The sequence below is a fragment of the Pedobacter sp. UYP1 genome, assembly GCF_040547305.1.
Taxonomy (GTDB): Bacteria; Bacteroidota; Bacteroidia; order Sphingobacteriales; family Sphingobacteriaceae; genus Pedobacter.
Genome location: NZ_JBEPPL010000002.1, coordinates 1 through 57671, shown reverse-complemented (window position 1 = coordinate 57671; position 57671 = coordinate 1). Strand labels below are relative to the sequence as shown.

General features: G+C 38.0%; 52 protein-coding genes, 1 tRNA gene and 2 pseudogenes. 25 read left to right on the top strand and 30 right to left on the bottom strand.

Annotated elements, in window-relative coordinates:
* Positions 1-10 precede the first annotated feature (10 nt).
* The 3 genes from ABIB30_RS04175 to ABIB30_RS04165 form a co-directional block, all read right to left on the bottom strand.
* Positions 11-187: a hypothetical protein gene (locus ABIB30_RS04175; protein ID WP_354299493.1), complete on the bottom strand. Its 177-nt coding sequence runs from the start codon at positions 185-187 to the stop codon at positions 11-13.
* A 220-nt stretch (positions 188-407) separates the two neighbouring features.
* A complete protein-coding gene (locus ABIB30_RS04170; protein ID WP_354299492.1) occupies positions 408-1988 on the bottom strand; it encodes a peptide chain release factor 3 in 1581 nt (526 codons plus the stop codon).
* A 104-nt stretch (positions 1989-2092) separates the two neighbouring features.
* Entirely contained in the window at positions 2093-3601 is a 1509-nt protein-coding gene (locus tag ABIB30_RS04165; protein WP_354299491.1) for a DUF6600 domain-containing protein, read from the bottom strand.
* Positions 3602-3959: 358 nt separating this feature from the next.
* Between ABIB30_RS04165 and ABIB30_RS04160 the strand changes: the two genes are divergently transcribed.
* Positions 3960-4667 (top strand): SAM-dependent methyltransferase, encoded by a 708-nt coding sequence (locus ABIB30_RS04160; RefSeq protein ID WP_354299490.1) that lies wholly within the window; start codon positions 3960-3962, stop codon positions 4665-4667.
* An 8-nt stretch (positions 4668-4675) separates the two neighbouring features.
* Here the strand turns inward: ABIB30_RS04160 and nadD are convergent, their stop codons facing one another.
* From nadD to ABIB30_RS04145, 3 genes are all read right to left on the bottom strand, one after another.
* Positions 4676-5251 (bottom strand): nicotinate (nicotinamide) nucleotide adenylyltransferase, encoded by a 576-nt coding sequence (nadD, locus tag ABIB30_RS04155; protein WP_354299489.1) that lies wholly within the window; start codon positions 5249-5251, stop codon positions 4676-4678.
* 16 nt (positions 5252-5267) lie between these two features.
* Positions 5268-5837 (bottom strand): guanylate kinase, encoded by a 570-nt coding sequence (gene gmk / locus ABIB30_RS04150; RefSeq protein ID WP_068404923.1) that lies wholly within the window; start codon positions 5835-5837, stop codon positions 5268-5270.
* 80 nt (positions 5838-5917) lie between these two features.
* Entirely contained in the window at positions 5918-6781 is an 864-nt protein-coding gene (locus ABIB30_RS04145) for a YicC/YloC family endoribonuclease (RefSeq protein WP_354300774.1), read from the bottom strand.
* A 163-nt stretch (positions 6782-6944) separates the two neighbouring features.
* Between ABIB30_RS04145 and ABIB30_RS04140 the strand changes: the two genes are divergently transcribed.
* The gene (locus ABIB30_RS04140; protein WP_354299488.1) at positions 6945-7679 is read left to right on the top strand and encodes a hypothetical protein; all 735 of its coding nucleotides are present in this window, start codon (positions 6945-6947) and stop codon (positions 7677-7679) included.
* Between the two features lie 11 nt (positions 7680-7690).
* On the opposite strand, the gene rnc is transcribed toward ABIB30_RS04140, so the two are convergent.
* From rnc to ABIB30_RS04125, 3 genes are read right to left on the bottom strand one after another with little or no spacing between them, the layout of a single operon-like run.
* A complete protein-coding gene (rnc, locus tag ABIB30_RS04135) occupies positions 7691-8419 on the bottom strand; it encodes a ribonuclease III (protein ID WP_354299487.1) in 729 nt (242 codons plus the stop codon).
* A 32-nt stretch (positions 8420-8451) separates the two neighbouring features.
* On the bottom strand, positions 8452-9705 hold the full coding sequence (fabF, locus tag ABIB30_RS04130) for a beta-ketoacyl-ACP synthase II (RefSeq protein ID WP_354299486.1): 1254 nt from the start codon (positions 9703-9705) through the stop codon (positions 8452-8454).
* Positions 9706-9734: 29 nt separating this feature from the next.
* On the bottom strand, positions 9735-9971 hold the full coding sequence (locus ABIB30_RS04125) for an acyl carrier protein (protein WP_008508386.1): 237 nt from the start codon (positions 9969-9971) through the stop codon (positions 9735-9737).
* Between the two features lie 165 nt (positions 9972-10136).
* Here ABIB30_RS04125 and ABIB30_RS04120 point away from each other — a divergent pair, with 165 nt between their 5' ends.
* The 5 genes from ABIB30_RS04120 to istB all read left to right on the top strand — a co-directional run bounded on the left by ABIB30_RS04120 (position 10137) and on the right by istB (position 15234).
* Positions 10137-10556 (top strand): IPExxxVDY family protein, encoded by a 420-nt coding sequence (locus ABIB30_RS04120; RefSeq protein ID WP_068404929.1) that lies wholly within the window; start codon positions 10137-10139, stop codon positions 10554-10556.
* Positions 10557-10695: 139 nt separating this feature from the next.
* On the top strand, positions 10696-12126 hold the full coding sequence (gene pyk, locus ABIB30_RS04115; protein ID WP_068404935.1) for a pyruvate kinase: 1431 nt from the start codon (positions 10696-10698) through the stop codon (positions 12124-12126).
* Between the two features lie 67 nt (positions 12127-12193).
* A tRNA-Ser gene (locus ABIB30_RS04110) sits at positions 12194-12281 on the top strand.
* Between the two features lie 581 nt (positions 12282-12862).
* Positions 12863-14440, top strand: coding sequence for an IS21 family transposase (gene istA / locus ABIB30_RS04105; RefSeq protein ID WP_354299485.1), 1578 nt, complete (start codon positions 12863-12865; stop codon positions 14438-14440).
* Positions 14437-15234 (top strand): IS21-like element helper ATPase IstB, encoded by a 798-nt coding sequence (gene istB, locus ABIB30_RS04100; protein ID WP_354299484.1) that lies wholly within the window; start codon positions 14437-14439, stop codon positions 15232-15234. The genes istA and istB overlap by 4 nt, the downstream gene beginning before the upstream one ends.
* A gap of 401 nt (positions 15235-15635) precedes the next feature.
* Here the strand turns inward: istB and ABIB30_RS04095 are convergent, their stop codons facing one another.
* Positions 15636-16259 (bottom strand): DUF4468 domain-containing protein, encoded by a 624-nt coding sequence (locus tag ABIB30_RS04095; protein ID WP_354299483.1) that lies wholly within the window; start codon positions 16257-16259, stop codon positions 15636-15638.
* A 13-nt stretch (positions 16260-16272) separates the two neighbouring features.
* On the opposite strand from ABIB30_RS04095, the gene ABIB30_RS04090 reads away from it, so the two are divergent.
* Positions 16273-16503 carry a helix-turn-helix domain-containing protein gene (locus tag ABIB30_RS04090; RefSeq protein WP_354299482.1) on the top strand — a complete coding sequence of 77 codons (231 nt, stop codon included), beginning with the start codon at positions 16273-16275 and terminating at the stop codon, positions 16501-16503.
* 909 nt (positions 16504-17412) lie between these two features.
* Here ABIB30_RS04090 and ABIB30_RS04085 read toward each other — a convergent pair.
* Positions 17413-17733 carry a hypothetical protein gene (locus tag ABIB30_RS04085; protein WP_354299481.1) on the bottom strand — a complete coding sequence of 107 codons (321 nt, stop codon included), beginning with the start codon at positions 17731-17733 and terminating at the stop codon, positions 17413-17415.
* A gap of 174 nt (positions 17734-17907) precedes the next feature.
* On the bottom strand, positions 17908-18057 hold the full coding sequence (locus tag ABIB30_RS04080) for a transposase domain-containing protein (protein WP_354300770.1): 150 nt from the start codon (positions 18055-18057) through the stop codon (positions 17908-17910).
* On the opposite strand from ABIB30_RS04080, the pseudogene ABIB30_RS04075 reads away from it, so the two are divergent.
* Positions 18046-18237, top strand: a pseudogene (locus ABIB30_RS04075) (IS66 family transposase); the annotation flags it as partial. The gene ABIB30_RS04080 and the pseudogene ABIB30_RS04075 sit on opposite strands and share 12 nt — an antisense overlap.
* A 638-nt stretch (positions 18238-18875) precedes the next feature.
* Here the strand turns inward: ABIB30_RS04075 and ABIB30_RS04070 are convergent.
* Positions 18876-19730, bottom strand: a complete 855-nt coding sequence (locus ABIB30_RS04070) for a hypothetical protein (RefSeq protein WP_354299480.1) — start codon at positions 19728-19730, stop codon at positions 18876-18878.
* 53 nt (positions 19731-19783) lie between these two features.
* The gene (locus tag ABIB30_RS04065; RefSeq protein WP_354299479.1) at positions 19784-20065 is read right to left on the bottom strand and encodes a helix-turn-helix domain-containing protein; all 282 of its coding nucleotides are present in this window, start codon (positions 20063-20065) and stop codon (positions 19784-19786) included.
* A 239-nt stretch (positions 20066-20304) separates the two neighbouring features.
* On the opposite strand from ABIB30_RS04065, the gene ABIB30_RS04060 reads away from it, so the two are divergent.
* Together ABIB30_RS04060 and ABIB30_RS04055 are read left to right on the top strand one after the other, a co-directional pair.
* Positions 20305-21087: a hypothetical protein gene (locus ABIB30_RS04060; RefSeq protein ID WP_354299478.1), complete on the top strand. Its 783-nt coding sequence runs from the start codon at positions 20305-20307 to the stop codon at positions 21085-21087.
* On the top strand, positions 21053-21469 hold the full coding sequence (locus ABIB30_RS04055) for a hypothetical protein (RefSeq protein ID WP_354299477.1): 417 nt from the start codon (positions 21053-21055) through the stop codon (positions 21467-21469). The genes ABIB30_RS04060 and ABIB30_RS04055 overlap by 35 nt, the downstream gene beginning before the upstream one ends.
* 428 nt (positions 21470-21897) lie before the next feature.
* Here ABIB30_RS04055 and ABIB30_RS04050 read toward each other — a convergent pair.
* From ABIB30_RS04050 to ABIB30_RS04025, 6 genes and pseudogenes are all read right to left on the bottom strand, one after another.
* A pseudogene (locus ABIB30_RS04050) lies at positions 21898-22970 on the bottom strand (IS3 family transposase); the annotation flags it as partial.
* A gap of 99 nt (positions 22971-23069) precedes the next feature.
* Positions 23070-23618, bottom strand: a complete 549-nt coding sequence (locus tag ABIB30_RS04045) for a hypothetical protein (RefSeq protein WP_354299476.1) — start codon at positions 23616-23618, stop codon at positions 23070-23072.
* Positions 23615-23935: an STAS-like domain-containing protein gene (locus ABIB30_RS04040; protein WP_354299475.1), complete on the bottom strand. Its 321-nt coding sequence runs from the start codon at positions 23933-23935 to the stop codon at positions 23615-23617. The genes ABIB30_RS04045 and ABIB30_RS04040 overlap by 4 nt, the downstream gene beginning before the upstream one ends.
* Positions 23928-24980 (bottom strand): hypothetical protein, encoded by a 1053-nt coding sequence (locus ABIB30_RS04035; protein ID WP_354299474.1) that lies wholly within the window; start codon positions 24978-24980, stop codon positions 23928-23930. The genes ABIB30_RS04040 and ABIB30_RS04035 overlap by 8 nt, the downstream gene beginning before the upstream one ends.
* 145 nt (positions 24981-25125) lie before the next feature.
* Complete coding sequence (locus ABIB30_RS04030; protein ID WP_354299473.1) at positions 25126-25785, bottom strand: hypothetical protein; 660 nt, start codon at positions 25783-25785, stop codon at positions 25126-25128.
* Entirely contained in the window at positions 25769-27148 is a 1380-nt protein-coding gene (locus ABIB30_RS04025) for a site-specific integrase (protein ID WP_354299472.1), read from the bottom strand. Before ABIB30_RS04025 ends, ABIB30_RS04030 begins: the two co-directional genes overlap by 17 nt.
* Positions 27149-27415: 267 nt before the next feature.
* Between ABIB30_RS04025 and ABIB30_RS04020 the strand changes: the two genes are divergently transcribed.
* Positions 27416-27973 (top strand): GNAT family N-acetyltransferase, encoded by a 558-nt coding sequence (locus ABIB30_RS04020; RefSeq protein WP_354299471.1) that lies wholly within the window; start codon positions 27416-27418, stop codon positions 27971-27973.
* On the opposite strand, the gene ABIB30_RS04015 is transcribed toward ABIB30_RS04020, so the two are convergent.
* From ABIB30_RS04015 to ABIB30_RS04005, 3 genes are read right to left on the bottom strand one after another with little or no spacing between them, the layout of a single operon-like run.
* Positions 27950-29035, bottom strand: coding sequence for a sensor histidine kinase (locus ABIB30_RS04015; RefSeq protein WP_354299470.1), 1086 nt, complete (start codon positions 29033-29035; stop codon positions 27950-27952). The two genes, ABIB30_RS04020 and ABIB30_RS04015, sit on opposite strands and share 24 nt — an antisense overlap.
* A 3-nt stretch (positions 29036-29038) precedes the next feature.
* Positions 29039-30118, bottom strand: coding sequence for a histidine kinase (locus ABIB30_RS04010; protein ID WP_354299469.1), 1080 nt, complete (start codon positions 30116-30118; stop codon positions 29039-29041).
* A gap of 11 nt (positions 30119-30129) precedes the next feature.
* Positions 30130-30879 (bottom strand): LytR/AlgR family response regulator transcription factor, encoded by a 750-nt coding sequence (locus ABIB30_RS04005; RefSeq protein WP_354299468.1) that lies wholly within the window; start codon positions 30877-30879, stop codon positions 30130-30132.
* 155 nt (positions 30880-31034) lie between these two features.
* On the opposite strand from ABIB30_RS04005, the gene ABIB30_RS04000 reads away from it, so the two are divergent.
* From ABIB30_RS04000 to ABIB30_RS03975, 6 genes are all read left to right on the top strand, one after another.
* The gene (locus tag ABIB30_RS04000) at positions 31035-31994 is read left to right on the top strand and encodes a quinone oxidoreductase family protein (RefSeq protein WP_354299467.1); all 960 of its coding nucleotides are present in this window, start codon (positions 31035-31037) and stop codon (positions 31992-31994) included.
* Between the two features lie 80 nt (positions 31995-32074).
* Complete coding sequence (locus ABIB30_RS03995) at positions 32075-32659, top strand: TMEM175 family protein (protein ID WP_354299466.1); 585 nt, start codon at positions 32075-32077, stop codon at positions 32657-32659.
* Between the two features lie 193 nt (positions 32660-32852).
* Positions 32853-33590, top strand: coding sequence for a (Fe-S)-binding protein (locus tag ABIB30_RS03990; protein ID WP_354299465.1), 738 nt, complete (start codon positions 32853-32855; stop codon positions 33588-33590).
* 9 nt (positions 33591-33599) lie between these two features.
* The gene (locus ABIB30_RS03985) at positions 33600-34973 is read left to right on the top strand and encodes a lactate utilization protein B (RefSeq protein WP_354299464.1); all 1374 of its coding nucleotides are present in this window, start codon (positions 33600-33602) and stop codon (positions 34971-34973) included.
* A gap of 1 nt (position 34974) precedes the next feature.
* A complete protein-coding gene (locus ABIB30_RS03980; RefSeq protein WP_354299463.1) occupies positions 34975-35562 on the top strand; it encodes a LutC/YkgG family protein in 588 nt (195 codons plus the stop codon).
* Between the two features lie 123 nt (positions 35563-35685).
* The gene (locus tag ABIB30_RS03975) at positions 35686-36996 is read left to right on the top strand and encodes a carbohydrate porin (protein WP_354299462.1); all 1311 of its coding nucleotides are present in this window, start codon (positions 35686-35688) and stop codon (positions 36994-36996) included.
* A gap of 61 nt (positions 36997-37057) precedes the next feature.
* Here the strand turns inward: ABIB30_RS03975 and ABIB30_RS03970 are convergent, their stop codons facing one another.
* Complete coding sequence (locus ABIB30_RS03970) at positions 37058-37669, bottom strand: porin family protein (protein WP_354299461.1); 612 nt, start codon at positions 37667-37669, stop codon at positions 37058-37060.
* A gap of 319 nt (positions 37670-37988) precedes the next feature.
* On the opposite strand from ABIB30_RS03970, the gene ABIB30_RS03965 reads away from it, so the two are divergent.
* Positions 37989-39692, top strand: a complete 1704-nt coding sequence (locus ABIB30_RS03965) for a glycoside hydrolase family 3 protein (protein WP_354299460.1) — start codon at positions 37989-37991, stop codon at positions 39690-39692.
* Between the two features lie 67 nt (positions 39693-39759).
* On the opposite strand, the gene hmpA is transcribed toward ABIB30_RS03965, so the two are convergent.
* Positions 39760-40971, bottom strand: a complete 1212-nt coding sequence (gene hmpA / locus ABIB30_RS03960) for an NO-inducible flavohemoprotein (protein WP_354299459.1) — start codon at positions 40969-40971, stop codon at positions 39760-39762.
* 214 nt (positions 40972-41185) lie between these two features.
* On the opposite strand from hmpA, the gene ABIB30_RS03955 reads away from it, so the two are divergent.
* Positions 41186-41626, top strand: coding sequence for an RrF2 family transcriptional regulator (locus tag ABIB30_RS03955; protein ID WP_183870283.1), 441 nt, complete (start codon positions 41186-41188; stop codon positions 41624-41626).
* 1 nt (position 41627) lies between these two features.
* On the opposite strand, the gene ABIB30_RS03950 is transcribed toward ABIB30_RS03955, so the two are convergent.
* On the bottom strand, positions 41628-42158 hold the full coding sequence (locus ABIB30_RS03950; protein WP_354299458.1) for a thioredoxin family protein: 531 nt from the start codon (positions 42156-42158) through the stop codon (positions 41628-41630).
* 192 nt (positions 42159-42350) lie between these two features.
* Between ABIB30_RS03950 and ABIB30_RS03945 the strand changes: the two genes are divergently transcribed.
* From ABIB30_RS03945 to ABIB30_RS03930, 4 genes are all read left to right on the top strand, one after another.
* On the top strand, positions 42351-45587 hold the full coding sequence (locus ABIB30_RS03945; protein ID WP_354299457.1) for a UvrD-helicase domain-containing protein: 3237 nt from the start codon (positions 42351-42353) through the stop codon (positions 45585-45587).
* A 16-nt stretch (positions 45588-45603) separates the two neighbouring features.
* Complete coding sequence (locus ABIB30_RS03940; protein ID WP_354299456.1) at positions 45604-48513, top strand: PD-(D/E)XK nuclease family protein; 2910 nt, start codon at positions 45604-45606, stop codon at positions 48511-48513.
* A 105-nt stretch (positions 48514-48618) separates the two neighbouring features.
* The gene (locus ABIB30_RS03935; RefSeq protein ID WP_183870287.1) at positions 48619-49605 is read left to right on the top strand and encodes a pyruvate dehydrogenase complex E1 component subunit beta; all 987 of its coding nucleotides are present in this window, start codon (positions 48619-48621) and stop codon (positions 49603-49605) included.
* Between the two features lie 143 nt (positions 49606-49748).
* A complete protein-coding gene (locus ABIB30_RS03930) occupies positions 49749-52058 on the top strand; it encodes a Tex family protein (protein ID WP_354299455.1) in 2310 nt (769 codons plus the stop codon).
* Between the two features lie 10 nt (positions 52059-52068).
* Here the strand turns inward: ABIB30_RS03930 and ABIB30_RS03925 are convergent, their stop codons facing one another.
* Both ABIB30_RS03925 and ABIB30_RS03920 read right to left on the bottom strand, forming a co-directional pair.
* Positions 52069-52458, bottom strand: coding sequence for a hypothetical protein (locus tag ABIB30_RS03925; protein ID WP_354299454.1), 390 nt, complete (start codon positions 52456-52458; stop codon positions 52069-52071).
* Positions 52459-52461: 3 nt separating this feature from the next.
* Positions 52462-53898, bottom strand: coding sequence for an MFS transporter (locus ABIB30_RS03920; protein WP_354299453.1), 1437 nt, complete (start codon positions 53896-53898; stop codon positions 52462-52464).
* A gap of 13 nt (positions 53899-53911) precedes the next feature.
* On the opposite strand from ABIB30_RS03920, the gene ABIB30_RS03915 reads away from it, so the two are divergent.
* Entirely contained in the window at positions 53912-54853 is a 942-nt protein-coding gene (locus ABIB30_RS03915; RefSeq protein ID WP_354299452.1) for a helix-turn-helix domain-containing protein, read from the top strand.
* 42 nt (positions 54854-54895) lie between these two features.
* Here ABIB30_RS03915 and prfH read toward each other — a convergent pair whose 3' ends face one another.
* Positions 54896-55510 (bottom strand): peptide chain release factor H, encoded by a 615-nt coding sequence (gene prfH / locus ABIB30_RS03910; protein WP_354299451.1) that lies wholly within the window; start codon positions 55508-55510, stop codon positions 54896-54898.
* Positions 55510-56910: an RtcB family protein gene (locus ABIB30_RS03905; RefSeq protein ID WP_354299450.1), complete on the bottom strand. Its 1401-nt coding sequence runs from the start codon at positions 56908-56910 to the stop codon at positions 55510-55512. Before ABIB30_RS03905 ends, prfH begins: the two co-directional genes overlap by 1 nt.
* Positions 56911-57671: the final 761 nt, after the last annotated feature.

The following is a 57671-nucleotide window of genomic DNA, read 5'->3' as shown; positions in this document are numbered from 1 at the left end:
AATACCCTTTTTATTTGGCAATTGATACACTGGCTTTATCTAAAGAGGCTGCTGTAGCTACAGTTGTTTTTACGACTTCTGAAGCCTGATCAGTATGGCTGGCACTGGTTGCGAATGTCAGGATCATCATCACAAATGCAGGAAATAACAGGAGTATAAATGGCGATATGTTAAACAGAGATTTCATAATATTTCGTTTTGTTGAAACAAATAGAATGAATAAAAAAATCCTGCTAAAATGTTTTATACCAAGTCCTTGTTATCGTAGACGAACAGTCTGATAACTGAATAAGGGCGTTTTTTTTCTTTTTTAGTGGTTCGTAGCCTTAAAATGCCAGTTCGTCGAAAACCAGGTATAAAAAAGGCCGCAACGGTTTGTCGTTACGGCCTTAAAATTTTATTTCTGCTTATTTGAACTCAGAAGTTTTATGGAATTCGATGTCCGGATAATCTCTTTTGGTCATATTGATCATAAAGTCATTATCTGCAAGGAAAACAGGACTTCCGTCTTTATCTTGCCCAATGTGCTGACCCTTGCGCTTCACAAACTCTTCCAGTTTCTTCTTATCTGTAGAAGTTACCCAGTTTGATCTGCTATAGCTCAACATACGGAAGTGTGCTTTCGCGCCATATTCATGTTCAAGTCTGAATGCGATTACCTCAAATTGTAATTCACCTACAGCACCAATTATTTTCCTGTTCCCTGGTTGTTGTGTGAATAACTGGGCAACCCCTTCTTCTGTGAGCTGTTGTATGCCTTTTTCAAGCTGTTTGGTGCGAAGCGGGTCTTTGTTCTCCACTTCCTTGAATATCTCAGGAGAGAAGCTGGGAATGCCTTTAAATTGCAATTGCTCTCCCTCAGTCAATGTATCTCCGATTTTAAAGTTTCCACTGTCATACAAGCCGACAACATCACCTGGCCATGCTTCTTCTACAATGCTTTTTTCATTGGCCATAAAATCCATTGGGTTGGAAAACTTAAGCTTTTTACCTTGGCGTGTATGGAAATAGAATTTGTTTCTCTCGAATTTACCAGAACATATCCTTAAGAAAGCAATACGGTCACGGTGTTTAGGGTCAAGATTGGCATGTATTTTAAATACAAATCCGGAGAAGTTTTTCTCTTCTACCAGAACTTCTCTTTGTTCAGCTTCTCTGCTTCTGGGACTTGGAGCAATGTTGATGAAAGTATCTAACAATTCTTTAATACCGAAGTTGTTAATTGCACTTCCAAAAAATACAGGAGCAAGTAAGCCTTCTGTATACATGCTTTGATCTAATGTACCATAAACGCCGTCTACCAATTCAAGATCACCTTTCAGTTCTTCAAGTTCCTTTGGTTTAAGGAAATTATTCAGGTTCGGATCGTTCAGATCACTGACCTCTATAACTGGATCAGCAATTTTTGTTTTATCCGGTTCAAACAAGTTCAGGTGTTTATTGTAAATACTATATACACCTTTAAACGTATGTCCTTGTCCGATTGGCCACGATAGCGGGCATAAACTGATATTCAGCTTATTCTCGATTTCGTCGAGCAAATCAAAGGCGTCTTTACCCTCGCGGTCCATCTTATTGATAAAGATAATTACGGGAGTATTCCGCATCCGGCATACCGCCATCAGCTTCTCTGTTTGTTCCTCAACACCTTTTACACAGTCTACAACAAGGATTACACTATCTACTGCAGATAAAGTTCTGTAAGTATCTTCGGCGAAATCTTTGTGACCTGGTGTATCCAGAATATTGATGCGTTTATCTTTGTATTCAAAACCCATTACTGAGGTCGCAACGGATATTCCACGTTGTTTCTCAATCTCCATAAAATCTGAAGTACTGCTTTGATTGGCTTTGTTACGTTTTACAGCACCAGCGGTATTGATCGCTCCTCCAAACAGCAAAAACTTTTCAGTTAGTGTTGTTTTTCCGGCATCCGGGTGACTGATAATGGCGAATGTTTTTCTTTTTTCTATTTCGGGGTGAATCATAAAGGGTTAAGCATATTGCTTGATGAGGCTGCAAAGATAATTATAATATATAAAATAAAAACCGGCCATTATAGCCGGTTCTTATTTTATAGTTTTTATGGGAATTAATTTCTTCCTGATCTTGAAGTTTCACTGCGTTGAGGAGCATCACCACCACTTCTCGAATCCTGAGAACGTTGTTGCTGCTGCTGTTGCTGACGCTGCTGATCCTGCTGCTGGCGCTGTTGTTGTTGCTGTTGAGCTTGTTGCTGACGCTGCTGATCCTGCTGCTGGCGCTGTTGCTGCTGAGCTTGTTGCTGACGTTGCTGATCCTGTTGCTGGCGCTGTTGTTGCTGAGCTTGCTGCTGACGCGCTTGTCCGTCACGTTGTTGCTGCTGAGCCTGTTGCTGACGTTGCTGATCCTGCTGTTGACGTTGTTGTTGCTGAGCTTGCTGCTGACGCGCTTGTCCGTCACGTTGTTGCTGCTGAGCCTGTTGCTGACGCTGAAGATCCTGCTGTTGACGTTGCTGATCCGGATTTGCTGACCTGGATATATTATTATTTCCGGCTCTTGACCCGTTTATATCAGCTCTGCCAGAACGATCAGTATTGCCATTCACTGGAATACCTGCATCTTGTCTGGAAGGAGCCGTATTTCCTGATCTCGACGTATTAATGTCTCCTCTTCCTGCACGGTCAATACTTCCAGACCTGGAATTACTTACATCCGGCCTTGTGGTATTGGTATTTCCTGATCTTGACGTATTAATATCTCCTCTTCCTGAACGATCAACACTTCCTGCCCTTGAACTGTTCACATCACTTCTGCCTGAACGGTCAACATTTCCTGCTCTTGAACCACCATTGTCACCAGCCCTTGAAGATCCGTTAACACCTGATCTTGGATTGTATATATTGATATTATTATTTGAAATACTTGTTCTTCCAGGTCTTTCTGAACGGGAAATATTATAAACCCTTACATCTCTGTTGGTCACTCTCCTGATGTCTTCAGCTCTCGGGCCTGTATAATAAGTATCCCTGCCACCACGACCATAAGTGTTGTTAATAATTGTAGTGCGGTTAATAATAGTTATGTTTCTGCTGGAATAACGTGGATAGTTGTTGCTGTAAATGCTGCTTTGAGGAATAAAATTCCACCAGTTATTAGGCGTATTATACCCACCGCCACCAATATTGATATTAATACTGATACCAGGACCTAAAGGAGCCCATCCATAATAACCAGCACCGCTTCTCCAGCTCACCCATGCAGGACCCCAAACTGTATCCGGAATCCAAACCCATTGATTGAACCTGTTATTTACCCAACGGCCATAATGAAACGGAGCCCATCCCCAGTCATAGTCAGATACCCAGGTATTTCCGTATTCAGTCATCGCCCAGCGGCCATCGCTGTAGTAAGGCCTGAAATCATCCTGATCTACATCAGGACGCCATACATTGCCGTATTGAGGATCCTGTATCCAGGTTCCATAAGGGGATAATTCATCATAAAAAGACTGTAGTGAGATGTCATCATAGCCCCCCTGAGCCATTGACTTCTGTGCTGTAAAGCCGAACAAGAGCATAAGCCCCAGTAATGCAGCTGGAAATTTGATCATGTTTTTCATTTGTGTATGTATTTATAATATAACCTAACTTATATCTATGAGTAAAAAAATATACAATGGTTTAACGTTTTATGTGTTAACTTAAGGATCGGAGAGATTCGCATTGAAAAATTACATACGAAAGACACGGGATTTATGCGCTTTAAAAAGCTAAACTTAAGATTTAGATTCTTATTTTCTCTTTCCAAATATTTATTCTTTTCCTTTGTAACTCCAAACTAATGCAATCTGCAGGAGTTAATGCTAAAATTTAAATAAATTAATACTGTTTATCAGAGCTCTTAAGGCCACTAAACTGGTCTGGACGGAATTCATTACAGTACTACATAAATTATACCAAAAAACAACAAATATTCAAATGAAGAAAGGTGTATTATTCCTGATTCCTGTACCATTGGCAGAAAATGCCTCTGCAAAGTCATTCACTCCATATCTGATCGATACGATCAACGCAATTGATACTTATATCGTTGAGAATGAAAAAACTGCAAGGAAATCTTTAAAAGAGGCAGGCTTAAAAATTCCACAGAGCGATTTAACCATTCATGATTATGGTAAACATAAGAGGAATGACTCTATGGTGCCTTACTTTAAAGAATTAATGACAGGGAAAGATGTTGGTCTGATGAGTGAAGCAGGCTGTCCTGGAGTAGCTGATCCGGGTGCTGAAATCGTATCTGAAGCACATAAACGTGGAATTAAGGTGGTACCTCTTGTAGGCCCTAATTCATTACTGCTAGCGCTGATGTCTTCTGGATTTAACGGACAAAGTTTCACTTTCCATGGGTATTTACCTATTGATAAAGTAGAAAGAGTAAAGAAGATTAAAGAGCTGGAACAATTGGCTGAAAAAAATAAACAAACTCAGTTGTTCATTGAAACTCCTTTCAGGAACAATCACCTATATGAGGATATTATAAAAAATACAGCAGCAAATACTTTGCTATGTGTCGCAAGTAATATCACAGGCGAAGATGAGTATATCAGAACCCAGAGTGTTGGTCAATGGCGCCAGGAGAAGATAGATCTTCATAAAAAACCGACTATATTCTTAATCTATCGTTAAGCAACTGCTTAGCGATACATATTTTTGCTGTCCATAAATGCGATTACATTTTCAGGAACAAGAAACTTAATATTTTTATTGTCTTTTAAAGCTTGTCTGATAAAGGTCGATGAAATCTCCATCTGAGGTGTTTCTGTCAATGTAATCGAAGGATGGTTAATCCATTCAGTCACATCCGATCCCGGTCTGGGATAAACATAGATAGGATAGTTCTTCAGCAGAACTTCGTAGTTTTTCCATTTTTTTAAAGAAGCCAGGTTATCGGCCCCCATAATCAGCACGAATTCTTTTGCAGGGTGTTTTTCCTGAAGATAGGCGAGAGTATCAATGGTATAAGAAGGCTGGGGCAGGTTAAATTCAATATCACTTACCTTAAGGTGTTCTGCCGGTTCAATTGCTAACCGGGCCATCTCAAGTCTGTCATACATATTACCAAGCCCCTTTTTATTTTTTAGTGGATTCTGTGGAGAAACGACCAGCCACACCTCATCCAGATCAGTGAAATTTGCCATATAACTGGCTATAATCAGATGTCCTGTGTGAATAGGGTTGAAAGAACCAAAAAATAAACCTGTTTTCGCCATTCTTTTGGTTAGCTTCTTATTTATTGAGGAAATCAGTGACTAATTTTTCTGCTTCTGCACAAGCAATATCGAGGTCGAAGTTTTTAAGGATCACATCAAACTTATCCGCATATTGCAGCTCTTTCTCAGCTTTGATAAAGCGTTCCTGAAGTTTTGACTCACTATCAGTACCACGACCGCTTAAACGCTCTTTTAAGACTTCAAGTGATGGCGGCTGAACAAATATAGCCAATGCATCATCTTCGTATTTACGTTTTAAACGCAAACCACCTTCTACATCAATATCAAAGATTACATGTTTTCCTTCATTCCAGATTCTTTCGATTTCTGAACGCAAAGTACCATAGAAAGTTCCATTATAAACTTCTTCAAATTCTACGAACTCCTGGTGTGCAACTTTGTGTAAGAACGATTCCTTAGAGATGAAATAATAATCATTCTCATGTTTTTCATCACCACGTAATTCTCTGGTTGTTGCTGATATAGAAAAGCTTAGTGATGGAAACTTTTCCAGTAAGTGTTTAACGATTGTTGTTTTTCCTGCGCCAGAAGGAGCGGAAAATATAATAAGTTTGCCTTGTATCATTGGTGTGTAATCTATCCTGTGTCCAACAAAAATAGCTGCGTAACGGGCTGGCTGTTTTGCTGAGTATATTTGCCGACGTATTAAATTACGTTTAACAATTGTTCTTTAATTTTTTCTAATTCTTCTTTCATACCAACAACTAATTGCTGAATCTGTGCATCATTTGCTTTTGCACCCATAGTATTAATCTCTCTACCTATTTCCTGAGAGATAAAACCAAGTTTTTTACCATTGGCATCTTTACTTTTCAGCGTTTCAGTAAAGTAATCACAGTGGCTTTTAAGACGAATTTTTTCTTCCGTAATGTCAAGTTTATCTATGTAATAGATTAATTCCTGCTCTAAACGGTTTTGATCAACGTTAACCTTTCCTGATACCTCTTCTAATAATTGATTCAATTTCGCTCTGATATGAGGAATTCTCAGGGGAGCTAAAACTTCAATCTGAGAGAAAAAGCCAAGTATATTTTTAATTCTAAGCTCCAAATCCTGTTTTAATGCAGCACCTTCAGTTTCTCTGAACTGATTGAAACTGGCTAAAGCCGTATTAAATGTTTTCTGTAAAATATCCCATTCCCCTTCATTCACTACTTCTTCAGTATAGCTGATTACGTCCGGAAAATTTAATACCGCCTGAAGAAGATTACTTGAATTTGCACCTAAATCAATGTTAATTGCTTCTAATTGTTTGTAATATTTGCTCAGTAAAGCGGCATTGATTGTTGCACCTTTAAGGTTTTCTTCACTGCGCTCAATATTGATAGAAACATTTACTTTTCCGCGTTCAATATCCTTGCTGCAGACATTACGCAGTAAAAGTTCTTTATCTGCATATGCCCTTGGGAGTTTTAGATTAAGCTCTAAAAACTTACTGTTCAGGGATTTTATCTCTACGGAAAACTTTGTATTTTCCTGATCTGTAGAGGCCAGGCCATAACCTGTCATTGATTTTATCATGTGCAAAGATATAATTTATTGTTAAAATGAGAGCCTATTTTAAACAGGCACACCTCAAGATATGAAAATTTTAACCTGCTAAATAGCATTTATAAAGTCATATGGCAATTTATGCCATGGCAGATTGACAAACAATAGCTAAATTTACTCCATGCACTATAGATCAATGATCCGTACAATCCAGAAAATTTTAATGGTTTTCACGTTTATATCCGCTTCTGCATCTGTTGTTTTCGCGCAACAGGATTTTCAGTTAAATGGCGTGGTGATGACAAAAGGAACAACCACAAGAGTTGCGATGGCGCAGGTTACTAACTTGCGGACAAAATTCACAGTTAGCAGCAATGATCTGGGGCTTTTCCAGGTGAAAGCTAACCTGGGGGATACACTGGTAATTTATAAACAGGACTTTTCAGATAAAGAAATGATCGTTTTATCGAACAAGGATATGATTGTTTACCTGGATAATGGAGCAGGTACAAGCTTACATGAAGTAAATATCAGGGGTAAATCTAAAAAGGCAGAGTTGGATGAGCTGAAACAGGACTATAGAGATAAAGGCTCTTTTTATGCTGGAAAACCACCCTTACTTTCTTATATTTTCGCACCGATAACTGCCTTATATGAGTTATTTGGCCGTACACCTAAAAATGCGAAGCGATTTGGGAATTATTATAACAGGGAAATGCAGCAGACTCAGATTGACGGTTATTTCAATGAATCCCTGATTAAAAAGAATACTGAACTCAGTGGTAAAGAACTGGAAGATTTCATGCTTAACTATCGTCCTGACTACCAGAAGGCAAAAAACTGGACAGAATATGATGCAGTAAAGTATATCAGGGATACTTACAAGAAGTATACAGATACCGCGAAAAAGAAATAATTAGCTTATTGTTAGAGAGATAATGCTTCACAAGCCTTTTCAGCAGCTTGTTTCTCCGCATTTTTCTTATTGTAATCTCTTCCAATTCCGAAACTTTCACCGTCAATCATCGCTTGTATAGTGAAAAGTTTAGCACTGTCGCCTTCACTGTTCTCCATCATTTCAAATGTGATATCTTTAGCATGACGCTGGCACCATTCTATCAGTTTACTTTTGAAGTTAGTTTCTGTAAGTTCAAGCGTATGAACGTCGATATAGGGCTTGACAATACGTTTAAGCAATAATTCTTTGGTGAAATTATAACCCTTATCCAGATAAACAGCGCCAATTAAAGCTTCGAAAGCATCACCCAGCATAGAGTGGTGTTTAGTCTGCATATTCACCATTTTCTGATCGAATATAATAAGCTGATCAAAGCCCATTTTACGGGCAAGCTGATTTAAATTTACTCTGTTTACGATCTTAGAACGCATTTCTGTAAGGAAACCCTCTTCTTTATAAGGGTAACTTTTGAAGAGTAATTCTGCAATAACAGCACCCAGGATGGCATCACCCAGAAATTCCAGGCGTTCGTTACTGCTCCGACTTCCATTTTTCAATACTTTAGCCACAGACCTGTGCCTGAATGCCATTTTATACAAAACGGTATTTCCAGGCACAAAGCCTAACATATTTTTCAGCTTTTTTATAAACTCTTTATCAGGCGATAGGTAGAGTTTATATAGGTCAAATAGGGGCATTAAATTTATTAAAATCGATATTTCGTGACGTTTTACTCTTTGTATTTTTTGAAAATTACTGACGCATTATGACCACCGAAACCAAAAGTGTTGCTTAATGCAGCGCGTACTAATCGTTTTTGTGGCTTGTGAAAGGTAAAGTTCAACTTAGGATCAAAATCAGGATCGTCGGTGAAGTGATTAATTGTTGGAGGTACGATGTCGTTTTGTACAGCAAGAATAGCAGCAATGGCCTCAACCGCACCAGCCGCACCTAAAAGGTGACCGGTCATTGATTTCGTTGAACTGATATTCAGTTTGTACGCATCTTCACCAAATAAATTAACAATCGCGCTTGTCTCACTGATATCTCCCAGCGAGGTCGATGTTCCGTGAACATTGATATAATCAATGTCTCCAGTAGTCAACCCTGCATCTCTTAGTGCATTGGTCATCACCATTTTAGCGCCTAATCCCTGAGGATGTGGGGCTGTAATGTGATTTGCATCTGCACTCATTCCACCACCAACTAATTCAGCATAGATTTTAGCGCCACGTGCTTTTGCATGTTCTAATTCTTCCAGGATAATAGTTCCGGCACCTTCTCCTGCTACAAATCCATCCCTGTCTTTATCAAACGGTCTGGAAGCAGTTGACGGGTCGTCATTTCTTGTTGAAAGCGCATGCATTGCATTGAAACCGCCAATACCAGCTTCATTAATAATTGCTTCAGATCCACCGCTGATAATTACATCAGCCATATTCAGGCGTATGTAATTGAAAGCATCGATCATCGCATTAGTTGAAGAAGCACAGGCAGATACGGTAGCAAAGTTAGGACCCCGTAAGCCATATTTTATGGAGATGTGGCCAGGAACGATATCAATAATCATCTTTGGAATGAAGAACGGATTAATACGGGGAGTTCCATCGCCCGCAAAATAGTTTCTCATTTCTTCCAGAAACGTCTTGATACCACCGATACCAGTACCCCAGATAACGCCAACACGATTGGTGTCCATTTGAGAGAAATCGAATCCCCCATCTTTTACCGCCTCGTCTGTTGATGCTATCGCGTATTGCACAAAAGGATCTAATTTACGAGCTTCTTTTTTTTCTAAAAAGTCTTCAGGATTGAAGTTTTTCAGCTCGCAGGCAAATTTTGTTTTGAATTTTTCTGTATCAAAACTTGTAATCGGCGCAGCGCCACTCACCCCTTTTAACAAATTATCCCAGAATTCTGGGATAGTATTGCCAATTGGAGTGAGTGCACCTAAACCTGTAACTACTACTCTTTTTAATTCCATTTATACGGATTATACGGAGGCCGTATGTTCTACTTTACGTTTTTCTCTAGATAAGCAATTGCTTGACCAACTGTACCGATAGTCTCAGCTTGATCATCAGGAATCGCTACATTGAATTCTTTTTCGAATTCCATGATAAGTTCTACAGTATCCAAAGAATCCGCACCTAGGTCATTAGTGAAAGAAGCTTCTGGGGTAACCTCGCTCTCATCCACACCTAATTTTTCAACGATAATAGCCTTAACTCTTGAAGCAATATCAGACATAATGTTATAATTTAATGGGTTAAATAATTCAGTGCAAAGAAAAATAAATTCTGACACATTTCAAATGTTTTTATTTCTCTGTCAATTTTAATGTTTTTATTTCAAATGATAAAGCAAAATTAGTTTTATAATTTCGTATCCTAAAATATATCTTACTAAGCTGCTTTGAACAAAACCTATTTAAAACTTTCGCTGGACCTGGATTTTGTCTTAATCGCAATCACAGCGTCCTTAAAGGATTATGTACTGTGTCATAAGATCAATACAAGACTCAATTTAAATTTTGAAAAAGTTGAAGATCATGAGGTATTTTTTAACGTAGATGAGCCTCCTTTAGCATTTTCGAAGTATAATTTTTACGTGGAACAGGGTGATAATGATTTTTTTATCCTCAGTAACCGCAGTAGTGAGGGCTTCTTGATTCCAGAGATGAATAAAGTGGATTATTTTATGATTATTCAAGGATATATTGATAAAGAAGATCTGGATTATATCATTTCAGGTCTTAATAAACTGCCTGATATTCAGGTTGCTGCGCAAATTGATCCACTCAAATTGAAGTCAAATGAGAATTTGGTAATATAAATTTTATATGTAAGGTGTATTAAATACACTATATTTGAATCTAACATTATTTAGTTAAATAACAGAATCAACCAGGCTAACAGTGGTTTTTAATAGCTAAAACCTTCTTTTGTTAGTCGTAACAAATAAAATAACTCAAATGAAACCCTTTCATTCCAGAACAAAAATTGTAGCCACGCTAGGTCCGGCCTCAGCAAAACCAGACGTTTTATTAAGCATGTTTAATGCAGGACTAGACGTTTGCAGACTTAACTTTTCACATGGTTCACAAGCTGATCACCAGGAAGTCCTGGATACGATCCGTGCAATCAATAAAAAACACAACTATAATGTTGGTATTTTAGCTGATTTACAAGGCCCTAAAATTAGAATTGGAATCGTTAAAGATGGTGGTATACACTTAGTTAATGGAAGTCGTACAATCATCACAACGAAAGAATGCATCGGTAACGAAGAACGTATTTATATTACTTATACAAGCTTCCCTAAAGATGTAAAACCAGGTGAAATCATTCTTTTAGATGATGGAAAACTGCAAATGCGTGTGATTGAAACGAACTATGAAGATGAGGTTGTTTGTGAAGTTGTTCATGGTGGTATTTTAACTTCCAGAAAGGGCGTAAACTTACCAAACACTAAAGTTTCTATCCCTTCTTTAACTGTAGAAGATCGTAAAAACCTGGAGTTTGTATTAGAAAATGACGTAGACTGGATCGGTCTTTCGTTTGTTCGTAACGCTGCAGACATCATAGAATTAAAAGATATCATCAAACAAAGAGGCAAAGGCGCAAGGGTAATTGCTAAAATTGAAAAACCTGAAGCGATTGATAACATTGATGAAATTATTGCAGTTTCTGACGGTATCATGGTTGCCCGCGGTGACCTTGGTGTTGAAATGCCAATGGAAGAAGTTCCTTTGTTGCAGAAAATGATTGTTCAAAAATGTATTGCTGCCTCTAAACCAGTAATTATCGCTACCCAGATGCTGGAAAGTATGATTACTACACCAAGGCCAACACGTGCTGAGGTGAATGACGTTGCAAACTCAGTATTGGATGGTGCAGATGCTGTGATGTTGAGCGGAGAAACTTCGGTAGGAGAATTTCCTTTGATCGTTATCGAAACGATGCAGAAAATCATTCAGAACATCGAAACAAACAACTATCCATTCCACGTTGAAAAAGCTTTAAAAGCTGATTCAGAAACTTTCTTAAGTGATGCAATTTGTGATTCTGCTTGTATTTTAGCAAGCCGTACAAATGCTGTGGGTATCGTTTCTATGACCGTGAGTGGTTATACTGCTTTCGAAATATCTGCGCACAGACCAAAAGCATTGACTTATATTTTCACCAATAACAGACAATTATTAAATACTTTAAGTTTGGTATGGGGTGTTCAAGCTTTCTTTTATGATAAGTTTGAGAGTACTGATGAGACTATTTTAGATGTAAATAGTCTGTTAGTTAAAATGAAACTGATCAAAAAAGGAGATACTTTAATCAATACTGCTGCAATTCCTATGGAAAGTAAAGGCAAGACGAACATGGTAAAAGTTACTGTTATCGATTAATTTATAAAAATCAGGCAAGCTCAGGTTTAACAATCAAAAAAAATACTACTTTTGCACTCCCCGAATTGGAGAGGTGTCCGAGTGGTTGAAGGAGCACGCCTGGAAAGTGTGTATACCTCAAAAGGGTATCGAGGGTTCGAATCCCTCTCTCTCCGCGGCTATTAAGTGCAATCATTTGTTATACAATTGATTGCACTTTTTTGTTTTCGTTATGGGGCTAAATGTGGGGCTAGTTATGCTGGTGCATTTTAAATGCATAATATATAAAATCCAAAGTTTTGGATAAGCATTGAGTAAATAGTTTTATAGAAGAGATGACGTTTTACTGTCTATGAGTTTGCTGTTTTTCAATAAAGTTTAAATAATCTTTACAATTTCTTTGAATTTCGGGTAAATCACTTCTAGGAAATACGTCTCTTTTTGTTTAAAAGGAAGTATTTACCACTATTTTTGTTTTTTTAATAGGTATTTAGTTGATTTTACACTTTGTTGTAAGGTTGTATAGTACTACTTTCCCAAATTCCAACTCTTCGCTAGTGCCCGTACCATCCTTTTGAATCTTAGTAATATCTACATTGGTTAGGTTACAATATTTATTAGATGTCTTTTTTGTTACCCATGCCATGCCATTTCCTGTATATACCGATTGAAAAGTGTACCAATATCCAGTTGAAAAGTGTACCAGTTAGCAAGGATTAAATCGTCCCTTTAGAATGCACTAAAGGGGCCATAATTCATGTTAGAAGTGGAGACAAATCATAAGATTATATTACTCTATTATCGCGAAGGGTTGAGCCAGCGAAAAATAGCAAAACAGCTCAACATTCATCGTTTAACGGTACATCACCGGCTGGCAGAATATGAGCAGTTCAAGAGTTCTCCATTAAGTGATCAGGATAAACCCTCTTCTTTGTTGAACCAATATCTTAGGACGGGTTCATTTTACAACAGTACCAATCGTTCAAAACGTAGATTGAATGAAGAGGTGCTGGAGGTCATCAATAAATGTCTGGAAGAAAACAGATTCAAACGTCTGGATGGCCGTTCCAAACAACAGCTTAAGAATATCGATATTCTGGAAAAGCTGCATAAATTGGGGCACCAGTTGAGTTACAGCACGCTTTGTGATCATATTTCTAAGACTACCCGGATTGCCAAAGAGGCATTTATACGTCAGCAATATGGTCCGGGATCCTGTTGTGAGTTTGATTGGGGCGAAGTTAAGCTGTATATCAATGACAAATTATGCAGGTATTACCTGTCCGTGTTTACCAGCGCTAACAGCAATTATCGCTTTGCCTTACTTTTCCAGCATCAGGACAGCCTGGCTTTTAAAGAAGCTCATATCTGCTTTTTCGAGCATGTAGGTGGGGTTTATCATCAGATGGTTTATGATAACATGCGGGTGGCTATATCCCGCTTTGTAGGCCGTACCGAGAAGATTCCTACTGCAGGCTTGTTAGAATTGAGCCGTTGGTATCAATATCAATGGCGTTTTTGTAATGCGGCTAAAGGGAATGAAAAGGGACATGTAGAACGCAGTGTGGAATATATACGTCGCAAGACCTTTGCTTTCAAAGATCATTTTGAGAATCTACAGCAGGCACAGGTTTATTTACAGTCACGCCTTAGCGAATTGAATGAAAGGACATTGACCGGGCAGCAGCAAAGTCCCTATGCAGGCCTTGAACTCGAACGTATCGGATTATATTCTTATCCGGGCTGCATGGAAAGCTTTAGTGGTGAAAATCTTAAAGTGGATAAATATTCCACCATCTGCTTTGCCACAAATCACTATTCTGTACCTGATCATCTAACAGGAAAAATGCTCTTCGCAAAGGTTTATTCACAGTGGATAAAGATATATGACAGTGACCATGTGGTGTGCTGCCATGAAAGAATATATAGCAAACATGGCTGGCAAATCGATATTGAACACTACTTAAATACTTTGCGTCAAAAACCTGGCGCTGCCGCCGGTTCTGTTGCTTTGAAACAAGCGCCCACCTGGGTGCAATCAATTTATCAGGACCATTACCGTCAGAATCCGCGTGCCTTTATTGAGTTGTTGCAATACCGCCAGCAACACAATATTAGCAGTAAGGAACTAGGTGACTGCATTGCCCTGCTTGCCAGGCAGTTCCCATCCAATGTAAATAATGAGCATATCATCGCATTGCTGGGTAATCAGGTGGTGCAGGAGCCAGAAATAGCAGAGCATGATGCGATTGCTCTTCGATCTATGGAAAACCTGCTGGAACTGGCAGAGATGATGAATAATTACGCCACTACTGGCTTAAATATAACAAGATGAACAAACAAACTTTAGAACACATCCAGCAGATCAGCATCGAACTACGCCTTTCTGCATTTCGTAAAGACCTTGACCAGGTCATTACCACCGCCATCAAAGAGGAAACTTCTTTTGAAGAGGTACTTCTAAATCTACTGCTTGCTGAGCAGCAAATCCGGCTGGTAAACCGACGCAAAGCCCAGCTGCGAAACGCAGGCTTTCCACAATTGAAATACCTTATGGATCTGGTCAGAACAGAACTTCCTGCCGATGCCATGACGCAGCTATCGCTTCTGGAAACCCTGGACTTTATTGATTCCGGGCAGAATGTTATTCTGGGTGGTAGTCCCGGAACTGGCAAAACACATATCGCTATTGGACTAGGAATCAAAGCTTGTCAGCAGGGAAAAAGCGTGCTATTTACCTCTATTCCTAAAATGCTGACGCAAATCAGAGAATGCCATTCTTCCAGAACCCTACGGGCACTGGAGTTAAAGTTTGAAAAATATGATCTGGTGATCTGTGATGAACTGGGCTATATCTCCTTTGATAAACCAGGCGCTGAAATGCTCTTCAACCACATTTCTTTAAGAACAGGCATCAAATCCACGATCATAACTTCCAATAAATCATTCGAGAAATGGCATGAGATCTTCGGCATGGACACAGTATTAACAGCGGCACTACTAGATAGGCTTACCCATAAATCTTTCCTGGTGAATATGAATGGAAAATCCTATCGAATGAAAGAAACCAAGAGCATGATGGGATCTGAAAATTTTAACAAAGAAGTTAAGATCTCGGCCAATATCTAAAAGAAAACTAATAAACTGAGCGGCGATGTGCGGCCAGTATTGAACTTAATATCTTACATTTGAGCCTCGCTAACTGGTACACTTTTCAACCGGAATCCTGGTACATAATTCAACTGGTATAAACAATTTCCAGGGTTATATGACTTACTTAGTTCGCATTCATAGCATGACTTTACTGGTTCCGGTGTTCCGGCATCTTTTTCCTTGCAGCCCGGTATTATTAGGTAGGACGTTAAAATTGCTATTAAAATTGATTGTGTTTTCATTATTATTTAATTACATTTTTGAGCCTGTCATATCCAACACGTGGTTTTTGACGGTTATATTTTTTATGTCTAAGTATCGGTCCACAGCCATTTGGCCTTTGTAAATTAGCAGTTTTAAGTCGCTGTAGAAGGCTTTTAAAAGTCAGATGATGTTTTCTCCATGTTCTCATTGATCGTTGAAGAAAAGACAGTTAAAAAAGCTTCCATTTTAGAGTTAAGCGCGGTAAAGAAGCTTGTTCTATACTTCTTAGTAAGTTTGAAAATACCACTCATATTCTTGTATGGCCCACCATTAATATCATATAATTGGATTCTATACTTAGAATCTTTAGATTGAAAATTAATGCTAAAATTAATGTCCGCTTGATCTGAAATGCCCATAGCACCAATTTTATAACTAATACTCGTTATTCCTTTACCTGTAATGCCGCCGTCCTGTTTATTTTCAAGCTCTATCACAGATTTAGAGTTCGTGAAGATATCGGCAAATGCTTTCCGGCAGGCATCATAAATCTGATCCTTATTTTTTCCTTTTACATTAATTGAGTCAATTAATTCATAAAATGGCATTCCATTTTTAACTGGAATGCCAAAATCAGGATAACTAATTATTTCTTGACAGTAGGTAAATAGAGTACATAATGTTAATGCTAAAAGAACAGTTAGTTTTTTCATATCTTTTTTTGACCAAAATAACAAAAAATACTCACTTATAAGTGATTGATAAAGTTTGTCTTTAAATCGACTTTGTTCACTCATCTAATAGTGGTTAATGAAGTCCGATATAGACCAATATGTAATTAATAGAGTAAAAGAATTGCGACTGGCTAAGAAGATGTCACAAGCACACCTAGCTAATGAACTTGATGTCTCAATTGGTTTTATTGGGATGATTGAAAGTCCGAAATATCGCAACCATTTCAATCTACAGCATCTTAATAAGTTGGCTGTTATTCTAGAATGCAGTCCAAAAGAATTTCTTCCTGATCATCCTTTAATATGATCTATACCTGAAATGTACCATTGCTAATGTATATCTAAAATTATTTTTGACAATACGTTTTTATAGTTAGTGAGACAATTGAATTTCCAATTATAGATATTCGCAACATAGAAGTCTAAAAAATTATGATGTTCTCTAACTCAATAGGTGCATAGATTTTTAGAATTCACACCAAAGGAGTTTCTAACCACTCACTCTAAATTGAATATCAAAAACCAATAAAAAACCATGGATGGTTTCTTTAACGTATCAAGCTCCGCAGCATATCGTTTATTTGCTGCCTCTTCCCCAAACTGCTTTTTATAATTTTCAAATTGCTTAAAAAGGGCCTTTTACTTGGTAAGCTCTAATTCTGCTGTTGCCGTATTTTGCCTGAAGGTAAGATCTTTAATAGCTGCTGTCCGGATAGGTTCTATTGAGGAAGTATTCTGCTTTGGCTCTAAAAACCGAGGTAGCCTTAGCGGCACCATATTTTTTAGCATATGCATCATATTTTCTACCCTGCTGTTCAATAAAGGCAATATATCATCACAAGACATATATGGGTAACATTTACTTATAAAATCAATAAAAGTATAATTCAAATAGTAAATAAGAAACCTGAATCTAAATACTCATCTTTGAAGGAGCTTTTAGATTTATTAACTAAAACACAAAACAATTTTGACGATCAGTATGATCTATTTATAACTGAAAAGTTGCCTAACAATAAATACAAAACTAATCAGGTTAAAATGCCCAGATTTCGTAGGCTTGAGCCAAATTATCAAATAATAAAAAAAATAAATTGGTCTAAATTGAAATTTGGAGAAATTAAAAAAAAGGGATTTAATGTAAAACTTAGATCCCTTTTTCGGTTAATGATTCGAGATAAAGCTATGTGCCTAAATGAAGAACCTAATTTCTCATTTATGATGCGTCGTTAGATAAGTGGAGCCATGGACCACATGGTAACTCATCCATAGGTAGCCACCTCACCACGTCCGCTGACATGCAGTAAATACTTGACAAGCCATCGCTACCAGATTGTTCATATATCGCCTGCTCAATAGCGTTATAATACCCTTTACGCCATATGCCTTTCAATTCCTCAATAACTATCTGAAATTGTATGTGCTGCTGATTAGCTGGCAGACAACTTTCGTCCAAAATAACTTCCATATCGTTATGTTTTAATTTAAATATAACACTAATAATATAAATATTTTCAATTTTAAGTGATACTTTCACAGTAAGGAAACTTTAAAAGAAATTGTGATTTAGAAAAATTGAATATCATTTTGGGTGAAAATAAAAAGGCCTATCATTGCTGAAAGGCGATTAAAGGATATTCTGGTAATAGTATATTTGAAGGATTGTGGATTATATCAGATAACCGCTCACCATTTCTTCGTAAGCCATCGGCTAAGTGCCCGCATCAGGTGATTTGGTGCTATCGACCCAGTTTTGCTGGAGTAGTTCATACAATTTATTTGCATGATGTTCCGGTATTCTGATAAGAATATCCCTTAGCCATTCGAATGGATTAACGCCGTTTTTCTTGCAGGTAGCCATGAGGCCGCATAAAGGGCGGCAATAATCTATTCTTTCTTTGCTATCTGCAAAAAACATGAGTTAAATGCATATCAATGGCTCAAGTTTACGTTAGAAAACATGATGTCAATAAATCACAAAAAACTTACGGAGTTGTATTCACAGAACTATAAACAAAACCTGATACTAAATAATATGTAGTTCGTAGGGTGGATACGATCATTTGTCTATCAGTGTAATTCGTATGTTTAACGATTTTACCTGAAGCATGAACAAAGATCCTGCCTCTATAGCTGGTTCTCCAAGTCCTATTTTCAATATCACTTATTCAGGGCACTATCAATTCGGCCCATGGTTGTTTTGCACTTAATGTACCCAATCATCTGATCAACGTGAATATCCTCTTTTTCTATAAACTTTTTCTCTGATTGGTGTTTATTGTCTTCCATGGTTTATAATTTAGGTGGTTCGGTGTTCAGTAATGAATTGTTCGCTGATGCTCCGACATTATCAGACCTAATAAATGGCGTATAGAATTTTACCTTATCATCTGGCAGATGATTGCTGTATCTGATAAAGCCAATTGTATCCTCAGCAAAACAGAAAGTATATAATGTTTCGACATAATAATCTCTACCGTTAGGACTACAACTATAAAATACACTAACTTTTTCAGGTGTAAAAAATACCGGTATCCACTTCGGCTTAAACTGATCGGCGTATAGCTCGGTTGCTAAATTACATAGGTTATCGTAACAACAACAAATGCGAACATGTATATAAACTTCGCATTTGTTGTGGGCGGCATTATTTTCATATTTAATGACTTATAGTATATATCATATTTTTAATAATAATGTGTTCGCATTAGTTGTTGTATTCAATAGGTTATTTATGGTTTTTTCTGTCAGCTTTTTGACCTCTTTGAGGTGTATTTCACTTCCGAATTTTTCTTTTAATAACTCGAATGCTTTACGTGCATGAAAAGCCGCATCTTTGCCTCTTATTCGCCAATGACGGGGATTTCTATATTTTTCTAATGCAATCTTTTGGTTGCCCGAAAGTCGGGAATCTAATATTGACTTATCGTCAAATATTATTTGATCTATCATCTTCAAGAGGTCTCTTCCTAATAGTTTGAGATGATCATAATCTAAGTCTGATAAAGTAAAAATTTCTATACCCTTTTTACGCAAAGCCCTGGAGTCGGTTACTTTCTTCTCAATTCGCAACAATTGATATGGTAAATTATACTGTAGGCCTTTATCGTAAATTTTAATCTTATAATCGGTTGTTTTGCTATAATAATAATTCATTTTGGTGCTATATTCTATGTTAAATGGATTATTTTTAATGCATATCAAACGATCTAAAAATTTAGAAACCTCAAATGAGGTTTTTAAATTCACACCGTATTCCATTTGTGTTATTCGACATTCACTGGGGCTAACCATAAGCTGCTTGCAAATATGCCTGATTGCCTGTTTTAAGTCATGAAGGTTAAATCCGCTATGGTTTTCACCTTTCAAATACTTATGCAGACTCCCACTTATGTACATTCGGCCAGACGGATATAATTTTATATCCATTTTTGTAGAAGCTAGATTTTCATTCGTTATTATAGTTCTATTGTATATACCTAGTAGTTCCCCTGTTTGCATGTTTAAAGGTCGTATAAAGCCTTCTTTTGACATTAGTGATCTTTCTAATGCAACTGAGCTGAAGATCTCGAATTTTATTCCGTCGATCATTTGTGCTTCTTATACTCTAATGCCTCAATTACCTTATTCAAATCATATCTTATAATGCCACCATGCTGTATATATGGTATGCGTTTCTGCTTTCTCCATCTCCCCAATGTCTGACGCGTAATGCCAAATTTTAATTCCAGTGTTTCACCATCTACTATCTCTGGCTTTGGGGTTAATAATTGATTAGAATGGATCTTTAGTGCCTTATTAAAACTATCAGTTATTATGTCTTGTAAGTCCGTTAGTCGAATAGAAGATAAAATTATATTATTGTCCATAGTCTCTGTTATTTGTTTTGTCAAAAGTGGTAATATGAGTACTATGGTAATCGGTTATAATCGATTACAATTTTTAAAATTATTCTTTTGCTGTATACGAATGGTTTTTCTAGTTCTTTTAGTATCGAACTATATTTATAATGTGTATTTTTATTTATAAAATATACTCTGGAATTAAATTTTTAGAAAACTCTATAATAAAACTCTATAATAAAACTCTATAATAATATATCATAAATATGATGTTAGTAGAATTTAAAACAAAGCTTATATCTGTGCAACAGAGGAAACTGTCTGGAGGAATTACATGTCATGATCTTCGGATTCAAAATAATGGCTCTCGTGTTCTTACAATATCTGGTGACGTCACTATAACCATAAAGGTTCTTGATCTTACGACTAAAGGAGCAAGTAGGATGCATAGTTTGATAAATTCTACCCAGCATATTATTTCTACTAAATTAACTGGAACCTCTTCTCCGAGATATGGTGCATATCTCCATAACTTTGATCCTAAAAGTAAAAAATTTGGGACGGATAGCGAGCTATATACTATATATTACAACATTAATTATATTGTTAAATTGGAGCATATAATTATGTTAAGCCAATTATCAGGGAATGACTTTGTCCTTGCCGTTGTTGATACAATCGGGTTCAAGTCTGATAAGTATGGAACAAGTGGGTTAACTTGGGGAAAGAAGGGGCCCTCAACCGTAGCTTATAATGATTGGTGTCAATATCCATACATCGCCGCTCATGAATTTTTTCATTCTTTAGGGTTGCCGGATCTATTTGATAAAAATGACACCAATAGTCTAATGTATAACATGAATGGGAGACATATGACGAATGTTTCCTCTGACGAGAGATCAAAGATGAACAATTACTTAATTAGAGACATAGAAGACATGTACAAAGGCAATTATACTAACCCTAGTCTCAATACAGTTAATAATTTACGAACTTTTCTAAATGACCCTACAAATGGATTCAAATATAATAAGGCTAAATTTAGGTAGTCTAATTGTATGTGCTATCATTTCTTGCACAAACAATTCTGGGAAAAGCCATTCTCAAGTCTCAAAAAAACAAGAAATTGATACTTGTGATTTGAAACCTTTTATAGGAAGTAATATCGAAAATAAAGTGGGCTGTGAAAATTGTCATCGTGATTCAGAAAGACGAATTTATCCTGAGGTATTGACATATACGGAATTATCTGCTACGGACAGCCTGAAATTAAGTGATTTTATTTTCAAAACAAAACATAACAACCTATATATTAAAGAACCAATGCTTAGAGATCATGGAAATAAAAAGTTAGATAGCTTGACTGAATGTCAGAGGAGAAGTTTGATACATTACCTTAAGGATCATAATAGAAATATTCCTATATCCTAATACATTTATAAAGAAATTTTTATGATGCGAGATTAGGGTGGGAGTTATTAAGAGAAAACCAGCATAGAAATATCTTATAAATGTATTGGTTTTCAATTATTTATAAGTGGTTCAGGAAAGAGCCTGAATTAATTTACAATTTAAAAATATGAATGTTAGCCTGGTGCAAGTGGCGTGCTACTGGTTTCCAAATACATAAACGGAGGAGAGCTTTTTCTGTGACTGATATTTAATAATTCGTATCCATGAGAATATTTTCCTGGAATAATTTATCTTGAAGCAGAACGAATAGAAAAACATGTAGATGTTTGTGTAATCTTCCCCTAACTAGCTACGTTCAAAACTAAAGAATTCCAATTACTATTGCTATTATTATCTTGTTGTAATGTGGGAAACTGGCGCTGTTTCAGCGCTGAAAGTTTTCCATATTTCAATAAGAACTCTACTGGGGTTCTATAGCCCAGCGCTGCATGCGGTCTTTCATTGTTGTACATCCATGCCCAGGCCAGTGCATATTTTCTTAACTCAGCCAGATTATCGAACATATAACTATCCAGCACGTCCTGTCTGAAAGTTCTGTTAAAACGCTCGATCAGACTGTTCTGTGTGGGCTTGCCAGGTTGTATATGAATCCAGCTTATACCATTGATTTCGCACCAATCTGACAGGGCTGCAGCTATAAATTCAGGACCGTTGTCAGATCGAATTGCATCAGGTTTTCCTCTCCAGTCGAGCAATGTTTCCAACTCCCTTATAACCCGCTGTGAGGGCAAACTAGTGTCGACAGTTATAGAAAGCACTTCACGATTAAAATCATCAATTACATTTAACGTTCTGATTGTCTTACCACTGGCTAAAGTATCATGCATAAAATCCAAACTCCAGGTTACATTTGGATAGATTGGACGCAACAGCGGCTCTTTTACGCGTGCAGGAAGACGTTTCTTTCTTTTGTTGCGTAGATTCAGCCGCATCAAAGTGTAAACGCGGTAAACACGTTTATGGTTCCAAATATGCTGAAGTTTACGCAGGCGGTGATACATCATCCAGAAACCCCAGGTACGATGGGATTCCGCAAGAGCGGATAACTGATCAATGATCTCCTGATCATCTTTTCGCTTGGCATGATAATAAAAAACTGAGGTGCTGATACAAAAAAGTATGCAGGCCTGCCGAAGGCTCATCTGGAATGTCTCTCGGGCATATCCAACAAGCTCACGCTTTTCGACAGGCCCTAAAGCTTTTTTTCAATCACATCTTTTAACACAACATTTTGAAGAGTCAGCTCTGCAACTATCTTTTTGTACTGTACCAGCTCCTTTTCCAGATCTTTCAACTGTTTGACCTGGGAAACCTCCATCCCGGAATATTTGCTTTTCCATTTATAAAAAGTCCCTTGGCTGATACCATGCTCTCTGCAGATATCTGAAACTGATTTTCCTGATTCCTGTGAAGACAAAATCTTGATGATTTGTGGATCACTAAAATTGCTTTTTTTCATTACCCTAAATTTATAAAATACTACACTTATTTCTGTAGCTGTTTTTAGGGAAGATTACATTTGGTCTCAGACTTGGAGCATTGTCCGTCGTGCTCTGGGTCATGAATTATTAATCTTTAAAATCAGTCTATAAATCTCTTGTTCAATAGAGTCCAGTTTGGTTTCTGCTGTATTTTTTTGCCTAGAAGATAATACTATATTTCCTGCAACTGGACTAACTCCTAGGATTAAACGTCTGACAGATTTCAATGAGGTATGTAAATCATTTAAATTAATTATATTATTATGTGAGCTAATATTTATGAGTCTTTCTGTCTGAATTATTTTTCTATTTAGTGAACGAATAAGTCGCTTAGTTTTATCAAATGGGTATTCATTAAGTTCCGTATAACTATTCAGCTCTAAAAAATCAGACATTAATTTTCTTAGGACATCAATAATATAATCCTTTTCCTTACGATTTGCGTTAAGATATTTTTGAATATTATTAGCGATAAAAAGCCCTATAAACGATGTTAGGGCAAAGCCAAAGAGATCGCCTAATTCTATAGAAGGATCTAATTTAAAATACTCATAATTGCAAAACCACACTCCCAAAATACAACCTAGTACTATTAGAGAAAGATAGCGTAAGCAGTCAGTTATCATTCTGACTCTTTATAAATATAAGTTCTTATCTCTTCTATCCAATCAGGTTCTTCAGAAGAAACTATATTAAGGTGATTCCAGGTAATGTCTGGACTAAACTTATCAGAAAGACTCCTAAATGCTTCGTCGAGAAAAGATGTAGCATATCCCTCCGTACCATCCAGATCTACTGTAAGTTTTGAATTATCTTTGAGAGCTTTTTCGAATTCAACAAGAAGCAGCTTGTCATAGAATTCCTGACCTGATTTTGGGCCATCGGAATAATACCTCGCTCCGGGTGTTTCACTAAATTGATCTGCTACTGAAATCTTATACATTGTTATTATTCTTACAAGTCTGATCTATTTCCCAATAATAAAATGTTCCAGTGAAAGAAATGGGCATTACTTCAAAAGTCCCATCTTCAAAATTCAAGTAAACATTATTCGAAATTACAACTAAATTTTTGATTATATTATTATCGAAGTTCTTTTTAATTGCCGGCAATCCTCTTCCTCTGTATGACAACCGAGTTCGTGACCCATATCGACCATCAAAAGCATTTTTCAAAATTTGTCCATCATTGGTGATACCTATAAAGGTACCAAATATGTCTTTCAATTTGATTTTTATTGTATTAAGAATTCCTAGCCCATTATCAACAAAGCAGAACTTCACTGAGTTATTCTCATTATCATGATCTACGGAAAAATACCAACCTTTATGATATTTATTGTAAGCATGATTCACTGTATTTGCCATAATTTCAATTACTAAACCTTGAATACCAGTATTTTTTTGTTCGGTACCCCATACTGTTTTCATTGCCCCCCTAATTTTCTTTGCTGTTCCTTTAGGATTTGTTTTATCAAGACCTCTTTGTAGGATCTCATTTGGAGAATCCATATTCTCCTTTTTAGTATAATGTGCATTGAAGTATCTTAAAAATCCAGATTTTTCAAACGTTGTTCTTGCTTCTACATCATTTGGGTAACTCCCACTTACTGAGACTCCTTGATCTTTTAAATATCCGCATATAGATAGTAATATTGTTACAGCTCCATGACCTATATCTTCAACATTATCAAAAACAAAATGTAATTTTCTATAAGTAAGTGAACTTACTTTGCATTTTTCGAAAAACACCAATACCTCATCTTTTCCGTCAAGTAAATTAAACCTTACTGGAATAATCATGTTTTTTGCTGGATTGTACCGATTTACCCCAGGATATCTGGTTCTTTTTCGTTTCCCCTTCTTTTGGGAATTACGAACTATATTTCTTTGTCTTTCCCAAGAGTTACGCTTCTTTATTTTTTTTAGTGCATTAGCAGCAATAGACAAAAGTCTATTCTTTGTGATGTTTTTTGTAAACGAGGGCATTTAGTTAGTAGAATAATTAGGTTTTGTAATATAACAATAAAAATGCTCATTTGTATTTACCCTAGTCTCACAAAACGAAAATCTAACATGGTTTGATGATTTCAAGAATTTTATAAGGGCATAATTCTTAAAACAATCAGGCTATTCAGAGGGGGATATTTGATTTATAGAGTATATCTAGTTCCCGTGCAGCCTGTTCTTGTAATTCAAGAGGTAGTAACATAAGAACACTTTCTACCAACTTAATCTTATTTTCAATTTTTCTCTTAGTATCTGGTAGGCCCTTTCTGTTTGCTGCGCTACAAAAAAAGCTATATTTTTGATATAAGGCTTGATCCGAATTTTCAGAAAAGAATCCATGATCTTCAGCTATTTCTTTCGCATTTGATCTCGTAATAGGCGCTTTCTTATAGAAGTATAATAATGCAACTTGCTTAAGTGTTAAAGGGTGGTCGCCTTGATTTATGATTTTCTCTTCCGTTTTTTTAATAAAAGCTGTAATCCACCTTATTTCTAGCATGCCTATCAATATATTCTCCGCAGCAGATTTAAAGTCTGGGACGTCGGCTTGTAGGTAATCAATACCTTGTGTAAATATCTCATAACCGGCTTCCAAAAAAGGTTGTAATGTGTAAGTGACCACTTTTATTCCCATGACTTTAATGTCTGACCAATAACGGTAGACTGCTTTGATAGTATTTATTCTATATGTATCCATGTCATCAACTAAAAACTCTGCACATTCAGGATAATCTCTCCTAAATTCGTTTATTGTTTCGTCAATAATCTTAATATAACTTTCCATTATTTTCATTTTTTACCACTTTTAATTGACTTGGCTCACCCCAAGCTTCTAAAAGCGCAGTTTTTGCGCGCTCTTTAGTTACGTTGACATACCTTTTGAAAGAAGGATAAGATACGTGCCCTGTTATTGGCATGATTTCCTCCGCTTTCATACCCCTTTCAAGTGACAAGGTGACAAATGTTTTCCGGGCCGTATGAACACTTACAAGCTCATACTTCTTGTAGACTCTCGTCTTTTCGGTATTACCTGCAAATCTTGTAATTGGAATTATCTCATTTATTTCTGCCAGTTTACCCAAATCTTTTAAATAGGAATTAAATTTTTGATTACTAATTACGGGTAAAGGTTTTATAGTGGTTGGATATTTTGATAGTATATCATAAGCAATGCCACTTAATGGAATATTTAACTTTTGCTTTGTCTTTACGACGGTAATATTTAAAAATCCTCCAGCAATATTTTCACGTTTCAAATTTGCTAAATCTGAATATCTCAATCCGGTAACACAACCAAAAATGAAAACATCTCTAACTTGGTCTAGCTTTCTATTGTTGTTTAGGTCTAAATCTTTTATTGCTTCAAATTCGGATTTTGTTAATGCAATTACTTCCAGTTTATCGCGTTTTACGCTATAATCCTGAAAGGTATTATTTACATTGTTTCCCGATTTTCTGGCCTTATTTAAGAAAGTTTTAAGCCCGGTAATTTGCTTTGCGGCCGTTGTGTTAAGATGCCCCACGTCTCCGATTAGGTAATTGCAAAACGACTGCATAAAGGAATAGTCCGCATTTAACAAAGTGACACGTTCCATTTTTTTTAAGTTAATTTTCAATGCAACTCCTTCCTTGATGACAATCCCCTTTTCATAATTGTCTAAGTGCACCGCCAAGACGTTATAGACAGTTTGACTGCCTTTGTTGGTTATTGCCCCAGTTTCTGCTATATATTGGCGTATAAAATCTAAAAGATATATTTTTGGATCTGCCTTCGTTGTTGTTGGTCCAGCGTTTTTTTTAAAGCTCGTTATAAGCATTTCTGAGCTATAAGGTATTCCGTCAAGCTTAAAGCGCTCCGCTTCTCGTTCAACACCTTTTTTTACATCCTGTAAGGCTTGGTTTATTTTATTAATGTCGTCTTTGAATGGTAAGGTTGCCACGTCAACATCTGGGAGCTCTTTTTTGATTATAAGGGTGGTTTTATAAACAGCCTTCTGTCCTTTAGTATCCCAAAGCTGTGGTAATATCTTCACCCCAGTAGGAAGTTTCCGGCGTTGGCCATCAACAACAATAATAAGTGCTATGGGGCTTTCTCCTTTTTTGTTTGCAGTCTCCCGCCTCAATTCAAATCTTAGATTGTGAGCCATTGTAAGGTTTTTAAAAACGTTACTGCAAAAGTATAATTTTAAATGATGTGGGGCTAATTGTGGGGCTAAATTTGTGATATTTTTATTTACACACAATGACTTGTGTATACACAAATATGCTTTTTTGGTGGTAAATGTTTGTTTTATGTTAATTTATGTCTCTGTGAAAACTATAAGTTCGAGTACCTCTCTCTCCGCAAGATTATAAATAAAAAAAACGCTTTAAGCTGATGCTTAAGGCGTTTTTTTTATTAATTTGGTTCAACAATGAAAGAACCCGGCGATACAATCACTACCCCGCGATTATTACTCCGTCTGATAGATAGTGAGGCAGCAGAAGCTATTCTTGCCGGCGATATACAGACCGCAGGGCAAATGATGGGAGTAGCTATTAATGAAGACCTGCTGGACTATCATAATAGCTTTAAATACGGCCAGAAGCAACTGGAAGATGATCCGCTATATTCTCCATGGTCAGCCAGAGCAATCATACTACCAGATGAAAAGGTAATGATTGGTCTTATCCGCTTTCATAACCGGCCAGATCCTGAATACATTTATGACTATGGAAAAAACGCTGCAGAGTTTGGGTATAGTATTTTTGTGAATTACCGGCAGCGTGGTTATGCAACTGAAGCTGTAAAGGCAATGATGGAGTGGGCAGTGCAAGCGTATGGTATTTGCCGTTTTCTCGCTTCTGTATCACCTGACAATACAGCATCTCTCCGGCTTATTACTAAGCTCGGATTTAACAAAGTAGATGAAATTATGGATGATGTTGATGGCATGGAACATGTTTTTCTACGTGTAATCCCCAATAGCTGACCGTATTTCAATAGCCGTATAAAAATATCCTTTGGAATCAAGGTAATAATCGAATGAGGCGGTTTCACCATAAGTCATGGAGAGCCGGTCTTTGATGTTCTTTAAGCCGATGCCATGACTTGAGAAATTGCTGGTACTAGATCTCTGATTGGCCGTTTCGATACGAAGGATTGAATTTTTGCAGGTTATTCTGATCTCCGCAGGTTTATCCGGATCATTAAGTTTACCATGTTTTAAAATGTTCTCTGTAAGTGTCATCAATACCAGTGGGATAAATGAAGTGGCCAGGGCTTCCTGAGTATAAACTAATTTTAGCTGTGCCCGATTTACCTGCCTTGCCTGGTGTAAAAGGAGAAAGTTTTCTATGAGTTCGACTTCTTTTTCAAGCTTTACAAATCCAGTTAATGTTTCTTCGCTCAAAGCGTATTGCATAATAGCTGATAATGATGCAATATTTTCCGCTGCTTTGGGTGCAGTTTCGTGCGTCTCCTGATATAAATAATCTAAGGTATTGATCAGGAATTCCGGGTTGATTTGAGACTTAAGGAAGGTGTTTTGTGTTAATATCAGTTCGTTTTTAATTTCTTTCTGTTGTATCAGATTTTTGAAATGTTGCTGTTCCATTTTCTCTAATAACTGTGTTTGACGCCAGCTGCGCATTAAAAAATAATACCCGGTACCATAACCTATAAAATAAACTGGTCTATATAATCTCTTGACCATTTCTTCTAAAAGATTAGCTGAATCCTCATAGTCCATGGCTTCATACAATAATACTTCACAGATTTTTTTTAAACTAATATAGAGTACCAGTTCGATCAGGATTAAGAACAGAAGGCGAAGTTTAAGCGTATTATCCGGATCATCCAGCGTGTGCTTTAATACGATTACATGGATATAAAACAAAGAAATATTAAAAGTATTGTAGAAAATGAAAACATCTAATGTTGTGCTTTTTCCCGTAGCAATCACCACTAACGTTAATTCATAAACAGTATAAATGCTCCATACCAGAAAATGATATTTATACTTATTCAGAAAGGTCAATAAGCGGTCATTCATGGTTTAAAATTGAACTTTAGTATAAGTATGGAAATAATTGTGGGTATCAAGGTAAAAGCCAAATTCGGCTCTGTCTCCATAAACAGTGGCAAGCCTGCTGTTAATACTTTCTAAAATTGTTTCATGCGTACTCAGGCTCTCCATGCATTTCATATTAGAGGTGTCAATAAATAAGATAGAATCTTCATAGATTATCTTAATTTTTGCAGGCTTTAATGAGTCATCGAGCTGACCGTGTTTGATTATACGTTCAGTTAGTGACATCAATATCATAGGAATAAAAGGGACAGCCAAAGCCGCTGCATTATAAGAAAAACTTAATTGTTTTTTTAAGGGTTCTCTGGCTTGATATAAAGTAAGAAAGCTCTCCACCAGTCTGATTTCTTTCTCCAGTTCCACAAATCCAGCATCCACTTCTTTACTTAAAGAATATTGTATGATATCAGATAAAGACAAAATACTTTCGGCAGCTTTTGGAGCTAGTTTGCGAGTCTCATTATATAAAAAACTCAGCGTATTAATTAAAAAATGAGGATTGATCTGGGCTCTCAAAAATGCGTTTTGGGTTAGTACAAGCTCATTCTTAATTGCTTTCTCCAACAAAATTGTTTTAAGCTCTTGTTGTTTCATCTTTTCTACCAGCTGTTTTTGTTGCCGGTGGTGCATTAAAAAATAATAGCCGGTGCTGGTACCCATATAATAAATGGCCATCCAGATCCTACCAATTATATATGCTTTGTTAAAAATCTGGCTCAGTGATTTTTGTGGGCTTTCATCGGTATACAGATATTTTGTAACCAGACCTCCGATCACGAGGTAGCCTATAATTTCCAGGATGATTAATATTCCCAGGCTATATTTAAGAATTTTATTAGGTGTATTCAGCGTGTATTTCAATACTACATGGGCATGGAAATAGAAAAGCAAAAGTGAGAAAAAATAGGCCAGAAAATATTGTTTAGCAGCTGAGAATTTGCCGGAATAGGTCGCTTGTATCAATATTTGATAAGCTATAAAGATACTCCACACCAAAAAATGATATTTGTATTTACTAAAGAAGCCCGCCGGATGAAAAATGATCATTTAAACAAAGATTACTGCGATCTGGGAGGTTTTATCCTTGCCGATACAACCGTATTATTCTTCACATAATCAAAAAATGATTTTTTATAAGTGTTTCCTATCGGTATCTGGGTTCCCTTAGCCATAATAATCAGGTTGCCCTCTATCATTTCTATCTTATTTCTGGCAATTACAAATGATTTCTGTACCTGTACCAGATTATTGAGCTGATTTAAAGTCTGAAGCGCTTCCTTTAATGTAAGATAAGTAATAATACTATCCTTATCCGTATGGACAATGATGTAATTATCCCTTGCTTCAAGATAAATTACCTCTTCAGGACTAACCTTGATAATTTTATTCATGACGCCTGTTTTGATAAATATCTCTGATTTAGGCACAGGCTGAACAGGGACTTTACCAATTTTTCTGATAATCTTTTCTATGGCTACAGTAAATTTCGGAAAGGTAACTGGCTTGATAATATATTGATCTGCCTCAAGTTCAAATGCCTCTACTGCATATTGATGGTATGCAGTGGTAAAAATCAGAAAGCGCGTTTTTGGACGAAGAATCTTAGCCAGGTCCATTCCCGATATGCCAGGCATATTAATATCCATAAAGAGGATATCTATGCGGTCCTCTTCTGTAATCTCTGCCAACGCAGTTATAGGTTGAGAATAGACTTTATGTAAATGAAGATTAGGCATGTTTTGAATATGATCTGTCAGCAATTCAATGGCATGATTCTCGTCTTCTATGATAACGCAATTTAATAGCATAAAACGGGTATTAATAGTGGCGGTTTTCTTAAACCATTAAAAAACTAAATTACAATAGATTATTGTTAATCGTACATTAAAATGTCATGATCTGCAGCAAGAGAAGATTATTCCTTCCATTGTCATACATTTAGTTATTATTTAATAGGAAGCACATGAAAGCATTAACATTCTCCAGTTTTGGCGGTTCGGAAGTACTGGAATATATAGAAGTACCCAAACCAGTCTTAAAAGAAGGAGAAATATTACTCGAAATGAAGGCTATAGGCCTGAACTTTGCAGATATTTACCGGAGGAAGGGGAATTATCACCTGACGGGACAGCCACCCTATATCGCCGGTTATGAAGGTGCGGGTATAGTGGCAGATGCAAATAACCATGCTGAATTTAAAATAGGGGATAGAATTTCATTTGCCGATGTACCATTTGCAAATGCAGAATATGTAGCATTACCCGTAAGTCATGCGTTGCCAATTCCCGAAGATATTAGTTTTGAAACTGCTGCCGCTGTTTTACTGCAAGGGCTTACCGCACAGTATCTCGCTACAGATAGTCATCAGACAAAAGCCGGAGACCTTGTCCTGATTCACGCTGTAGCAGGTGGGGTAGGTCAATTGCTGACTCAGATCACCAAACTTCTGGGGGGGACGGTTATTGGTTTAACTTCTTCCGAAGAAAAAGCTTCCATCGCCCTGAAAAATGGTGCTGACCAGGTTTATCTGTACAATGACAATTGGAAAAAACAAGTAATCCTGTTTGCGGCTGGCGGTGTAGATGTTGTTTACGATAGTGTCGGAAGTACCTTGCAAGATAGCTTTAACGTAACTAAAGATTGCGGGCAGGTGGTATTTTATGGAATGAGTGGTGGAGACCCTGCCTTTGTCGATCCCCGAATGCTGATGGACGGCTCTAAAACATTAACAGGAGGAGACCTTTGGAGTTACCTGACCAACAGAGAAGAGCGTGTAAAAAGATCAGGTCAATTATTTGAATGGATCAGAACAAAACAAATTACCATAGCTGAGCCAGCTTCCTTCAAATTATCAGCAGGGAAGAATGCACATGATTTTCTGGAGAGCAGAAAAAGTACAGGAAAAATAATTCTGATTCCATAAAAATAATTCTTCAACTATAAATTTGGAATGATGTATGCAGAAAAGATCCTGACTATACTTGAAAAACTAATCATACGATAATGCATAAAGGAAGAATGGAAGCTTTTAGTGATGGCGTAATCGCCATCATTATCACAATTATGGTATTAGAATTAAAAGTGCCCCATGGTGGTCATGATCTCAAAGCATTAATTCCACTCATCCCGGTGTTTATGAGTTATATCCTGAGCTTTGTGTATGTAGGGATATACTGGAATAACCATCACCATATGCTGCAGGCGGCAAAATCGGTGAACGGACGTATCTTATGGGCTAACCTGCATTTATTATTCTGGCTATCACTAATCCCTTTTGTGACTGCCTGGATGGGTGAAAACCATTTCAGCCAATGGCCAATAGCATGCTATGGTTTTGTGATGGTTATGAATGCATTTGCCTATTCTATTTTGTCAAACTCCCTGATTAAACACGAAGGAGAGAACTCAAACCTCAGTAAAGCAATAGGGAAAGGCACCAAAGGCATAATTTCAGTTGGATTATATCTAACAGCTATCGCCTTGTCGTGGGTTAACCCCTGGATCAGTTTTTCGTTATACGTATTAGTTGCAATAATCTGGTTCATACCCGACTCCCGCATTGAAAAAAGCATGACACAAGACCAGTAAATATTTCAGACCAAGATAGTACGGTACAGTTAGTCCGGCAGGAAGGTGTATAATTGTTTATTATTTTTGATATAGCAATAAAGCTGTATATTTTGCCAAAATCAGAGATAGAAGCTCAACACGTTAAACGTACTTTCGTAACTTGTGCTTTCAGTAAAAATGAGATTTACACATCTTTCAATGATTTCGCTTTATGAAAAGAGTAGGCCTTTTTATTCCCTGTTATGTAGATCAGTTTTATCCAAACGCAGGTATTGCAACTTATCAGCTGCTTAAAAAGCTTGGACTTGATGTTACTTACCCAACCGGACAAACCTGTTGCGGACAACCCATGGCCAATTCAGGATTCGAACATCTTACCCAGAACTGTAATCAGCTTTTTGTAGACAATTTTGCAGAGTTTGATTATATCGTATCCCCTTCGGGCAGTTGTGTCTTACATGTTAAAGAACATTTGCATACCGAAAAATCGGCAGATAAGGCAGCAGCAGTCAGAACCAAAGTTTATGAACTGGTAGAATTCCTGGTCGATGTCCTCAAAGTGAAAAACCTGAAAGCAAAATTCCCTCATAAAGTAGGTCTGCATCAAAGCTGTCATGGTCAAAGGGGATTATTACTTACACAAATGAGCGAATTAGTTGCCCCTTATTTTTCTAAACCTCAACAACTGTTGGCGCAGGTAGAAGGGCTGGAGCTCATTGATTTGAAAAGAGAAGACGAATGCTGTGGATTTGGCGGAACTTTTTGTGTAGTTGAAGAAGCTGTATCAGTGAAAATGGGTAAAGACAGAGTAAAAGACCACCAGGCAAATGGTGCCGAATATATAACTGGAGCTGATATGTCATGTCTGATGCATATGGAAGGGATTTTAAAAAGAGAAAATAGCAAAATTAAGGTGCTGCATATTGCAGAAATATTAAATGCGGGATAGAATTAGCTTATGAGTACACCAACGAAGACCCATCCTGAATTATCAGCAGTATTTAATAAAGACGAACAGCGTGTAAACTGGCATGATGAAACCTTATGGTGGATCAGGCAGAAAAGAGATAAATCCGCCAATAGTATCCCTGAATGGGAAGTATTGAGAGAAAAAGCTTCTCAGATTAAAAATAATGCCTTATCTAATCTTGCTGAATATCTGGTTAGCTTTGAAGAAAAGGCAAAAGCCAATGGGATTATTGTGCATTGGGCATCAGACGCGCAGGAGCATAATCAAATTGTACATCAGATTCTGCAAAAGCACAGCATCCACCAGCTGGTAAAAAGTAAATCCATGCTAACGGAAGAATGTCATTTAAATGAATATTTAGAAAAACAAGGGCTCGAAGTCATCGATTCTGATCTGGGAGAGCGCATTGTTCAGTTAGCCAAAGAACCACCCAGTCATATTGTTCTGCCTTGTATTCATAAAAAGAAAGAGGAAATAGGTGATTTATTTCATCAGCATCTCGGTGTCGCCGCCGGAACCTCAGACCCGCAAATACTTACAGAAGCAGCAAGGGTACATCTTAGAGAAACTTTTCTGACCAGGAAAGCAGCCTTAACAGGAGTTAATTTTGCGATTGCAGAAACCGGTGAATTTGTAGTTTGCACTAATGAAGGGAATGCTGATATGGGTGCCCATCTCGCAGATGTCCATATTGCCTGTATGGGAATTGAGAAGATTATTCCAAAGCGTAAACATTTAGGCGTATTTCTGCGCTTACTAGCCAGAAGTGCTACCGGGCAGCCGATCACTACTTATTCCAGCCACTTTAAGAAACCACGGGCAGGGCAGGAAATGCATCTTGTATTGGTTGACAATGGTCGTACTGTTCAAATGGGACGGGAAGATTTCAGAGCCTCTTTAAAATGTATTCGCTGTGGTGCCTGTATGAATACTTGTCCTGTTTACAGAAGAAGTGGTGGACACAGTTATCACAATGCAATTTCAGGGCCTATTGGTGCAATTCTGGCACCTAATCTGGATCGGGAAAAATATGCAGATCTTCCTTTTGCGTCCACTTTATGTGGGTCGTGTTCTAATGTTTGTCCGGTAAAAATTGATATTCACCAGCAACTCTATAAATGGAGACAAGTAATTGTTCAGGAAGGCTATGCGACATCCTCTAAAAAGATGAGCATGAAAATCATGAACTATACACTTTCTTCGCCGGGGATTTACCGTACTGCCGGAAAAGCAGGCAGATGGGTCCTAAAGTATATTCCATTTGCGGTTAATAACCACTTTAACCCATGGTATAAGCAAAGAGATATGCCCGGCGTTCCAAAAGAATCGTTCGGAGAATGGTATAAGAAGAATGTTAAATAGTATGAGCAGAGATAAAATATTAGCCGCATTAAGACAAAATCAACCTGAACTGGTTCCATTGCCAACCGCAATGCCTCTGGAGCGTGTAGAAATTCTTGAACTGCAAGCTAAATTTAAGGCGATGGCCGAAGGCATAGGAAGTACAGTACATCTGGTTGATGAATTTGCTGCAATACAACCTTTAATTGCAGCACAGTTTTCGGGCGAAAAACGGATGGTTTCTACCGTCAAAGAATTGATCTCTGCTGCTATTTCTGCCTTTGAGTTAAATTCAGATCCACATAGTTATGCAGATGTGGACGTCGCCATCTTTAAATCATCAATGGGGGTTGCAGAAAACTCTGCACTCTGGCTTACTGAAGACCAGATGGGAATCAGAGTTTTACCTTTTATTACCCAGCATATAGTTATGGTCGTTCCTCTTTCGGCATTAGTCCCGGATATGCACACCGCCTATCAGAAAATCGGAGAAGCTGAATATGACTTTGGAACTTTTATCGCAGGGCCATCTAAGACCGCAGATATAGAACAGTCATTGGTTCTGGGGGCTCATGGGCCAAGAAGTATGACTATTTTTATTTACGCCTAGTAAATGCTTTGAATTAATTTCTTAAAGGCTGAATGGCCTTTAAGCTAGCCTGTTAAAAAAGAATTTCTTTAATCTGGTTTTAATCTCAGTAATATTGTATTCTAATATCTTTGCGCTCATCCTATGAAGAAGATAATATTATTGGGTATAGCCGCTTTACTGGCGGCGCCGACTTTCGCACAAACAGACAGCCTGTTCAAAAAAAGATTCAACCTCCACTTCCAGCAAACTGTAATCACGCAGACTAAACCTGGTTTTGGTGCAGCGTATTCTGGTACAAACAGCCTTTCTAACGCTCATGAAACAGCAACTTCTTTTACCACAACATTATTTGGTGGAGCAAGATTATGGAAAGGAGCTGAAGCTTACTTCAATCCGGAGATGTCTGGTGGAAAAGGATTTAGTCAGGCCGTAGGGGTGGCAGGGTTTCCAAATGGAGAAACCTTCAGGATTGGCTCCCCGGAACCAGCAATTTATATCGCCAGAGCTTACCTTGTTCAAACCTTTGGCTGGGGAAAAGAAGTGGATACTATCGCCGATGATGCAAATCAGTTAGCCAGTTACCGCAAAAAGAAATACTTTTCTATTACCGCAGGTAAATTTGGATTAAGTGACTTCTTTGATAACAATGCTTTTAGCCATGATGCAAGGTCTCAGTTCATGAACTGGTCATTAATGGCGAATGGAGCATGGGACTATCCTGCCAATACAAGAGGTTATGTATTTGGGGTCGTATTCGAACTTGGTCAACCAACCTGGGCTTTACGCTTAGCCACTACAATGGTTACCACCACAGCAAACGGAGCAATCTGGGATGGTAAAATAGGTAAAGCACATGCATTCACACTTGAATATGAAAAGCGATACCAGATTAGCGGACAAAAAGGAACATTGCGTGTCCTGGGGTATGACAACGCCGCAAAAATGGGAGATTATCGTTTAGCTGTTGCGCAAAATCCAATCGCACCAGATATTACGGATACCCGCGCTTATGGCAGAAATAAATATGGGTTTGGAATTAATATAGAACAGAACATTAATGCTAATCTTGGAGTTTTTGCCAAAACAAGTTATAACGATGGGAAAACTGAAACCTGGGCTTTTACAGAAATTGACAGGTCAGTAAGTTTGGGGGCAATTTTAAAAGGAGATGGCTGGAATCAGAAAAATTCAGAAATCGGCCTTGCCTTTGTAGGCAATGGAATATCCAAAGACCACCGTGATTATCTGGCTCAAGGAGGATACGGATTCATTATCGGTGACGGTAAATTAAACTATGCACCAGAAATGATTGCTGAAACGTATTATAAAGTTAACGTTTATCAGAAGAAATTCTTCCTTTCTCCCGATTACCAATTTATCTTGCATCCTGCCTATAATAAAGACCGTGGACCAGTTCATGTTTTCTCCCTGAGAGCACATGTAGAATTTTAATAAAAAAGCCCTGCTTCTGATTAAAGAAGACAGGGCTGATTTTCCATAGGTATGGATATACTTAAAACTTAATACCTACACCTACAGAGAATACCTGATTCCTGAATTCTGGAGTAGAGGAAGTTCCATTTTCATTGTTTTTCTGGAAATCCAGCGCGTAACGTCCATGAATATCAAATTTATCATTGACATCATATCTGAAACCGATCAGACCACCAACCAGACTTTTCTTAAATCTGTCCGAATCTCCTTCTACATTGGTTTGTTCTACAGTTCCAAATCCATTGTCAAATTTGTTCTTAGTAGACAATAAGAAGGAAACCTGTGGACCAGCAACAATATTAAAGCTGCTTCCCAGTCTGAAACTGGCAAGAATCGGCACATCGATAAAGCTTGTTGTTTGTCTGAACTCTCCAAGTGAAGAAGTTAATTTGTAACCCTTCTGTGAGTAAAGGACTTCCGGTGTGAAAGCTAATCCCGCGATTAATGGAATTTCGACAGTAACCCCTGCATTAAAACCTGTTTTTACTTTGGTGTCGAAGTTGTTGTTGCCATCGCCTTTGATAATGTCTGATAGATTTAAACCGGCTTTGACACCAAATTTAATCCTATCCTGTGCACTTGCTGCTGTAGCTACAAAAAGGCCAATAGCCAAAATAAAGATCTTTTTCATGAGTATGTATTTGTTTTTTAATGGTTATGAAGCTATCATGATTTGTTTTTCATTTCGTTGTGTGATTTGAAAAATCATAATGGTTTCATAAGCTCACTAATTTTGTGATTAACGCGGAGTGCATAGAAATAAATGTGCCAATTTAAGAGATCTCAAGAATATAAAAATTAAATACTGACGTTAGGTGTTGATATACAGTGTGTTGTTTCCTGATTTTAAAATTGAAGTTTCACCTTAAAACTGTTCCTTGTGTATCAAATCTGATACATTGGTTTGGTGGTTTTGATTAACTTTGTGAGACTAACCATATCAATTATCCATGATTCAAAAAAAGTTCCCCGTATTTATTGTGTTGTTATTCGTTATCTTTTCTGCTCAGGCACAAAAGAAATCTTATATCCAAAGTCTTGATGAGCCTAACCATTGGGTAGATTCGGTGCTGCATAAATTAAAAAAGCGTCATAAAATTGCGCAATTGTTTTTCGTAAGAGCGCATACCAATAAAGGACAAGCCTTTGAAGATTCTGTCGGACATGTAATCAGAAGAGAGCGTATCGGCGGATTGGTTTTCTTTCAGGGGGGCCCCGGCAGGCAAGCTATTTTAACTAATAAGTACCAGGCACTCGCACGCACCCCTTTATTAATTGCTTCTGATGGAGAATGGGGATTGGGAATGCGCCTGGATAGTACAATCGCTTATCCTTATCAAATGGCACTGGGTGCTATACAAGATAAAGAACTGATTTATAAAATGGGGCTGGAAGTCGCTAAAGATTACAAAAGAATAGGAATGCAGATGAATCTTTCACCTGATGTTGATATTAATAACAACCCTAAAAATCCGATTATCAATTACCGTTCTTTCGGAGAAGACAAATATAATGTGGCAGTGAAAGCTGGTGCTTACCTAAAAGGAATGCAGGATGGCGGACTACTGGTGACTTTAAAACACTTTCCGGGCCACGGAGATACGGATGTAGATTCGCACTACGACCTGCCTCAGCTTAATTTTACTAAAGCGCGTTTGGATAGTCTGGAAATATATCCTTTCAAGGAGTTAATTCGGGAAGGTGCTGCAGGTGTAATGATTGCACATATGAATATTCCTTCGCTGGATAATACGCCAAATCTTCCTTCTACCTTGTCAAAACCTATTGTGACCGATCTTTTAAAGGGTGAACTTGGTTTTCGTGGATTGATAGTTACTGATGCGATGGAGATGAAAGGAGTAGTGAAGAATTTTAAAGATGGTGAAGCAGATGTAATGGGAGTTATTGCCGGAAATGATATTCTGGAACTTTCTGAGAATAGCAAGAGAGCAGTTAAATTAGTACGTCAGGCAGTGAGGGATGGAAGGATCAGTATGGAAAGGATTGACGAAAGTGTGCGGAAGATCTTAATCGCTAAATACTGGTCAGGAGTTTATAAAAAAGATACTGTGAATACACATAACGTTGCAGCTGAAGTTAACAGAGCAGAGAGCCTGACTTTATTGCAACAGCTGGCTGATGCGTCCATGACTATTTTAAATGGTGATGGTGGGATAAAATCACTGAACTTAGCAAAAAGAACTGCGATTATTAGTATTGGCACACCTGATATTACGGTGTTTCAGCGGGAGTCAGCGAAACTATACCAAAATTGTATGTTTTTCAACTTAGACAAAACAGCAAACGCAAATACAGTTGCCGGGGTTGTGAAGCAGTTGGCTGGTTTTGATCAGGTTATTATTGGAATTCATGACACCAGGTTACGTCCGGGAAATGGGATGGAACTGAGTGGTGATTTGAAAATGCTGGTCAGGGATATGGCAACAAAAAATGCAGTGTTCGCATTATTTGCTAATCCGTATAACCTGGCTGGTTTGCCGGGAATAGAAAATGCAAAGTCTTTAGTGGTAGGGTATCAGAAAGAAGATTATATGCAGAAAGCTGCAGCTGAAGTCATTGGCAATCTAAAAGTAGCTACTGGTAAATTACCGGTGACTGTCAATAATTTCTTCAAGTTCAATGCTGGATTATAGCGTCCTTCTGTTACCATAAAAAAGAGGCAATTTATTGCCTCTTTTTTATGTCGTGATTTTTGGCCGCTTAGTTCATCTGGAGTACTTGAGGACCGAACTCTTCAAAAAAGATTGATTTCTTATCAATACCTTTTGCCTGAAGATCCTGATATTGTTTTGTGATGAAAGCCGATGGCCCGCAGATAAAATAATTGGTCTCCGGGTCGTTGTGTAATTCCGGAATACTATTGATATCCAGGTAGCCTTCTAATATACCATGTTCTTTATCTTCCGGAGTAACTACATTGTAGAAAGTATGCTGCTTTACATTGCTTTTTGTAGTCGTAATATAGTCAAGATGATCTTTAAACGCATGAACCGATTTATTTCTGCAACCATGTAACCATACAATAGGATTTTCATGGTCTTTATCTATCAGGCTTTGCAGCATACTCATCAGAGGCGTCAGGCCAACCCCTCCGCTGATCAGTACGATTGGCGCAGTTGTATTTTCTGTTAATACAAAATTACCAGCAGGAGCAGTCAGGTCTAAAACATCTCCTTCATTTACAGTATCGTGCAGATAATTACTAATTAATCCATTCGTATCCAGATTCGCACCCATTTCTCTTTTCACAGAGATGCGATAATAATCCTTATTTGGTGCACTTGAAATGCTGTACTGACGTGCTTGTTTTAAATTCAGGGATTTAAGAAAAGTGCGGATACTTAAGTACTGGCCTGGTAGATGAGGTGTTACTTTCCCGCCATCGCCCGGGTAAAGGTAGAAAGAGGTGATCTCTGCCGATTCTGCTTCTTTTTTGCCAAGAATAAATGGTCTCCAGCCCGTCCATCCATTAGTTCTTGAGGTTTGTTGTTCATAAAGTTTAGCTTCATGACCCGACATCAGGTTTGCTAACTGCTGATAAGCAAGTCCCCAGGCATCGATAATTGCATGGGTAGCGGCCTCACCTAACACTTCTTTGATAGATTCGATCAGGTGATTGCCTACAATCATATAATGCTCAGGACGGATATCCAGACTAGTATGTTTATGCCCGATACGATCTACTACAGGCAGTAATACCATAGGACTTGCTATGTTCTCTGCATAGGCAAGTACAGCCATAGCCAGTGCAGTCTGTTGCTTACCACTTTGCTGATTTCCCATGTTAAAAATGTTCTTAAGCTCTGGATTATGCGTAAACATTCGTTTGTAGAAATGTGTGGTCAATAAAACGCCGTTTTCTTTTAGAATTGGTACTGTTGCTGTGATCAGTTTTTTTTGTTCGTCAGTCATTATAAAATATATTAATACCTTTTTATCCTTTATTGTAGTGCAACTGCGCGTTCTTAAAGGCGTGCTGGTATGGTTTGATGGGTCAAATATAGTAAATAAATAATAAAAGACTAAAATGTCTTTTATTATTTTAACGCTTAAGATGAGATTCTTAAAAGAAATACTACACACATTCTATGGTTAATTTATTGCTATCTTTGTTTTATAATCAGTGATGGGAATATTTTCAAAAACTTGTGAGTATGCAATCAGATCAGTTTTCTTCATTGCACACAGAACAGCCGGACAGAGCGGCAGGGTAGGCATTAAAGAAATTGCAGTGGGGATAGATTCACCTGAACCTTTCCTGGCAAAAATCTTACAGGATTTAAGCCGTAGAGGGATTGTGCAATCTACGAAAGGTCCGAATGGCGGGTTTTATCTTGATAGTGCTTCTTTAGAGAGGCCATTGAGTGATATCGTTGCCGCTGTAGACGGAAACGATATCTTTTATGGTTGTGGTCTGGGACTGAAACAATGCTCTGAAATCAATCCATGCCCATTACACAATGAGTTTAAGGATATCCGGAACAAAATACACCTGATGCTGCATGAAACAAAAATAGGAGAGTTCAATGACGAGCTCATGAATGGAATGCTTTCCCTGAAGAAATAAATTATTGCACAGCGTCTTTTGTGGCATAGGTTGCAGGATCCAGTGCTTCGTAAGTCCATCCCTGAAGAAATTCAGTCACTTTTTTAACACTATGTCCTTTTCCTTCTTCCAGGTAACCTGAATTCTGGATATGCAGTATCTCACCATCACCATCAAGGATCACGAAAACAGGATAACCAAAACGTCCTGGATAACCTAAACTAGCCATAATCGCTTCGTTTTTATTCTCTTTACTATAGTTTACCAGTACTGTTTCATAATGATCGTTCAGATAGCTTTTCAAAGCAGGCGTGTTATCCACTAAATGATGAAAAGCGATACACCAGGAACACCAGTTTCCACCAACTTGAATAAATACATGTTTTTTTGCCGCTTTAGCTCTGGCAACGGCAGCAGTAATATCAGCTTTCGCATCAGCCGCAGGATTATATATTTTTACTTCTTCTTTTGGTGCTTTAGTTTTGGTGGTTTGCGCAAATGTTGCAGTTGAAATTGCCAGTGTGGCTAACAGAATCAGTGATAGTTTTTTCATCGGAATAAAGTTTTTCTTTAAATTGTGATGAAGCTACCTTGTGCTGCACGATCTGGTTAATATCGGTTTATGATCTGCAGCACATGATGGTTTCATGTCCGGTTGTTTTTTAATAATTTTAACAGCAGTGTAAAATGAGCAGCTCAATTTTAAACTTTTCTAAATGTATACAATTTGTCCTAACTTCACCACATGCCTCAACCACTTAAAATATTACAAGCTTCGGCAGGCTCAGGTAAAACATTCAGTCTTACGGCACACTACCTAACACTCTTATTATCTGGGGAAACCAAGTACAGGGAGATTCTTGCGGTGACCTTTACCAATAAGGCTACAGAAGAGATGAAAACACGTATTATGGAAGTGTTAAAAGGCTTTGCTACGGGCGATGATGAGGTTGAAGATTACAGAATCCTGGTTTTGCAGGCGCATCCTGATTTAGATGCCGCCACTTTACAAGAAAAATCAGCTAGAATTTATAAGAGGATACTTCACGACTACAGCCGTTTTTCGGTTAGTACAATTGATGGTTTCGTACAAAAAGTTATCCGTGGTTTTGCCTTTGAGCTAGGACTCGACTCCGGCTATAAACTGGAGATGAACTTTGACAAGGTAAAAAACGAACTGGCAGATAAACTGGATGAACAATTAGATGTCAATCCTGAATTATTGCAATGGATCATTGATCTCGCCTTAGACCGGATCAGTAATAATATCAGCTGGAACTACAGAGCCGAATTAACAGACCTTGCCGGAGAAATATTTAAGGAACGCTATCAGCCATTTGACAATGCAATCCAGGCGCTGGTGCAGCATACAGATATGAATGTGCTGTTTGGAGATTACCATAAAGAAACCAAAAAACAGATCACACTATTTGAAGAGACCATTAAACAACTCTCTTTAAAAGCACTCAGTATTTTTGAAAATGCAGGAATTAGTCCGGATCTGTTAAAAGGAAAGTCAAGATCTCCATTAAATAACCTGAAGAAAATTGCAGATGAAGACTTTGATAAGGTAGAAAGTCTGGGCAAGCTCATTGACGAACCCGAAGAATGGTTTAAACCAGGAAGTGATACCTCATTATATGATACACTGAATCCGGTAATCCGCGATTTATATCAGACATATACCAATGGATTGCCCGACTATATCTTAGCACAGGCTTTCAATAAAAATTTATATTACCTGCGTCTCATGCAGGAAATGGCTATCCTGTTAAAAACTTACCGGGAAGAAAGCGGCAGTTTACTCATCAGTGATGCACAGAACCTGCTGAAAGGGATTACGGGTGACGATGATGATAACCCCGCATTTATCTGGGAAAAAACAGGCAGCCGTTACCGGCACTTCTTATTTGACGAATTCCAGGATACTTCAGCCAATCAATGGGGTAACTTCAGGCCGCTATTGAAAAATGCAATGGCAGAAGCAAATGGAAAACTCATTGATCATTTGATCGTAGGGGATGTGAAACAATCAATCTACCGATGGCGGAATGGCGATTGGAATATTCTTCACCAGGAAGCTAAAAAAGATATCGGGAGTACTTATGTTACAGATTCCAGCCTGGAAGAAAATTACAGGAGTACCAAAAACATAATTAATTTTAATAATATCCTGTTTAAGGCACTGCCAATCTTGATGCAGAGAAATATCAATACGACAGTGGAAGCACAAACAGCTAACCTGGCGCTCAATGAATGGTGGGAAGAGAAAGGCTTCAGTCATATTATTACAGATGTTTACGCGGAAGCAGAACAAAAACTTACCCCAAGAACAGCAGATGGAGGTACTATTGATTTTAATGTTTTAAGAACAGATGAAAATGATGCACCATTAAATAAAACAAGCTTCAAGACAGCGGCGCTTCGAAAAATGGTCGAAACGCTCAAACGTCTTTTAATAGAAGAAAAACGTTACCAGGCGGGAGATGCCTGTGTACTGGTACGTTCTAATTCAGAAGCGATTGCAGTGGTAGATATATTGATGGAAAACAACATCAATGTAATTTCCGGAGAAGCACTGCTCATTGAGAATAATACTGCAGTTAAAATATTAATTGATACTTTAATGGTGATGGCAGGCATGCCCTCCAATACTGCTTTATATAAAGCAAATTGTATAAGTTTATATGCACAGCTACAACAACGTACGCTTGATCCTGCTTCTTTATTTAATCTGAAAAGTAAACAGCTGGAAGAACTAACCGGAGTATTACCTGCTGATTTATGTATGCACTGGCGCAGCTGGATGCAGCAGCCACTACCCGAATTACTCGAAAAGCTGATTTCTGCTTATGGATTAAGTGAAACAGCCTATGCAAATCACCTGCCTTATCTGTTTGCTTTAAGGGATTTGGCAGGGAATGTTGGCCGCCAGGGAGAAAAAGGGATTACTTCGTTCTTGAAATACTGGAAAGAAGAAGGAAGCAGGAAAACCCTGCCTTCTTCAGAGCGCACAGATGCGGTACAGGTGATTACAATCCATAAATCAAAAGGGCTTGCATTTAAAGTGGTGATGATTCCTTTTTGTAACTGGGATATCAATGGCAAGATCAATACAATATTTTGGGTGCCTGCTGCAAATACCCCATACCATCAGCTGCAAAGTATCCCGCTCAAATATACTTCGTCTTTAGGGGCATCTGCCGTTGCCATTCCTTATTATGAAGAATTACTTTATAACAATATGGATGCTTTAAATATGCTTTATGTAGCCACAACGCGTACAAAAGAATATTTATATATGAGTTGTCTGGGTAAGAAATCAGAGAGTGTCAGTACCATCGGTGATTTGTTAATCCGGATCTTTGAAGATCAGCTTACTCCAGAAGGACAATTTCTTTTAGAAGAAGAGGTCGTTAAAAAAGGATCGGGAAAATCATCCGTACACCTGAGTCCGGAGATTATTGATTTGAAAGAATATCCACTATCAGGAAGGCTCAGCGAAGTTTTTAACAGTGACCTGAGAAAGAAAGAAATTGATATGCTATTAAATGATAGTGCAGGCAGGGAAGGCAGTATTTTACATGAAGTGCTTGCCCGTGCTGCGGCTATCCAGGATATAGATGAAGTTTTAGGACAAATGCTGACTGAAGGCTTTTTTAAAGAAAAGGAAGTCGCAGACTTCAGAAAGCAGGCTATGATTGTTTTAGAACATGAAGCGCTTCAAAATCTCTTGCTGAACAGTACACAAAGTGTTAGTGAAAAGAGTATTATTGATATTACGGGCAAAAGTTACCGTCCGGATAAGGTCTTGTTTACAGCAACAGAAGTTATCGTGATTGACTATAAATTCACTAAAAAACAAAGCCGTAATCATGTTAAGCAAGTACATGGCTATCGCGATCTATTACAAGAGATGGGTTATCCTAAAGTAAGTGCCTATTTATTTTATGCCACGATTGGCGAATTGATTTTAGTATAACAGCCAGTTTAAAAACATGAAAGCATTTTTAAAAGAAGTTGCAGAAGATTTAGTGGACAGGTTAGGGAATACGCTGCACAATGCTGCCGTGATCTTTAACAATAAAAGACCTGTACCTTATTTGCAGCATCATTTGGCGGATACTATTGGTAAACCTTTCTGGAGTCCGTCATTTTATACCATACAGGAATTCTTTGCCTTATCTACAGATTTACTGATCGCAGATGGCTTTACGCAGTTTTTTACGTTGCATCAGCAATACAATGAACTACTGAAAGCAGAAGGAGCGAAAGAAATCAATCCGGATGTCTTTTATCCTATCGCAAGAATTATATTAAGTGATTTTGCCCAGATAGACAATGACCTGGTTAACGCAGATCAATTATTTGAGGAATTAGAAGATATCGCAGTTATTGAAAAAGACTTTCAGCACCTCACTTTAGAACAGCAACAATTTTTAGAGCAATTCTGGACTTCATTTTCTACAGGGAAACAGAAAAATCACCAGGAGCAGTTTATCAGAATGTGGCGCAGGATGCCTAAATTATATCGAGGCTTTCACGAGGCTTTAGCTTCGAAAGGGCTGACTTCAATGGCACATGTATACCGAAAGCTTGCAAACGGTACGGTAGATAAACCAGGTTTTATTGATGATTTTGCTAAGGGTAAATTAGTCTTTGCCGGGTTCAACGCTTTAAGCAATGCTGAAGCGGTAATTTTTAAACGGTGGAATGAAGCTGAAAAAGCACTCTTCTATTTTGACACTGATACTTATTATATGGAGGATGATACGCAGGAAGCAGGATTATTCCTTCGTAAAAATATTCAAAGACTGGGCTTACCTAATGCACTTGGTCAAAGCAGGCCTTTGATTAAAGCAGTGCAAAAGGAAGTTAAAGTCTATAAAACACAAGGTCAGACTGCACAGGCAAAGATCCTGCAACTGGAACTGGAAGAAGATTATCCAATATTGGACGCCGCAGATAATGCGGGCAAAATAGCCTTAATCCTTGCGGATGAAAGTTTATTATTACCTGTTCTGCAGACTATTCCAACACATTATGACGCAGAAGGGAAGCGTACTGCGGTAGACTTAAACGTAACGATGGGGTATCCGCTATTGGCGACTTCTATTTTTGGATTGGCAGATATATGGCTTTCTGTACAATCTCAGCTCGCTGGTGGGAAAAAAGATACCGTCAACCATAGAGAGGTGGAAGCATTTTTATCGCATCCGCTGATTGGTATTCCGCAAGAAACAAGGAATACTTTACAACTTGAAATTTTAGCCAAACAGTTAATCGAGGTTGATATTCCTTTATTGCAGCGTTCCGGAGAATTAGCCCAGCTGTTTTTTACGAAAAGAAATACGGCGGCTTCGGCTATCGTAAATCTTCAGGAGGTTTTTAAAGCCGTTTTAACACAGCAGGTTGAAGAAAAGACCTTAAAGCAAACAGAGGTAGATTTATTTATTGCAACGATCAAAGAATTGAATCGTTTGCATGATACCTTGGCAGAGTTTGCCGCGCGATTACCTTTACCGTTCGTTTTATCTTTGATTCAAAAAGCAGTTCAGGGAATTGCCGTTCCTTTAAGTGGAGAACCTTTAGAAGGTGTACAAGTGATGGGTTTACTGGAAAGCAGGAGCCTTGATTTTGATCATGTCTATATATTAGGCGTAAATGAAGGTATTTTACCACAGGTAAGTGCATCGCCAAGTTTTATTCCTGACAGTATCAGAAGAGCTTACGGGCTTCCGGTTATCGAGAATCAGGATGCGATCTCTGCCTATATGTTTTACAGGTTGCTGCAGCGTTCAAGAAAAATAAGCTTGGTCTACAATGGTCAGGCAGATGACAATACAACAGGAGAGCCTAGCAGGTTTTTACGTCAGCTGGAATTTGAAAGTGGCTATAGTTTCAAATACTATGATCAGTCACAATCCGTAGCAACAGAACATCCGGTTACTGTTCAGATTAAAAAAGAGGGTGATGTTTTGAAACGTTTAACACTTTATCTGGATCAGCAAGATCCTTCGGTAAGGATTTCGGCCACAGCAATCACCACTTACATGAATTGTCCGGTACAGTTCTTTTATAAATATATTGCTAAAATAGAAGAGCCGAAAGAACTTTCAGAGAACCTGGAAGCGAACTATATTGGTTCCATGCTTCACTTTGTGCTGGAGAAATTCTACGAAGAACTAAAAGCACAGACTCCTTATATCACTAAAGAGCGGATTGTTGCCCATCGCAAAAACCTGCCGCGCTTAACTGAGCTGGCTTTTGTAAAAGTGATGTACGATGATGAAAAACAGGTGTTGTCGGCAAATGGGATGCAGCAGGTGGTATTGGCTATTGTGACTGAATATGCGAATGTAATTCTTGATCATGATGAAAAAGAAGCCCCGTTTTCTATTATAGGGTTGGAGAGTAAGGATGAGATCTTTTTCAAAATCAATGTTGCAGGTGTAGAAAGGCAGGTTACCTTACATGGGATTATTGATAGGGTGGATCAGAAAAATGGAGTAACACGGGTGGTCGATTATAAAACCGGACGTGATGAACTCCAATATAGTTCACTGGAAGAGATTTTTGATGCAGAAACAGACAAGCAGAATAAGGCATTGATCCAAACTCTTTTTTATACTTATGTTTATGAACAGTCCAGGGGGATAACGGATATGGAACCTAACTTATACCTGATCCGCAAGATGAGAAATGAAGGTACATTGTTTAACTTTTCTGAAGGAAGAGGTAAAAAGGTGAAGTTACAGGCCGAATATTTAGTGGACTTGAAAAAAGATTTTAGCCGTTTACTACGGGAGAAACTGGAGGAATTATTTAACCCGGAAATCCCTTTTATACATACTACACTAGCCGATAATTGTACATATTGTCCTTATTTGTCCCTTTGCGGCAAGTAGGGCAACAATAGCGTTAATAATAATCGCTTTGTAATGTAATTAAAACAAACTTTATTATTACGTTACAATAGTTATATTTGCCGGCAGTTAACATTTGAATATACAATGAGAGAGATTCAATTTAGAGAAGCTTTGCGTGAAGCTTTGAGCGAAGAAATGCGTAAGAATGAAAACGTATTCTTAATGGGCGAAGAAGTTGCGCAATACAATGGTGCATACAAAGTAAGTCAGGGAATGCTTGATGAGTTTGGTGACAAACGTATCATCGATACCCCAATTGCTGAGCTTGGTTTTACCGGTATCGGTATTGGTGCTGCAATGAATGGGTTAATTCCAGTCATAGAATTTATGACATTCAACTTCTCCCTGGTTGCAATCGATCAGATTATCAACGGAGCTGCAAAAATGTTATCCATGAGCGGTGGTCAGTTTTCTATTCCAATCGTATTCCGTGGCCCAACAGGTAATGCAGGTCAGTTAGGTGCGCAACACTCTCAGAACTTTGAGAACTGGTATGCAAACTGTCCAGGTTTGAAGGTTGTTATTCCTTCAACTCCTTACGAAGCTAAAGGTTTATTAAAACAAGCTATCATTGATCCGGATCCAGTTATTTTCATGGAATCTGAGGTGATGTATGGTGATAAAGGTGAAGTTCCTGAAGAGGAATATTACCTGCCAATCGGAAAAGCAAGAATCGTTCAGGAAGGTACTGATGTAACTATCGTTACTTTTGGTAAAATGCTGACACGTGTTGTTAATCCGGCTGTAGAAGAATTAACTAAAGAAGGAATCAGTGTTGAAGTTATCGATTTACGTACTGTACGTCCTATCGACTATCCTGCAATCATTGAATCTGTTAAGAAAACTAACCGTTTAGTAATTGTTGAAGAAGCGTGGCCATTGGCTTCAATTTCTTCTGAAATTGCTTTCAACGTACAAAAAAATGCATTTGATCATTTAGATGCACCAGTTTTACGTATTACTTGTGCTGATGTACCATTACCATATGCACCAACTTTAATCGCTGCCAGCTTACCAAATGCTGAACGTGTAATTAAAGCAGTGAAAGAAGTAATGTACGTAACAAAATAAGTTATTAAGAATTGTTGATATATAATCCCGCTGGCTAACCCCATGCGGGATTTTTTGTTTTTTACCTTTACCCGGAAGAAATTTAAATTCACAGAAACTGACTTACCGAAGCTGTTTCTTAAAACATCACCCAATATTTTAACATGAATAATCACTCAAAGATTATTGCTGCAGAACTAGCAGTCTCAGAAAAACAGGTTATTGCAACTATTGAATTATTAGATGAAGGAGCGACTGTGCCTTTTATTTCCCGTTACCGTAAAGAGGTGACCGGAAGTTTAGATGAGGTACAGGTGGCTGCAGTTCGTGACCGTTTCCAACAACTGCGTGAATTGGACAAAAGACGCGAGGCTATTCTGAAAGCGCTGACCACGCTGGGTAAATTAACACCAGAACTTGAAGCCCAGCTTAACGCTGCCGAAAACATCACAACTATTGAAGACATCTATCTTCCTTATAAACCAAAAAGGAAAACAAGAGCTTCTGAAGCCAGACGTAAAGGTTTAGAACCTTTAGCACTGCTGATTTTTGAACAGGGTAAATTAACCCCTGACGAAGAAGCAGCTAAATATCTGAATACAGAGCTTGGTGTGGGGAATACAGAAGAAGCTTTGGCGGGTGCAAGAGATATTATTGCAGAAATGATCAACGAAAATGCAGAAGTCCGTACAGACATGCGTCAGTATTTTCAGCAGAAAGCAATCATGAAGTCTTCTGTAATTAAAGGGAAAGAAGAAGAGGGGATAAAATATAAGGATTATTTCGAGTGGGAAGAGTCAGTAAAATCTGCACCTTCTCATCGTGTTTTAGCAATGAGACGCGGGGAAAATGAATCTATACTGAAATTAGAGGCCATGCCTGAAGAGGATGGTGCGATTGCAATTTTGGAAAAACAGGTTATTCACGGGAATGGTGCTGCTTCTAAACAAGTAGAGTTGGCTTTACATGACTGTTATAAACGTTTGTTAGGCCCGGCAATGGAAACAGAACTTCGCTTGTTAGCTAAACAAAAAGCTGATGAAGAAGCAATCCGTGTATTTGCCGAAAATGCAAGACAATTATTACTGGCTGCACCAATGGGTCAGAAAAATGTATTGGCAGTTGATCCGGGTTTCCGTACCGGTTGCAAAGTGGTATGCCTGGGCAGACAGGGTAAATTATTAGAAAATACAACAATCTATCCGCATACTGGCCAAGGAAATATTAAAAATGCTGCGGATGCGATCCAAAAACTTTGTGTTAAACATGAAGTGGAAGCTATTGCGATTGGAAATGGTACTGCAGGAAGAGAAACTGAGAGTTTTATCAGAGGATTGAATATTCCTGGTGTGTTGATCGTGATGGTGAATGAAAATGGGGCTTCTATTTATTCTGCATCAGAAGTTGCCCGTGAAGAATTTCCAACTCAGGATATTACTGTGCGTGGTGCTGTTTCAATTGGCCGCAGGTTAATGGATCCTTTAGCTGAATTGGTTAAAATTGACCCTAAATCTATTGGAGTTGGTCAATATCAGCACGATGTAGATCAGACTAAGCTTCAGCAATCGCTGGATGATACCGTAATGAGCTGTGTAAACGCAGTTGGTGTGGAATTAAATACAGCTTCTAAGCAAGTTTTAGCCTATGTATCTGGACTAGGGCCACAGTTGGCACAAAATATTGTGACTTACAGAAATGAGAATGGTGCGTTCAAAAACCGTGAGAGTTTAAAGAAAGTTCCACGTTTAGGAGATAAGGCTTATGAGCAGGCGGCTGGTTTCTTAAGAATCAGAGATGCGGCTATGGTACTGGACGCAAGTGGTGTTCACCCGGAGCGTTATGCTTTGGTAAATCAGATGGCTAAAGATTTAGGTCATTCTGTGGATGAACTTTTAAAAGATGTAAAACTTCAAAAGCAGATTAAATTACAACACTATATTAGTGACAATGTGGGTTTACCTACGTTAAATGATATCATGAGAGAATTGGCTAAGCCTGGAAGAGATCCAAGGGAAGCTTTTGAGGCATTCAGTTTTACAGATGGTGTGAATGAGATTAATGATTTAAAGTTAGGTATGAAGCTATCGGGTATTGTAACTAACATTACTAATTTCGGTGCTTTTGTAGATATAGGTGTACATCAGGATGGTTTGGTGCATACTAGTCAGCTGGCTGATAAATTTGTAGCTAACCCGAATGATATAGTTAAAGTAAGTCAGAAGGTAGAAGTAACGGTGAAAGAGATTGATGTAGTTCGCAAACGTATTTCGCTTTCTATGAAAAGTGAAAATGCACCAAAACCTGCTGCACGTGCTAAAGTGGATCGGCCTGCTGTACAGAGAAAGCCTGAAAATAACAGAACTGAACCGGCTAACAGACCTCAACATAACAGGCCAAAGCCTCAGCAAGCGAAAGCACAACCAGAAGGTGATTTGCAAACGAAGCTGGAAGCTTTGAAAAATAAATTTAAATAGTATAGCGTTTTTATAACCAGGTTTCCTGTAAATGGCGCCATCTTATTTTACCCTCCCCATCAGCAATGAATAACGCACTGGATCTGCGGTTGTTTATCGCTGATGGGGTTTTTTGCATTTCATGATAGACGATGATAGCTATATTGTCTGCCGAATAACTCACGATGAACTGATCTGCTACAGCAGAAAATCCTTGTTTATTACCAAATACTTTGGGTAACCAGGCCGCCAGATCCTCATGACTTTTAACAGAACCGTCTGGTGCAACCATTATAAAGTCGTGATGCAGCCTTCCTAATACGTCATTAATATTTTCTCTGCTGGTTTCCCCATTAAACCATAAAGTAATTGCCTGGTTGAAATCGTGAACTTGCTGTTTTGCTGATTGTGTAATATCCATATTTTAATTTTTCAAGGGTAATTTGTTGAGTTTGATAGTTAAAAAGAAAGCAATGATGAAAATGGTGAGCAGACAACCTATTGCAATTGCGAAGGCTATTTTAAAAGATTGAATGCTGGAGTTATTATTTAATAAGGAGAAAAAGATAGTTCCGATTAGCGCGACACCAATCGCACTGCCCATTTGTATCGCAGTACTCACTATACCAGCTGCCATCCCGGCTTTTTCGGGGTTAACTGGAGCTAACGTAATCCTGACGAGTGCCGGCAATACAATGCCGTGTCCCATGCCGGCAATCATTAAACCTGCGTATAGTAAAAATCCTGGGGCGGGATAACATAGTGTAGCTATAATCACCACTGCATAGCCAGTTGATAATAGGCCTAATGCAAGTAATACAACCGATGAGCCTAGCTTTCTCGTGAGCATTGCACTGGTTAAAGGCCCAATAAAAAATCCTGCTGCATAAGGCAATACGGCTAATCCAGCAGAAAGGACATCCCAATGAAGACCATTTTGTAAATAATACGGGTAGATCATAAAAAATGCTGCGGTACTGTTAAAGAAGAAAATAATGATTGCGCCGGTCACGAAATGCATGTTGCGGAACATACTCAGGTCGATTAAAGGATCTTTGCCTTTGGCCACTGTCTCTTTTTCCAATTTAATAAATGTGACTAATACAGGAATTGCAGCTGCGAAGTATAAAAATATCCATAATGGCCAGCCTTCTTCTCTTCCTTTGATGAGTGGATAGATGATTAAGAACAAGGCGAGAGAAAGAAAAATTATCCCTGGGATATCCAGTTTTGGTTGTTTTGCTGGTTTATTTTCTGGTAAGACGAAAAATGCAAAGATGATAGTTACTAATCCAATGGGAATATTGAGCATAAAAACCGACTCCCAGGTGAATCCAAAAGGGTGAATTTTCAGGAGTATGCCGCCCAAAAGCTGACCGGCAATAGAAGCCAGGCCGAAAGTCGCCCCAAAGAAACCCATTGCTTTAGGTTGTTCTTTTGCGGAAAAAATAATTCTGATGGAGGATAAAACTTGTGGGGCAAGCAGGGCCGCGGCTAATCCCTGCATAATTCTTGCACCAATTAACAGTTCGATATTTGGGGCAAAACCACAAATAGCAGAGGAACTGGTGAATAAAAGCATTCCGATTATAAACATACGCTTTCTTCCATAAATATCGCCGAGCCTGCCTCCCGTTACTACTAATACGGCATAAGTTGCGCCGTAAGCAATGATGACAAACTGTAATTGACTTTCTGTAGCATGGAGCGCTTCTTTAATAGCTGGTAGTGCAACATTGACTATAAAAAAATCGAGTGGGGACAGAAATGCACCCATGAGCAATACAAACAAGGCAAGCCATCTTTGGGTATAGGGAGAGGCTGTGTGTGTTAATAAGTTATCTGGAGCTGTTTTTTGCATAGGTAATTTTTTTATGCTGCAAAGAAAGGCCACCTGGTTAAGAGTTGAATTGTATTTTAAGAGGCTTGTCTTGTATCTTTACAGGATGGTTGTACAGGATATCAGAACCCTTTTTGAAATTTCGATTCTGGAAAAAGAAACTGGCATGGCCAGAATGGAGCAGCTTAATTATTTTCGGCTGATCTATATTCAACAGGGAAAGGGGAGTCATATTGTAAATGGGAATAGTTATTGGTATCAAAGTGGAAAGCTGTTTTTTCTGGCTCCTGAAGATTTGCATGCTTTTAACGTAGAAAGTCCGACACGTTTTGTACATATCCGTTTTTCAGAAGTCTCCTTTTTTAAACTTCAGGCTGAGGCCGGACAGCTGGATTATTGTGACTGGATGAAAAAAATAGGTTATATCTTTCATAATTATCATGCAAAGGCTGGTTGTCTATTTAAAAATGAGCAGGATGAGGTATTTGGCTTGACCTTAATAGAAGGAATTATACGGGAGCATGCGCAAAAAGAAATTGGTTCTTTAGCAATTATTCGCCAGTCTGTTTCTATTCTGATCAATTTGATTGCACGTAATATTATACGAACCGAACCTGATGAAAGATTAGAACGTGAAAGTGAGTCGGCCGTGATGAAGATTATCGCTTTTTTGCAACAGCATATTTATGAACCAGAAAGTTTAAAAATGCAGGTTATTGCGGATGAATTTCATCTTTCGGTGAATTATTTGGGAGAGTATTTTAAAAAGCGTACAGGGAAGAGTATTCAGGAGTATGTGATTAATTATAAACTGAGATTGGTAGATACACGGCTTGTGTATAGTAATAAACGTGTGAAAGAGATTGCACAAGAACTGAATTTTACTGACGAGAGTCATTTATCCAGAATATTTAAGAAATATAGAGGCATAACACCTGGTGCTTACAGGAGAAAACATAAAGCGGTTGAAATTTAGCCGAGTTGCTGTTGAACAACTCTGCTAAATTTTTAATAACAGTTATAATCTTGCCGTTATAGTTTTTACTGGGTTTCCTCTTGCCAGGGCAGTATGATTTTGCCACTGTAATTGCTGCTGATCGATAAGCTGTCTGGTTTGCCATGAAGTAACTTTGTTTTCCAGTCTTTCCAGGCAAAGTTTTTTGTTTTGTAACTGTGAACGTGTATCCATGACCAATACTTGCAAGCCAGAGGGTTTATGTATTGCTCTGACCGCAGTTTCTAATTTATTTACATTTTGTCCGCCCGGGCCTGATGCTCTGAGTGTTTCTATCACTATTTCTTTAGGGTTCCATTTTAATTTCTCCTGATTTTTGTAAATCTTTATACCAATGAACCAGTTTTTCCGCTTATGGTATCTGCGATATGGGCTTTGTGCAATCCATAGAATTGATCCTTGCCATTCTTTGATAAAGCCTGTTAAATCTTCGCCTTTTGCAAGTAGTAGGGCAGAACGCAAGGTTCCGTTGAGTTCTCCTTTAATATTTTCGAGCACTTCGATCTGTATTTTTAATTGCTTTGCTTGCTTAATCAAAATTTCCTGCACTTTTGCTACGACTCTACAGCATTCCTCAGGACCTTGTCCTGAGGTGATTTGTATACTAATGCTTTTCATTAATCTTTATTCATTCTAACTATTTTTGGTAAAAATTTACCTTGTACCTCAATGAGGTCTTTTTGTGCCGCGATTACCTTTTCTATGTCTTTATAAGCCATAGGACTTTCCTCCACACTTCCGCCCATTAAAGTGACACCTGCGTTGTTCAGTAATTTTTTAAGTGCTGATGCAGTCATGTTTTGTTTTGCTTTTGTCCGGCTTATTGCACGGCCAGCACCATGTGATGCCGAATTGAGAGATAATTCAGCCCCTTTTCCTGCTATCAGGTAGGCTGGAGTAGTCATGCTGCCTGGTATAATTCCCATTTCTCCCTGGTGTGCAGGTGTCGCGCCTTTACGATGAACAATCATTTCATTCCCGTTTGCTGATTTTTCTTTCCAGGCGAAGTTGTGGTGATTTTCAATTTTTGTTAAAGTTTGTAATCCGAGGGACTTTAACAGCGTCTGATGTATAGTATCATGACATGCTTTAGCATATTCACCTGCCAGATTCATGCTGATCCAGTATTCCTGCCCGGCTTCTGTGGCTAAGTCCAGCCATGCAAGCTTTTGTACTTCTCTTGGAAGTCTGCATCTTTCTACTGCAATTTGGGTATAATAGCCTGCTATATTAGCACCCAGACCCCGGCTGCCGGAGTGGGAGAGTAAGGCCATGTACTTTTTTGCAGGTAGCTTCATGGAATTATTCTCAAATAATTCAATTTCTCCAAATTCTACAAAGTGATTTCCACTGCCTGAGGTGCCCAGCTGTCTGGCTGCTTTTCCTTGCAGGCACCTCAAAAATTCTGTTTCATTGAATACACGACTATCAAGGATTTCATGATAGGGCTGAATATCCAGCGAACCTTCCATTCCAAAATGAGTATGTTTTTTAAGGGCCAGTTTAATCTGGTGACTATAGCGCATAAAGAAGCTGGCACTTTCATCTATAATAGAAAGCGACATCCGGCAGCCTATGTCTACGCCAACGGCATAAGGTATAATTGCATTATGAGTGGCTATTACACCGCCAATAGGTAATCCATAACCGGTATGAGCATCTGGCATCAGGGCTCCTTGTATAGCTACAGGAAGTGACATCGCAAGTTCCATTTGTTTTTTTGCACCAGTGTCTATTTCTTTTGTACCGTAAACTTTAAAGGGGCCAGGTTGTGCTGAAAGCGAAAATGCTTCGAAATCACGGGATTTGGTTTTTCCTGTAAGTGTTTCGGCAATCTTGCCGAGATGTTCATGGTCAAGGTAGTTTTCCGGGTTATTTATAATTTGAGTTAATAATTCAGTGATTTCAGTAGTAGTATGGTGTTTATAATGTTTGGAGATGGTATTGATGACCAGGCTCCTTGCTTGATCGTTAGTATAACCCATTTTACTGAGTTCTTTTGTTTTTAAATTGCTCATCGCGTTTTAAATTGTTGCTTGTTGCCCGAAAATGAGGAATGAAGATTCCTGATTTTAGAGCTTAAATATTGATATGAGTTGAATTTTCCTGTTAATACGAAGTGAAATTCAAATTTTTCCTATAAAGGAGTTCCCTTTTAGAATTGCTATGAATTACCTGAATCTAAGGCAGACGAATTGCGTTGATTAATTTTTATTAATCAATTGTATTATTCCGGAAAATATTAATTATAGGAATAAACGTCAGCCTGATTTAGGCAATGAGCGATAGGGGCGATATGTAGTTGTATTCTGTCATGATTCCTGATTTTAAAATGATTAAACCATAAGGAATTGATACAAAGGTATAATAAGAAAATTGATTGCGCCAAGTTTATTTTTTCATGGTTTGGTGATGGATTGGGTTAAAAGGGGAGATTATAGTTGTAAGAGGTTTTAGTAATGGTGTATATATAGTACAAGAGAAGCAGGCGAAATAAGGTAAAAGGCGGGTTAGAGTATGAATTGGATCATGTTGTGTTCATGTTTTCTGGTGTTTCGAGCGGGTCACTGGCTATGTTCTCCAGCAGGTTGTAACGGACTTCAAACGGTGTTGAGAAGGGGTTGGTAAGGCCATTGGCCTTACCAACCCCTTCTCAACACCGAACACTAATACTTGCTGTCCTGTACTGAGATTAGTTTACAGTAGAAAGTAGATTACTAATTTATGTTTACCTAGTTTATTACAATTTCCTGCCCTTAGTTTACAATAGGAGCAAAAA

Excerpts from the sequence above, each read along its gene's own strand:
- ABIB30_RS04175 (WP_354299493.1), bottom strand. The coding sequence starts at position 187 with ATGAAATCTCTGTTTAACATATCGCCATTTATACTCCTGTTATTTCCT.
- ABIB30_RS04170 (WP_354299492.1), bottom strand. The coding sequence starts at position 1,988 with ATGATTCACCCCGAAATAGAAAAAAGAAAAACATTCGCCATTATCAGT.
- ABIB30_RS04165 (WP_354299491.1), bottom strand. The coding sequence starts at position 3,601 with ATGAAAAACATGATCAAATTTCCAGCTGCATTACTGGGGCTTATGCTC.
- ABIB30_RS04160 (WP_354299490.1), top strand. The coding sequence starts at position 3,960 with ATGAAGAAAGGTGTATTATTCCTGATTCCTGTACCATTGGCAGAAAAT.
- nadD (WP_354299489.1), bottom strand. The coding sequence starts at position 5,251 with ATGGCGAAAACAGGTTTATTTTTTGGTTCTTTCAACCCTATTCACACA.
- gmk (WP_068404923.1), bottom strand. The coding sequence starts at position 5,837 with ATGATACAAGGCAAACTTATTATATTTTCCGCTCCTTCTGGCGCAGGA.
- ABIB30_RS04145 (WP_354300774.1), bottom strand. The coding sequence starts at position 6,781 with ATGACAGGTTATGGCCTGGCCTCTACAGATCAGGAAAATACAAAGTTT.
- ABIB30_RS04140 (WP_354299488.1), top strand. The coding sequence starts at position 6,945 with ATGCACTATAGATCAATGATCCGTACAATCCAGAAAATTTTAATGGTT.
- rnc (WP_354299487.1), bottom strand. The coding sequence starts at position 8,419 with ATGCCCCTATTTGACCTATATAAACTCTACCTATCGCCTGATAAAGAG.
- fabF (WP_354299486.1), bottom strand. The coding sequence starts at position 9,705 with ATGGAATTAAAAAGAGTAGTAGTTACAGGTTTAGGTGCACTCACTCCA.
- ABIB30_RS04125 (WP_008508386.1), bottom strand. The coding sequence starts at position 9,971 with ATGTCTGATATTGCTTCAAGAGTTAAGGCTATTATCGTTGAAAAATTA.
- pyk (WP_068404935.1), top strand. The coding sequence starts at position 10,696 with ATGAAACCCTTTCATTCCAGAACAAAAATTGTAGCCACGCTAGGTCCG.
- istA (WP_354299485.1), top strand. The coding sequence starts at position 12,863 with ATGTTAGAAGTGGAGACAAATCATAAGATTATATTACTCTATTATCGC.
- istB (WP_354299484.1), top strand. The coding sequence starts at position 14,437 with ATGAACAAACAAACTTTAGAACACATCCAGCAGATCAGCATCGAACTA.
- ABIB30_RS04095 (WP_354299483.1), bottom strand. The coding sequence starts at position 16,259 with ATGAGTGAACAAAGTCGATTTAAAGACAAACTTTATCAATCACTTATA.
- ABIB30_RS04090 (WP_354299482.1), top strand. The coding sequence starts at position 16,273 with ATGAAGTCCGATATAGACCAATATGTAATTAATAGAGTAAAAGAATTG.
- ABIB30_RS04080 (WP_354300770.1), bottom strand. The coding sequence starts at position 18,057 with ATGGCTACCTGCAAGAAAAACGGCGTTAATCCATTCGAATGGCTAAGG.
- ABIB30_RS04070 (WP_354299480.1), bottom strand. The coding sequence starts at position 19,730 with ATGTCAAAAGAAGGCTTTATACGACCTTTAAACATGCAAACAGGGGAA.
- ABIB30_RS04065 (WP_354299479.1), bottom strand. The coding sequence starts at position 20,065 with ATGGACAATAATATAATTTTATCTTCTATTCGACTAACGGACTTACAA.
- ABIB30_RS04060 (WP_354299478.1), top strand. The coding sequence starts at position 20,305 with ATGATGTTAGTAGAATTTAAAACAAAGCTTATATCTGTGCAACAGAGG.
- ABIB30_RS04055 (WP_354299477.1), top strand. The coding sequence starts at position 21,053 with ATGGATTCAAATATAATAAGGCTAAATTTAGGTAGTCTAATTGTATGT.
- ABIB30_RS04045 (WP_354299476.1), bottom strand. The coding sequence starts at position 23,618 with ATGATAACTGACTGCTTACGCTATCTTTCTCTAATAGTACTAGGTTGT.
- ABIB30_RS04040 (WP_354299475.1), bottom strand. The coding sequence starts at position 23,935 with ATGTATAAGATTTCAGTAGCAGATCAATTTAGTGAAACACCCGGAGCG.
- ABIB30_RS04035 (WP_354299474.1), bottom strand. The coding sequence starts at position 24,980 with ATGCCCTCGTTTACAAAAAACATCACAAAGAATAGACTTTTGTCTATT.
- ABIB30_RS04030 (WP_354299473.1), bottom strand. The coding sequence starts at position 25,785 with ATGGAAAGTTATATTAAGATTATTGACGAAACAATAAACGAATTTAGG.
- ABIB30_RS04025 (WP_354299472.1), bottom strand. The coding sequence starts at position 27,148 with ATGGCTCACAATCTAAGATTTGAATTGAGGCGGGAGACTGCAAACAAA.
- ABIB30_RS04020 (WP_354299471.1), top strand. The coding sequence starts at position 27,416 with ATGAAAGAACCCGGCGATACAATCACTACCCCGCGATTATTACTCCGT.
- ABIB30_RS04015 (WP_354299470.1), bottom strand. The coding sequence starts at position 29,035 with ATGAATGACCGCTTATTGACCTTTCTGAATAAGTATAAATATCATTTT.
- ABIB30_RS04010 (WP_354299469.1), bottom strand. The coding sequence starts at position 30,118 with ATGATCATTTTTCATCCGGCGGGCTTCTTTAGTAAATACAAATATCAT.
- ABIB30_RS04005 (WP_354299468.1), bottom strand. The coding sequence starts at position 30,879 with ATGCTATTAAATTGCGTTATCATAGAAGACGAGAATCATGCCATTGAA.
- ABIB30_RS04000 (WP_354299467.1), top strand. The coding sequence starts at position 31,035 with ATGAAAGCATTAACATTCTCCAGTTTTGGCGGTTCGGAAGTACTGGAA.
- ABIB30_RS03995 (WP_354299466.1), top strand. The coding sequence starts at position 32,075 with ATGCATAAAGGAAGAATGGAAGCTTTTAGTGATGGCGTAATCGCCATC.
- ABIB30_RS03990 (WP_354299465.1), top strand. The coding sequence starts at position 32,853 with ATGAAAAGAGTAGGCCTTTTTATTCCCTGTTATGTAGATCAGTTTTAT.
- ABIB30_RS03985 (WP_354299464.1), top strand. The coding sequence starts at position 33,600 with ATGAGTACACCAACGAAGACCCATCCTGAATTATCAGCAGTATTTAAT.
- ABIB30_RS03980 (WP_354299463.1), top strand. The coding sequence starts at position 34,975 with ATGAGCAGAGATAAAATATTAGCCGCATTAAGACAAAATCAACCTGAA.
- ABIB30_RS03975 (WP_354299462.1), top strand. The coding sequence starts at position 35,686 with ATGAAGAAGATAATATTATTGGGTATAGCCGCTTTACTGGCGGCGCCG.
- ABIB30_RS03970 (WP_354299461.1), bottom strand. The coding sequence starts at position 37,669 with ATGAAAAAGATCTTTATTTTGGCTATTGGCCTTTTTGTAGCTACAGCA.
- ABIB30_RS03965 (WP_354299460.1), top strand. The coding sequence starts at position 37,989 with ATGATTCAAAAAAAGTTCCCCGTATTTATTGTGTTGTTATTCGTTATC.
- hmpA (WP_354299459.1), bottom strand. The coding sequence starts at position 40,971 with ATGACTGACGAACAAAAAAAACTGATCACAGCAACAGTACCAATTCTA.
- ABIB30_RS03955 (WP_183870283.1), top strand. The coding sequence starts at position 41,186 with ATGGGAATATTTTCAAAAACTTGTGAGTATGCAATCAGATCAGTTTTC.
- ABIB30_RS03950 (WP_354299458.1), bottom strand. The coding sequence starts at position 42,158 with ATGAAAAAACTATCACTGATTCTGTTAGCCACACTGGCAATTTCAACT.
- ABIB30_RS03945 (WP_354299457.1), top strand. The coding sequence starts at position 42,351 with ATGCCTCAACCACTTAAAATATTACAAGCTTCGGCAGGCTCAGGTAAA.
- ABIB30_RS03940 (WP_354299456.1), top strand. The coding sequence starts at position 45,604 with ATGAAAGCATTTTTAAAAGAAGTTGCAGAAGATTTAGTGGACAGGTTA.
- ABIB30_RS03935 (WP_183870287.1), top strand. The coding sequence starts at position 48,619 with ATGAGAGAGATTCAATTTAGAGAAGCTTTGCGTGAAGCTTTGAGCGAA.
- ABIB30_RS03930 (WP_354299455.1), top strand. The coding sequence starts at position 49,749 with ATGAATAATCACTCAAAGATTATTGCTGCAGAACTAGCAGTCTCAGAA.
- ABIB30_RS03925 (WP_354299454.1), bottom strand. The coding sequence starts at position 52,458 with ATGGATATTACACAATCAGCAAAACAGCAAGTTCACGATTTCAACCAG.
- ABIB30_RS03920 (WP_354299453.1), bottom strand. The coding sequence starts at position 53,898 with ATGCAAAAAACAGCTCCAGATAACTTATTAACACACACAGCCTCTCCC.
- ABIB30_RS03915 (WP_354299452.1), top strand. The coding sequence starts at position 53,912 with ATGCTGCAAAGAAAGGCCACCTGGTTAAGAGTTGAATTGTATTTTAAG.
- prfH (WP_354299451.1), bottom strand. The coding sequence starts at position 55,510 with ATGAAAAGCATTAGTATACAAATCACCTCAGGACAAGGTCCTGAGGAA.
- ABIB30_RS03905 (WP_354299450.1), bottom strand. The coding sequence starts at position 56,910 with ATGAGCAATTTAAAAACAAAAGAACTCAGTAAAATGGGTTATACTAAC.